Origin of the sequence: Pseudoalteromonas sp. P1-9 (assembly GCF_001399975.1) — a bacterium.
GTDB lineage: Bacteria > Pseudomonadota > Gammaproteobacteria > Enterobacterales > Alteromonadaceae > Pseudoalteromonas.
Map to the genome: position 1 here is coordinate 1 of NZ_LKBD01000034.1, position 57,518 is coordinate 57,518.

Sequence of the window (57,518 nt, forward strand, 5' to 3'; positions counted from 1 at the left end):
TATGTGAGTCAGCCGATAACACAGTAGAAAACCCAATCAAGCGCTGCCGAACGGTTCTTTTGAGCGCACTTTTCTCATTGTTGCCTACATGGATGTAGGTAAGGGGCGAGAGCAGGACGCGTTAGCTTTGCTCGATATTCGCTTAGATTGCTAGGCCACACATCGAGCGCCGTGATAAAAGCACGCTCAAAAAGAACAAAAATAGAACAGCGAAGCTCAACAGACACTAAGCAAATTAATTTGTTTTAAAGAGGTGTCATGGAAAGACTAAATGCGAACGACATGCTACGAGTGGTTAACGAACTACTAAGCAGCAAAAACGCAGCTGAATTATTAGTGAAGCTGCAATTAGGTTTAAAGCCAATTGCTGAAATTAGCGATATTTTGGTACTAACCCAAGACGCAAACCAGTTATGTGCGTTAACCAGCACCTTTGAGCCATTAAGCGGTGTGTGCTTACTTGAGCCCTCCTTTGTTAAAAAGGTGTTCAAGCGTAACGTTTACGCCGCTAATATTTGCCAGCTCCCAAGTGATTGGATATTTCCTAGCCACTGCCACGAAACCGTTATTTTTGTTGCTAATAACTTTGCTGAGCGAAAAGGTGTTTTTGTTCTGTTTATTAAAGACGGTGATGATACTGGGCAAATGGAAAATGCATTGCGTGCAGTCGATATTTTGTTTCGCCAGGCATTTTTACAGCTTGATCAGCAGCATCAAATGTCACAAATGTTGTTAGACCGCACTTATGCGTTAACGCAAAGCCAGCAGCGCTTTCAAGCCTACGCAGAGCTCGCATCAGACTGGTTTTGGGAAACTGATGAAAGCATGTGCTTTACCTACTTGTCGTTTTTAGAACAAACCAAACCAAGCAATTTTTCACACTTTTTGCATAAAAGCCCGTTAAATATTCGTAGCGACAGTGAAAGCACGCAATTTAAAAAGTGGGAGCATTTTTTACACCTTGTAAGGCAGCACAGTGAAATTCACGAATTCGAGTTTGAAGCGATTGATAATCAGGGACATCGCGTTTGGGTGTCAATTAGCGGCAAAGCGAAGGTTAACGCAGACAACAGCTTTGCTGGGTATTTAGGTATTGCAAAAGACATTAGCTTTGCTAAGCAGCGTGAATATGATCTAAAACTTGCAAAAGAAAAAGCCGAGAGCGCCAATAAAGCAAAATCGCACTTTTTAGCCGTGATGTCTCATGAAATTCGTACACCAATGAATGCTATTTTAGGCATTCTAGAGTTGTTAGAAGATACTCAGCCGAATGAAAAACAGCTTGAGTTAATCGATTTTATGCGCGATAGCGCCAAGTTGTTACAAGGGGTGATCAGCGATACCTTAGACTTTGCCAAAATTGAATCAGGCACCTTAGCCCTTGAGAATAGTAATATTAATTTGCATAAGCTGATTAAAAACTTAGTCCAACAATTTGAAACTCAGGCAGTTAAAAAAGGCATACATTTTAACGCTATTTTAGGTGGTGGCGTGCCGGAGCAAATTAATACCGATGGTGTGCGTTTGTCGCAGGTTTTGCTTAACTTACTCGGTAATGCATTTAAATTTACCTTAGAAGGCGAAGTGAGTTTGCTGGTAAACCGCAGTGATACGGAATTGTTTATCACCGTTAAAGATACTGGGGTAGGTATTGATGACGCGCATATTCAAACCCTATTTGAGCCATTTTCACAATTGCATGATAAACAAGTAGGCAGACAGCAAGGTGTTGGGCTGGGGCTCAGCATTACCAAGCGTTTGTTAGAATTAATGGAAGGCAAAATTGAATGCGCTAGCGAAATTGGTGTCGGCACCGAGTTTGTTGTCACGATTCCACTGATCCCACTAATCACCGCTGAAGGACATGCGAAAGACGCGGAAATTGAAAATAGCATTCCCAGTTATCGCATTTTGGTTGCGGAAGATAACCCCGCAAACCAGTTTATAATTAAAGCGATATTGGAAAAGCGAAATCATTCGGTTGTACTTGCTGATAATGGTGAAAGCGCTGTTGCGGCAGTGAAAAAATCCCGTTTTGATTTAGTTTTAATGGATATGGTAATGCCCGTTATGGATGGGGTTACTGCTGCGCGTACTATTCGCACTGAGCTTGGTGAATTAGCGCCGCCTATTATTGCACTAACAGCCAATGCAGGCCTAGCTGATAAAACAAAGTGTTTAAATGCGGGTATGCAAGATGTGCTAACAAAGCCACTTAATAGTGCGTTGCTTGATGAGAAGATAAAAGCCTTATTTTCCTAGTTAAAAAACTCGGTTGGATGTTTTAAAAGAGGGTACCCAACCGAGTAAGGTTAGTAACATTAGTTGTACCCAAGAACGCAATCATAATCTTCACGTACGCTTGGCTCTGCAAATTCGTCTTTCAGTTGTTGCAGAGCGCGTTCTTGCTCTTTAAAGCTAAATATCACTTTGCGGCGATAATCAATTGAGCGATTAAACAACTCTAGGTCAATATAAGGTCTCATCGCTTGCAGTTTTTGGTCAATTGAGAATGGTTGGTTACCGTTTCGCATAATGTTTCTCCAAATGTTTGCTCACTAACATTACAGCAAGATACAAACCAAATTTAATATATTGAAATTTATGCGAAAGTTAACAGCATCAGGGTTGTTGATTAAAATTGCGTTGCAAAATGCGAAGTGGTTTGGCGTGAAATAAGTCGTATTATTTAGCGTGTTTTATAAACATTGACTCAAATTGATTCATAAAACGCAATTTCAAATTCAGTACCCACGCCAACTTCACTATGTACTTTCACTTTGGCATTGTGCTGCTGCAAAATACCATAGGAGATAGCGAGGCCTAAACCGGTACCTTCTCCGGGCGCTTTGGTGGTAAAAAATGGCGTAAAGATATCGGCGAGATGGTCTTTTTCAATCCCATGTCCCTGATCTTTGACCCGCACAATAATTTTATTACGGTCTTTCTCACAGCTAATGGTCAGCGCACCGCCATTTGGCATGGCGTGTTTTGCATTAACAAACAAGTTAATAAACACTTGCTGTAATTTACCGGCATTGCCAAGAATATTCGCTTCAGGTAGCAGGTGTTTTACTACTTCATGGTGATATTTGAACTCGTTACTGACCACGTTCAATGATTTCTCAATCACTACATTTAGATCAATACTATCAAGTTCGTCGTTATCCATGCGTGAGAAGGTGCTGAGATCTGACACTATGTCTTTAACGCGTTCAAGCCCCTGCACTGAGGATGTTAATATTTCTTGGCTGTCATCAAACAAAAAATCCCCATCTAATGACTGCCACTTAGCTTGCATCGCAACAACTTTTTCCTGTTCAGAGATGTTGTTGGCATTAAGTGGCGCCATAATTTCAGCAAAATCAGAAAAGTACTCTCGCATTGTATCTAGGTTACTTAATACAAAGCCAACAGGGTTATTTATCTCGTGTGCTACGCCCGCCGCTAGCTGACCAAGTGATGCCAATTTTTCTTGTTGCACAAGTTGTTGCTGTGTTTGTTCCAACATTTTATTACTGGTTTCAAGGTCAACAAGACGCTCTTGTAGCGCTTCTTCTGCGCGTTTACGCTCAATCGCAACTGATAACATACTGCGCGATGATTCAAGTGTTTGCAGCTTAACGATATTGATATCGTCTTGTGATTCATACAATAAGATGGCAATACCCACACCTTTGCCCGAGGATAAATCTAAACTGTACAAAGGCACTAAAACGCAATCACTAAACTGTTCATTGGCGCTGTTACTAATGCTTTCGATTTCAAAAATTTGTGATTCGGACTCACTGCTTACTTGCTGATACAGTTCATCACGCTTAAATTGACGCAATACTTGTTTATAAGAGTCGGGCAACGAGGATGCATGCTGTTTAGTGCTTTGGCAGTAGTACTGAAATTGGTGATATGATAAATCCGCGTGTATTTCGACAAACAGATTATGGGCGTTAGTCATAAAGTTATTGGTTCGCTCAAGGTAATTTGCGACAATTTTATTTAAGCTAGGCTGGCGCCATGTTTCTGCTAATAAGCCCGTTAAAAATTCAAGCTGCCCCTGTTGGGTTGCAACTTCTTGTTGCGTTTGGTTAACCGCCTCTTCCTGCTGGTAGAGCTCACGGGTGTAGTCTTCTAGCTGTTTTTCCGCTTCTTTTCGCGCCAAACGCTCACGGGCTAAAATACGTTCTAGCGCTGCCAATTTGGCAAGTGTTTCATTATTTTCCATTGAAAACGACTTCTATCTCGCAGTATTCGCCACCTTGATGCATGCATACGGGTTGAGAAAGGCTTACGGTTTCACCAAAATGTTGTGCCGCGCCTAAAATTAAGCCTTCCGATAAAAAACATAATTTGCGTGGTGATTGATAAATCATGGTTAGTTTGTCATCGATATGATCGTCGTAGCTAAATTCGGGTAGTTGCGCGTCTTTATATAGCTTTTTAACTTCAACGTGAATGAGTTCGTCTACCATCATTAAAAATGCACGTAACGACGGCGCATTTTGCGCTTCTTGTGGCGCTTGCGGCATTAATAATGGAAATAAAAAAACGCCAAAAGCACGCACTAAGTCAGGAATTGGCACCTCTAAGCGCTCAGATAAGTAGCCTACTATCGTAAATAATTCGCTGTCATCATATTGCTTTGTGGACGTGTAAATACCGTGCGAGGGCAGAGTATTATTACTGAGCGCGTCGTCCCAAACTTGGTATCCGTGCCCTTGCTCAACAAATTCTTGTAATGCATTAAATATCGCGCCTTTCATAACCGCTTCCTTTTTTACACATAATCAGGTTGATCTATTTAAAAAATAGTGTCACTTTTTAGTTAAGGCAATGTTTTTAGAGTAAATAGCGTATTGGCTTCGTTCGAGGATTACTATGACAGATAAGTTAAAATTAATGATCGTCGATGATGAAATGGAAGTGCTTAATGCATTGAAAAGGCTATTCAGAAAAGACTTTGAGGTTGAGTCATTTAGTGATCCTGAAGCTGCAGCACAACAGTTATCTGAATCTACCTATAGCGTGATTATTTCAGATATGAAAATGCCTAAAATGAGTGGTGCTGAGCTGCTTTCTAAGGCGTTTGACGTTTGCCCCGACACCCCTCGCATTTTATTGACCGGTTATTCAGATATCGATTCTACTGCGATGGCGATAAACCAAGGTAAAATTAATAATTACGTGAGTAAGCCATGGAGCAACGACGAGCTTAAAAATGTGGTGTTACAAGCGTCTGAGCAGTTTCAATTGAAGCAATCAGTAATGCGTCTGGAAAATGAGTTGCAACTTAAAAACGAATTACTACGCAAGCAAAACCAAGATCTTGAAAGCAAAGTGCAAGCGCGCACACAATCACTATCAAAACTCAACGATAAGTTAAAATCAGCCAACAATCGCCAACGTAGTTTGTTTTATGATGTCATCGAAATGATCAATTTGATCATTGAAGATACAACTGGAGGCGGTGAAGGCCATGTAAAACGTGTTGCCAGTCATTGCCGAACGCTCGCTGCAGCCATGGGACTTGAGAAAAACCAAGTTACGCAAGTGTACCTTGCTGGCTTGATGCATGAGATTGGTAAGGTCTCGCTGTCAGATACGCTAGCAAAAAGTATTGAAAATGAATTATCTCGGGCTGAACTGGTAGAAAAACAAACCCATGCAGTGAAAGGCGCTGAAATATTACAAACGGTACCGCATTTAAAAGCGATTGGCATGGCGGTAAAGCATCAGTACGAGCGCTTTGATGGCAGCGGTGTGCCAGATCATTTAATTGGCACCAATATTCCGATTGCGTCGCGCATTCTAACCGTAGTAAATGAGTTTGATAAGTTAGTGCTTGGGCGAATTAGTGAGCAAAAGCTTTCACAGCAGCAAGCTATTGATTTTCTTAAAAAGGAAAGTAAAACTTATTTTGACCCAGAGGTCGTAAAAGCCTATGTAAACCTGCTCAATAGTGAAATTTCGCTCGATCAGCACAATATTGATCTATGCCTAGGTGTCAATATGTTGGAACCGGGCATGCATTTGAGCCAAGACTTACTTAATAAACAAGGTGCAGTGGTATTAACACAAGGCACTGAAATTACCCCAACACTTATCGAAAAGTTAAAATCCTACGAAAAAGAATGGCGTTATATCTTTAACGTATTTGTTCACTGATTTTGTTGCGAAATATGTTGATGATAAAGGGCCTAACTGGGCGCTTTATCGCAATTATTTGTTAGTTTACCTAATGTGATACATTTAAATTTCTTATGGTTAACAATTGAGCAACTTGGTGTGTCAAAGTGTGACCAAAAACACACTTACTTACCTAAAAAGCCTATTTTGCAGCCCGTCTTATTTCTTTGAGGGTTAAACTATTTCCCACTTTCTTGCGACTAATTTCTAACTATAGTCAAGCACGTTGTTTGCGAAAAAATAAAATAGGGAACGCAATGAACATTACAACTCGGGCTTTAAAAAATCCGGCGGGGGTGGCAATTTTTGTAACCCTATGCTTGGTGTTAGGGGTAGTGAGCTTTACTAAACTACCTATTCAACTTTTTCCAGATATTGAACGACCTCAGATTACTATTTTCACTAGCTGGCGACAGGCGTCACCAGCCGAAATGGAATCAGAAATCTTAGAACCTCAAGAAGACGTACTGCAAGGACTACCAGGGCTCACCAGTTTACGCACCTTTGCAAATTCAGGTTCATCGTTTATCAATCTTACATTTACGCTTGATACCGACATGGATAAAACCCTGATCGAAGTGATCAGCCGTATGAATCGGGTGCCGCCATTACCACGCGATGTAAATCCACCGGTGATAAGTCTCGGTGGCTTTAATGGTGGTGCACCAGCACTGACCTATTTTTTCATACAAGCGTTGCCCGGCAATGAAAAACCGATCGGTGAATATGCAACATTTTTTGATGACACTATTCGCCCTCGGTTAGAGAGTATTCCTGGGGTTGCTCGCGTTCAATTGCAAACGGGTAACTCGCGTGAACAATTGCAGATTGAGTTTGATGCTTATCGCGCAGCGGAACTTGGCATTAATTTAACACGAGTAAGCAATTTAATTGGTTCAGCAAATGATGCATCGGGTGGGTACGCCGATATAGGTCGCCGCCGTTATACGCTGCGCTTTGCTGGTCGTTTCGACCCAACTCAGCTCGGTAATTTGGTACTGGAATGGCGTGACGGTAAACCAATTAAACTCAGTGATATTGCTGAGATTAAAGTCACTCGCGATTCAGACAATGGTAGTGCGGTGCAAAATGGTAATCCGGCAATGTCGGTGCGCATAGACCGTGAAAGTGGCGCCAATGTGTTAGCAACGCTTGAGCGTGTTAAAGCAGAGGTCGACAAAGTTCGCAGCCAAGTGCTTGAACCACAACAACTTACAATGCACCAATCCTTCGATGCCTCAGTATTTATTTATCGTGCAATTAATCTTGTTTCGAGCAACTTAGTACTTGGGATCCTGCTTGCTGTAGGCGTACTTTGGTGGTTCTTACGCCAGCGCCGCGCGACCTTGATTGTGGCAATGGCGATACCTATTTCAATTATGACCACCTTTATTGTGTTGAATATCACAGGTCGCTCGCTTAACGTGATTTCACTTGCTGGATTGGCATTTGCCACAGGCATGGTGCTTGATGCGGCAATTGTGGTGCTTGAAAATATTGTTAGGTTGAAAACCCAAGGTTTACGCGCTGATAAAGCTGCTGCGAAAGGCACACAGTTGGTGTCGGGGGCGTTGATGGCCTCTACTGCGACGACCATTGCGATTTTTGTTCCGGTGATATTTTTACGTGATGTGGCAGGGCAATTTTTTGCGGACTTAGCGCTGACCATCGCCATTGCAGTATTTATCTCCTTGCTGGTGGCACTGACTATTTTACCTGTGGCTGCGAAAATGTGGCTAAACCAAACAGTTGAAGAAGATAGATTAGAAGGCCTTTGGCAAACTATTACACGTAAAATTATGGTGTTGACTAACTCAGGTAAAAAACGCCTTGCAGTGATTTTCACCTTGATGGCGGCACCCGTTGCATTGACTGTGTGGTTGTTACCGCCACTTGATTACTTACCACCCGTAAAACGTGACGCAGTAGATGCATTTGTGCGTTTACCAACTGGTTCAAACCAAGAATTTGTTGAGCGCGAGTACATTAAGCCTTTGGTTGAGCGTTTACAGCCCTATATGGATGGTACGAAACAGCCAGCGCTTAAAAATTACTATATTTTATCCTTTCCTGGCAACGCAAACTTAGGCGTGCGCGCTAAAGATCAATCACAAGTGAAAGAACTTGAACGCGTAATGCGTGAAGAGATTTTGGTTGATTTACCCGATACCCGAGTGTTTTCACAGCAAGGTAATTTATTTGGCGGTTTGGGCTCGGGACGCAGCATTCAAATTCACTTACAAAGCCGCGACACGCGCGCCATGGCTGATGTGGCCGATAAAACACGCGAGATCTTACAAGCTCGTTTTGAAGACAGTAACATTAATATTAATCCAGGCACCCAAGATGCAGAGCCAGAACTGCGGTTATTGCCAAATGATCGTCGCATGATGGAAGTTGGATTTAATCGCCGTGATTTAGCACAACTTACCCGAGCAATGGGCACAGGCCTATATGTTGGCGAATATTTCGATGGTAATAAACGTCTTGATATGATTTTCAAAGCTGAAGGTTGGCAAAACCCTGAAGAATTATCGGCAATGCCGATTACTACGCCAAGTGGCACTGTAGTGCAGTTAGGCGAGTTAGTTGATGTTACACGAACGGTTGGGCCGTCACGTATTCAGCGAATTGACCGTCGTAGAACCATTACAGTTAATGTAAACCCACCTGAAGGTATGTCGTTACAGCAAGCAATGGCTATCATTGAAACTGAGATTGAACCACAAATTCAGGCGCTTATGCCTGCAGACGGTTCGATTAATTATGGCGGCAGTGCCGACAGCTTAAAGCAATCGATTAAAACCATGGGGCAAAATTTTATTTTGGCGCTAGGGCTACTTTTTATTCTGATGGCCGGTCTTTTTAAATCGTTAAAAGACAGCTTAATGGTAACGCTATCCATTCCACTGGCAACCGTTGGTGGTGTTGTGGCATTACAGTTAATGAATCTTATTCAATTTCAGCCGCTCGATTTGTTAACCATGATTGGCTTTATTATTTTACTTGGATTGGTTGTAAATAATGCGATTTTATTAGTCGACCAAACCCGCCAAGGTGAATGCGAAGGGTTAAGCCGCGAAATGGCAGTCGAGCAGGCACTTAAACTGCGCTTGCGCCCTATTTTTATGAGTACATTAACCAGTATTTTTGGCATGTTGCCGCTACTTATTATGCCAGGCGAAGGCAGTATTATTTATCGCGGTCTTGCTGCGGTAATTGTTGGTGGCATGGTGTTTTCAACCTTATTTACTTTGGTACTGCTCCCGGCATTACTAAAACAATTTGCAACGCGTAAAAGTGTTCAACCAACCCCTGTTACTTCTACTCAAACGCAACTGGAAGGGAATTAGTTATGAGATACGTTATTTCGACAATTGTATGTGCTGTGCTGACATTACTTAGTTGTTTTGCAACAGCCAATGAACGCCCAGATCCTTTGGTTGCTCTAAGTGACGTCGAGCGAGCTGAAATCGCTGAGCAAATGTGGGTGCCAGGTACTGTGGTGAGTCGTTTTGATTCGCGTTTAACCACTGAAGTTTCGGGCGTTTTAAAGCGCATTGCAGAAGTTGGTGAGCGCTTTAAAAAAGGCGATACGATTTTACTGTTGGACGATGCGTTTTTACAGCTCGAAAAACAACAAGCCAGTGCCAGCATAAAAAGCTTTAGCACGCGTGTTAGCTTACTTGAACGCCAACTTACTCGTATTGAAAAATTGGGAAAAAACGCCTCGTTAGATGCCCTTGAAGCAAAAGAAGCGGAGTTAATGATGGCAATGCAAGAGCTTGAACAGGCAAAGATCAGTTTACAGCGCATTGTATTGCAACTTGATAAAACAAAGTTAATCGCACCCTTTGATGGCACCATTGTTGAGCGCTACAAGCAAGTGGGTGAATTTAGCCAAACAAACTCACCTGCAGTACGGTTAGTGAGTTTAGATGACTTGGAAGTACGTGCAAATGCACCGCTATCCCATACGCAATTTAATAAAGTGGGTGACAGTGTATTAATTGCCAATAAAGATATGCGTTTTAATTCAACACTACGTGCTTTGGTACCTGTAGGGGACGAATTAAGCCGCACTATGGAAGTACGCGCGTCGTTAACTGAGCAATCTTTACCTATTGGCAGTGCGGTAAGAGTGAGCCTTGCAAGTAGCGCTAAGCATAATGCGTTAACGGTTCATCGCGATGCGTTAATTTTACGTCAAGATAAAGTATACGTGAATGTGGTAACCGATGACTTAACCGTAAAACAAGTAACGGTAGTCCCCGGCAGTGGTTTCAATGACTTTATTGAAGTGAAAGGTGAACTTGCGCTAGGTGAAAAAGTGGCAATACGCGGCAGTGAAATGCTAAAAGAAGGTGCAAAAGTACGTGTTAAAGCATCTGAACAGTTATTTGCAGTACGTTAGAAGAATTAGTTAAGAAAAAGCGCGCGACCAAGTTACTTGGCCGCGCCTTTTTTTATCTGATATTGATCTCTGGATTAACAGCAACATCGCCAAACTGGTCAATCGTTGCAACGCTCTCGCCTTGGGTTAGTACCGCAAGTTTGCCTTGCGCTGTAGTACGTACAAACGCCAAATCATAGCCAAAGTTGTATAGATCATACATCGCGATCCGTTGTTCATCACTCAATAAACCCATGTGCTCATTAAAGCTAGGTGTATGATGTCTGCGTTCAAACATAACGAGGTCCTGCAAAAATCCTGCATGCTTTAACTATAGTGTGCTCTGTTGGTTGTGTAAAATTTGTACAGTCGGGGTGTGCCAAACGGTTGCTGTTTTGCACGTAATTGATTACAGTCTCGACACTTTTTATCGCATGACTAAATCCATGTTTTCGTCTCTTTTTCCGTTAGTCATAGTGGCCTTGCTTGGTTATGTTGCGCTTCGCAGCCATTATGTGTCTGCCCAAACCATTGGTGATCTTAGTAAAATTACCTTTAGTTTGCTGTTCCCTTTGTTTCTATTTATTAATATCGCGCAAGCCGATTTATCGGGTATTATCTCGTATTCAGTGTTTTTAACGTTTTATGCCGTTGTTATATCGACCTTTATAATAACGACGTTGCTCGCACCTCGACTTTTCAAGATACAGTCTGCTGGTAGCGCTGTATTTGCGCTAGGCAGTACGTATTCAAATACCATTATTGTTGGTTTGCCTGTGTTAATTAGCTTGTTGTCGCCGTCTGTTGCGGCGCTGGTGTTTTTAATCATCAGCTTTCATAGTGCTGTTTTATTTGGCGCGACCAGTATTTTTTCGAGTTTTGCGACGGGTAATTCGTTTCAATTTAGGCGCTTTTGTAAAGGTTTACTAAAAAATCCATTATTAATCGGGATCTACAGTGGGTTAATGGTGAATATGTTGGGTATTGATGTACCTGGTTTTATCGCAAGTACCTTACATTTAATTACCCAAGGCGCGTTAGCGCTTGCGCTATTTATTTTGGGTGCCAACCTGTATCAATATCGTTTGGCTGGTAATTATCAGCAAATTATCAGTGCCACGATTATTAAACTGATTGTATTGCCTTTGGCGGTTTTGTTAGTGGCGCGTTTGGGCTTTCGATTAAGTGATGAAATAACGTTAATTTTGGTTGTGCTGACAGCATGTCCAACTGGTGTAAATGCATACATCGTTGCTTGTCAGCAAAACAGTGGGCAAAGCCTAGTTGCAGGAACCGTGGTACTCAGCACATTAATGAGTGTTGTAACTATTCCGCTATGGATTTATGTCTTGCAAACCCACTTGTTTAGTTAACTGCCAACTTCACTCCCGTTTTACACTTCTACTCATTTTATCTTTACTAAAGCACGATTTGGCATGCGCCTTATCGTGCGTGGCTGCGCCCGCTGTTTGACAAATGTTCAGCTAATTGATTAGTGCTCTAACTAATGTTATATTAATTAGAATTCTAATTAATTTTGAAGTGGTTTGTTTTGTGTAGAACAATTAATCGTTCTAATAACTTGATTTTATTGAGTCAACCCCGCCTATGAAACGATATTTATATTGCTATCAACTCTAAATATACAGTGCCTTTTAGATTAAATTTTAATAAAGCATAGATTGAATAATATTTTTATACGAATTAACAGCCAGGATATAAATCATGCAAGCGACGCAATTTGATAGTGAAACCACGCTAACAGGTAACACTATCCGTTTCGGCAAATTAAATGACCGTGTTTACATTACTGATGCAACAATTGAAGTACCAAACACCTTTCATAATGAAGTAGAAAGCTTTGCTAAAGAAGGCGGTTACAGCAAAATAATCGCCAAAGTAAAAGACGCACAAGTATTGCCATTTCTAAAGCGCGGCTACCAAATCGAGGCGACCGTGCCTGGTTATTTTGGTTTGCAAGACGCTATTTTTATTTCTCGGTTTTTTGATGAAGAGCGCGCTTCGTGCGATCACATGGATTTAAGTGACGGTATTATCAACGAGGTTCAAAATGTTGATTTATGGGAGCCTGGTTCGTTCTCTCAGCCTGTGCTATTTCGCAAGTGTAACCAAAGCGATGTACGTGCGTTATCTAAACTTTATCAGTTAGCATTTTCTAGTTATGGCTCACCAATCGGTGATGAAAACTACATCATAAACAGTATTGAAAACGGCGTAGACTATTTTTGTGTTGAATATATGAACGCCATAGTTGCCTGTGTGCGTATTGAATATGAGAAAGATGCACCAAATGCAAGGCTTTACGATACCGTTGTGTTAAGCCAATTCCGTAATGAAGGTATTGCCTCAGCGCTTATTTTTGAAGCGAGCAAATACCTAAAAAATAACGATGTACAGTTTATTTATTCGGTTTGTCGCGCGTCGTCTTTTGCTATAAATAAGGTATTTGCGCGATTAGGCTTTGAATATGGTGGCAGACTAATCAATAATAACTTAGTCAATAACAAGTTGGTGTCAATGAATGTGTGGTCTCAAAAGCTTTGATATCAGTTTAATTAAACGTAATTAATCTGAGAGGAAGCAAGGAATGAGAACGATATACAAAGATCAATTAGATAAACTAACCAATTCGCAAAATGAGCGTTTTTTTTCTAGCTCTATCAGTTCGTTATTACGTGAACGTGCAGATGAATTGGATAAAATGCTAATTGATATGTGGCGTGAATGTGGCTTAGTTAATTCGCCTTGCTCACTCAATGCCGTTGGCGGTTATGGCCGTGCAACATTGCATCCTTATTCAGATATTGATATTGCGATTATTACGCCCGATGACGCAAGTGAATTTCCCGAAGATAAAGTGAGGCAGTTTGTTACTGGGCTTTGGGATCTAGGGTTGGATATTGGCCATTCCGTTCGTAATTTAGTAGAAGCGAAACGTTTCGCCACCGAAGATATTACCATAGCGACTAATTTACTTGATATTCGCTGTTTATACGGCAACAAGCAACATGCAGAGTCGTTACTAAGCTTTTTGTACGATGAAACCACACTAAGCGATTTTGACTTTTTTAAGGCAAAGCTAGAAGAGCAACAAGCTCGCCATGAAAAGGCGCTCAATACCGCACTCTACCTTGAACCAAACATAAAAACTAATCCCGGTGGTTTACGTGACTTTCAAACCATTATTTGGGTTGCGCGCAAACATTTAAAGTTATCAAACGTTGGTTTATTTGAGCATGGCGAACTACTGCAAGAAGATGAACAATTTGAGCTAATTGAAGCCCACGACTTTATTTGCCGCATTCGCTGGGCGCTGCACTGCGTGGCTAATCGCCCGCAAGAATTATTATTATTTGAATACCAAGCTGATGTTGCGGAATTTCTAAAGTTTGGTCGTGGAGACAGTGCACAACAGGCAATCGAGCGTATGATGCGACAATTGTTTCGTGCCATGACCCGTTTGCAAGAACTTAACCAAATTCTCTGTGAAAATGTGAGCCTGTGTATTTCGCGCGATAGCGAAAAAGAAGTACTGCAAGTTAACGAAAATTTTGCCATTGTTGATGGTTTGGTTGATGTGAACTCATCAAGTGTATTTATTGATAAGTCGCAAGTGATCAAGTTATTTGGCTTATTGGCAAATCACCCTAAGGCAAAAGGGATATCGTCCAATACATTGAAGTTGCTGCGAAAAGTAAGGCACCGCTTGCTGGGCGAATTACAAGATTACCAAAGTTGCCGTGAAGAATTTATTCGCCTGTTTGAGCAGCCTAAAACCCTTAAAAAAGTACTGGGTTTAATGCACCGTTATGGGGTGCTAGAGATGTATGCGACGCAATGGGCGCAAACCGAAGGGCGTATGCAATTTGATATTCATAATGCCTACACGGTTGACGAGCATGTATATAAAACCGTGTCGTATATTTCTGACTTTGCAAATCATCAAGATGATCATGAAACCTATCATATTGCTTACGGCCGTGTGCAAAATAAATTGGCGTTATCGCTTGCTGCGTTTTGTCATCATTTAGCCGGTTCACAGGATAGTGAAAGTCATAGCACCAGCGCGATTTTGGCAAAAGAGTTTGCCGCATTCCACAATTTAAAGAATGCGTCTGTGGAGTTAATTGAGTGGTTGATTGAAAACCAAGAGTTGTTAATTAACACCAGTCGCACCTTAGATATTTACGACCCGCGCACAATTCGCAGCTTAAACAAACAGGTGAAATCGTTAGAGCGCTTAAATGCCCTGTATACCCTAACGGTAGCAGATATTATGGCGACTAATGAGGATGCTTGGAACGACTGGCAAGCCGCTATATTAGAACAACTTTACTTAGCAAGTCGTGAAGCATTCAAAACCGATGGGCAAAGTATTTTCGAGCAGCGAACAGTGATCCGCGAAAATAAAGCGCAGGCACAAACTATTCTATCTAACAGCGATGTTGCTCTTAACGATGTCACTCAGTTTTGGTCAACCTTGCCTAATAGTTTTTTCACATTTACCAGTGCAAAAGAGCTTTCTGAAATTACAGCTAAAGTTGTTAACGCCACCCAGTTTCCTTTAGTATTTTTAACGCAGAGCGATCAAATCGGTTGTTCGACCTTGGTGGTGTATACGCCTAATAGGCAAAAACTCTTTGTCGATATTTTTAACACGCTTACCCAAGCGAAAGTGAGCGTTAAAGATGCTGAGCTACTAGAAACCAAAGACGGCAACGTGCTTGAAGTTTTCCGAGTGCTTGACGTTAATGATGAGCAGTTAAGTGAAAGTTACCGCATTAAACGGGTTATTAGCCAAATCGAACGTGTTATCGAATCTGGTCATAAAAGCTGTAAATTACCGGTTGCTAAAAAGATTAAAAGCTTTGATTCAGAGCCTATGGTGGAGTTTATTCCAACGCCAAAACGCGATAGAACGCTGCTCAAAGTCACGACGCTTAATAACCCTACTTATGTTGATAAAATTTGTTCGGTGTTTCGCAACTTAACCTTGTCTATTCATTCGGCAAAAGTAACCACACTAGGTGAGAGTTTAGAAAGTGTGTTTTTGCTTTCAGATAGCAACAATGAGTGTTTAAAAGAGGATTTACGTAGCCAAGTGATCGACGCATTTGGCTACAAGTTATCTTAATGTGCGCGTTGGTTTGACTGACGACGCACATCGATTACATTAACTTTTATTGTTGTCCTCTGAGCTTACAGTCATTGGCGCAATTTCAAGTACCGGTGCTGCATCAAGGTCAGTTGCATCCATCATATTAGCGATACGCTGCATTGAAGAAAGCAGCAGGCTTTGTTCCCACTGCTCAAGCGCACAAAAATTTTGAATAAAGTGTTCTTGCAGTGGTTGCGGTGCATCAATTAATGATGTTTTGCCCTTATTGGTTAAAAACAAGCTAACGCGACGTTTATCTTCATTGCTGCGCACACGCTCAATTAAATCACGGGATTCTAAACGGTCTAAGATATTCGTTACAGTTGCGGCACTTAGGTTAATCTCTTTTGCAACTGCACTTGCGGTAATACCTTTCACGCGGGCAATTTCTTGCATAATAAGCAGCTGCGGGCCGGTTAATCCAGACGATTTATTAAGTTGTTTAGAGTGTAAATCAATAGCTCGAATCACTTTACGGATTGACACTAACAGTTCTTCGTATTTTTCCATGGCTAAAGTAGTAACTCGCGTTTTGAACGGGAAATTTAAATTATTGGGTGATGGTATCAAAAATGCCACGTGCAAAACATAGCTTTAAACAGATGGGTGAAAATAACATTACAATTGCTCAATTAAAAAACATAAATTGGGTTTGCAGCAGACAGGTTTACCTTACTATCTGTAGATGAGCTATTTACTTTGAACTTAAGCGTTTAGAATTACTATTAAACAGCAGCGATAAAATAATGATGAAAAGCAGTTTTAATTTTGAAGATATTATTCAGATTTGTGTTGGTGCATTTGCACTTGCAGTGCCGATTTCATTTTCAGAAGAAGCATGGCAGCTTGCACAAACATTACCGTTTACCAATTTATTGCTGCTATTGAGCTTGTCATTTCTATTTTTAAGTTTATATACGTTTGAAAGCGTATTTCAACGCAATATCCGTACGCGACGTTTACTGTTTGTGTCGCGTATTATCTTTGCTTATGTCATTACATTTTTTATTGTGGCGCTAGTACTTTTAAGCATTAATAAACTGCCACTTCTTACAGAACCTCTTGTTGCTCTCAAACGCATTGTTGTGATTTCAATGCCGGCGTCAATGGGCGCGATTATCGTTGATAGTTTTGATAAGGAATAAGGGTTATAACGACGTTTCCGCTCCGCTTTACAGTTAATTTAACCCTTGATTTAAAGTATAAAAACCCGTCTTCAAATTGTATTTGTAAGGCTATCTGCCATACTCAAATGTAAACTTACTGCAAATGTAAGGGATTTCCGTTGAGCACGATGACAGAGCAGTTTTTTCGCGGTGATTACATGCCTCATGGTCACTGTTACTTATGGCAACCTCATATTTTATGGACCCATGTCGTTTCTGATTTACTGATAGCGACCGCCTATTTTTCAATTCCTATTGCGATCGTTATCTTTATGAAAAAGCGCAATGATATTGGCTATAACAATGTGTTTTTACTGTTCTCATTATTTATTTTATTTTGCGGTATCACTCATTTATTTGGTATTTGGACTATTTGGCAAGGGGTGTATGGCTATCATGGCATGGCAAAAGCTGTAACTGCGCTGGTGTCGATGACTACTGCGTTTTATCTGTACAAACTGTTACCTGAATTACTTAAAGTACCTACTATTTCGCAATACGAAGGCATTAAGTCGGAGTATGGTGTTTCTCGTCAAGAAAACAAAAAACTAACCAGTTTACTCGAAGGTCATATTCAAACTAAATGGATGCTTGATTCGCTACCGCTTAATTTTTTACTAGCAAATGAACAGGGTGATGTGGTGTTTGCAAATGAGTATTTTAAATCAGAGTTTGGCGATATAAATGGCAAGTTAAGCAATTATTTAAAGGCAAATAGCCAAGAATTTGAAACCATAATCCAATCGAGTGGAAAAACCCTTGCGCTAAACGAAAATGCTAGCTTTGTTGGCCAAATCAAAACAGATAAAAAAAATCAAATTGTTGAAATTATTCTTACCAAAAAGGAGTATGCAGGTGAGGTGCAGCTACTTATTACCTTAAAAGATTTAAAAGAAGTGGCGGCATTAAAACAACAATTGGTTGAGTCAAATGCCCTTTTTGCGCGAGCTACTTCAGCCACAAATGATGGTATTTGGGATTGGAATATTCAAACCGGTAAGCAAGTGTGGTCGCCAAAACTATTTGAGTTAATCGGTGTGCCTGAAAACCAAGAGGCGAATTATGAAACTTGGTTTAATCACGTTCACCCCGATTTTCAAGACATAGTACAAAACGCGGTAGATGCGCATCTAAAACATAAAGAACGTTATGAAGTTGAATACCTTGGTCGTAACGCTCAAGGAGAATATAGCTGGTTTCTAACACGCGGGGATTCAATTTGTGAGAGTCACGGCAACCCCGTCACCATGTCGGGTGCACTCAGAAATATCGATGAACAAAAGAAAGCGCAGCGCTTACTTGATGAACGAACACAATTTTTAGATGCCTTATACATGGGCACAAATCACGGTATTTGGGTGGTTGAATATTTAGATAACGACTTTAAATTTACTACTTATAATAATACCGCGCTTAAATGGGCGGGTATTTCGCAACAGCAGATTCTGAATAAACGATTATCTGAAATCACGTTTTTTCCTGCTGAAGTTAAGCAACATTTGCACGCAAAATATTTAACCTGCGTCGAGCAAAATTCGCCGCTCGAATATGTCGAGCATATTCCATTTGAAGGTGATGCTCGCTGGTTTAAAACGTCACTTTATCCGGTTAAAAAAACCGGAGATAAGCGTAATACATATCTCATCGGTAGTGCGGTAGATATTACTTCTGAAAAAGAAGCGCAGCGTCAGCTTGCTGACAGTCATAACTTTTTAGAAAGTCTATTAGACAGCTCTGTATGTGGTTTTTATATTTTTAATTTAGACACGCAACAAAATGAGCGAATTAATAAAACCTACACAGAGTTACTCGGCTACGAGTTAGATGACTTTGCAAATGATATTGATTTGATGGAGAAGTTTCACCCAGACGATCGCGCGAGCATGATTGAACATATGGAACTGATCACCCAATCAACCGGCAATGAAAAGTACTTTTTAGAATATCGCTTTCGCCATAAAAATGGTCATTGGGTGTGGTGCTATTCGGTTGATTCTGTATTGGAGCGAGATGAAAACGGTAAGCCCAAACGTATGCTAGGCACATTTGTCGATGTAAGCGACAAAAATGAATTCTTAGGTAAATTAAAGGCATCAAATGAATACTTAGAGCAGTTTGCCTTTATTGCATCACACGATTTACAAGAGCCGCTGAGAAAAATATCAGCATTTAGCGAGTCGATTTATCAGCGATTACAAGGTCAATTCAAATCGGACCCAGATAGTGAGTTTGAACTTGAGCGATTGCAGTTAGCTGCTAAACGGTTAAGTAAAATGATTGAAGATTTGCTCAAACTGTCGCGTATTAACACTAACGCTTTGTCGCTTGAAACCGTGTCATTTAATACAGTGTTAACACCGGTACTCGAAAATCTTGAGTTGAGCATTTTTCGAACTAAATCAGAAATTGAGTGCGACAACCCAGAGCTATTAATTACCGCTGATGCGGGGTTATTTGAACAGGTACTGCAAAACTTAATTGCTAATGCAATTAAGTTTACTAAGCCAGATAACATACCTGAAATCAATATTCGGCTCACTGAGCATGAATCGTCAGTTGAAATTGTTATTGAAGATCAAGGCATTGGCCTCGACCAAAGCCATGCGAAACGCATTTTTGAACCTTTTAAACGACTGCATACGCGAGAAAAATATGAAGGCAGTGGTATTGGTCTTGCTATTGTTGCACAAATAATCAAAGTGCATAACGCGCAAATTCGCTGTGAGAGCATAGAGGGGACAGGCACTCAGTTTATTATTAATTTGCCAAGAGAAGTGTAGCAATGCTGAACCTAATTTTAATTGATGATGATCCCGATGAGGCTTACATCATGCGTCAGGCGCTAAAAAAGGTTGATGATGAAAAAACGCTTGCACATTTTGATGATGGTAGAGAGTTTGTTGCATCTATTGACGCTTTTGCAAACGCGAATAGCTTAGTGTTACTCGATTTGAATATGCCGCAATGCGGCGGCTTTGACGTACTAAAATTAATTAAACAAAATAAACACGCGACTAATTTACCGGTCGTGATATATTCTAATTCAAATAGCCCTCATGATATTGAGTTGTCGTATCAGTATGGTGCTAATTCTTACGTGCGAAAGCCACAAGGCTTAAATGAAACCGTTGAATTCTTAAGCTCGCTGTTGAATTACTGGCAAAGGATCAATAAAACATGAATGATCAACAAAAGTACAAATCTAATCATCTGATTTACTTGCTCGAAGATGACAGCGATGATGCTTACCTGATTAGGAATGCACTAAAGAGTGATAAAATTGTTAGTCACTCAATTATGACTTTTGATTCATTGACGAAACTGGTTCAAGCGCTCGAAAATTTTAAGCCTGACTTAATTATTATGGATTTGAACGTCACGGATAGTGATGGTTTTAATACCATGTTAACGGTAAAGCACAGTGCACAAGCAGTGCCTATTGTAGTGGTGACTGGAGTGGCCGATGAAGCCATGGGCGACCGTCTGATTCAACTTGGGGCGCAAGATTATGTACCTAAGTCAGAGCTTACATCGTCGCTATTGCAGCGCGTAATTCGCTTTTCTAAAGAACGTCATCACCTTTTACAAATACTTGAAAATTCAGCAAACCGTGATGCACTAACTAAACTATATAGCCGTAAAGCACTGGATTTAAAACTTGAAGAGCTGGTTGAACATGCGCAGCGTTACGGTGAAATGTTTGCCATTTTATTTATAGATTTGGATAACTTTAAACCCATTAATGATGAGTTTGGCCATGATGCGGGCGATCAGTTGTTGCAGCATGTCGCTAATCGCTTAGCTCTATTTAGTCGTTCCACAGATTTTGTTGCGCGCTTCGGTGGCGATGAATTTGTTACTTTGCTGCCGCACGTTAAAAGCACTGCTGATGCAGAGCAAGCAAGCCAACAGCAACTCAATGCCATTTGTGATGAATTTTATATTACTGACGTTGATGGTCAGGCGCAAAAGGTCGCACTTTCTGCGAGTATTGGTTTTGCCTTGTATGAGCAAGATGGCTACACCGTTGCTGAGCTTATTAAAGCTGCCGACACCGCGATGTATAAAAATAAACGTAAGCACGATTAATTAAAGTGCTTGCTGATCGGGATGGGTCAGAAATAAACGGGAAATAACCGCCAAGGTGACGCTCTACTCATAAAACGTCAGTCTTGGAGGTTAGTTGTTAATTACCTTGAACGTATTGCTAATTCAATTTAATCGTAATAATCAAAGTGGCTATCGGCAATTTGCTTGTTGAGCCTAGCTTCGTCTTTTAATAATTCTATACGCTGCCAAGGTGATAACCGTTTTTTACGGTGCACTTTCATTGGCGCGGGTTTTCCCGATGTGTAGGAGATTTGATATTTAACTTCCAACTCATCATCATAGTCAAAATCAGATACGTCAATATCCATTTTTTACTACCTTCTATCTCATTGCTTCGTGTTTGTTAACAACGATTAAGGTTGATAATACCGGCTAAAAAGCCGCTTTTTTACTTGGCGATAAACTGTAAAAGCTATTGCTTTTTGTAATCGCTATTAGAAATTTTTTCCATAACTTTACAGCGTCAAGGGTTGCGGCTTCATCGCTGTTTAATTCTGCGACAAACATCGCCTCTTCGGCATTTTCTGGCGACAACAAGCCGTTATGCAGGCCGTATAAAGTATCACCGTATTTAATCAGCTCTTCTGATCCGCCAATACTGAAATAGCCGCTGCGTGACAAACCATAAGGAAATGTGTCGCTGGCATAAAACGGTATTTTTCCTTGTCGGATTGCCGTTTCTATTAGTCTTCACCTAAACCCACATACGTGAGTAATTCACTGTATGTGGCGAATGTGTCAAATCCTGAACCTTCAAGCTCGGTATTCACACAGTTTAATAAGTTAGTCTCATGTTCGCCGTCATTTTCCGCTAGAATATCTTGGCAATATTCCAAGTAATTTAACGCAATTGAAAGCGGTGCCTTTGTGCTATTTTCAGCGATAACAAACGCCGAGCTAAGTGATACAATCAAACCGAGCGCGACCATTTTAGTGAGTTTCATTGCCAGTCCCCTGGGTTAACTTCTGCGCTAAATTTAGGGCTTGTTAAGGGAAATGAAAAGCAAATAATTATTGTCGATATAACAAAAAATCTTTAAATTATTAGCTGCGGTTTTAATACTAATTCGCTTAATTAATAACGCTGTTTTGCAGCAATAAAACGTCGTTAATATCATAGGGTGAATTGCGTTATCTATTTGTTTTAAATGCAAATTTGAAATCAATTAGCAGCAGATGAGCCCCCTCTAAGAGATTAAGTGTTATTGCGAATTGGTTGAATAGGTGAAAGTATGGATATTAAGGTTTTTAAGACGTTTATCGCGGTTGCGGAAAACAGGCATTTTGGCAAAGCATCGGAGCAGTTATACATTACCCAAGCTGCTGTGAGTGCACGCATAAAACAACTTGAAGAATTTTATGCCACGCCGTTATTTATTCGCGAAAAAAATAATCTGACCTTAACGCCTGCGGGTAATGCGTTACTGCCTTATGCTCATCTGGTGATTGAACAAATCGCACAATCAAAAGCTATGGTGGGCTTGGCCAGTGAGCAAAAAACGGTATTTAATATCGCAGCAACACCCAATGTATGGGATGCATATTTGTGCTCTCGCATAAATGAAATGAATACGGTATTTGACTCGGTTGTGGTCGGTACGGAAATTTCAGTGCGAGAGGCAATCCAACGCAAACTTGATGATAAAAGTTTGCAGCTCGCTTTTTTAACAGACCCAATTAAAGACAGTGATTTTATTAATACCCATGTTGGTGATTTTGATATTTCGCTGGTTGGCAGTTGTGCTGAGTTCAGTGAAACATGCGACAATTATATTTATGTTGATTGGGGCATTACGTTTGCCAAAGAGCATGCGGCTCACCATAAAGTGCAACCGAGTCATCGCACCTCAGCAGCAACCATAGCGTTAGATTTGATGTTGGCCAATGGTGGTTTTGCGTATTTACCGAGTGATCTAGTCAAATCCTATATAGCAGAAGGGCGTTTATTCAATATAAACAGCGCCATGCAGTTAAAGCGACCAGTTTATTTGACCTATAAAAAATCAGCGCCACATTCGGCGCTGACAGATGAACTTTGCTATTTACTCGCAAATAGCTAAGCGTACTAGCTATAGGAATTTCCAACGGCGAAACATCACTAATGCAACAACACCTATGCCAGTTAATACACCGCAAAACCAATAAAAGGCATTGGGGTTATCAACGCCTGGCATGCCGCCCACATTAATACCGAACAACCCGGTTAAAAAGCCAAGTGGTAAGAAAATGCCGGCGATAATCGACAGCATGTAGGTATTGCGGTTCATCACTTCGCTGTTAATTTGCGCAATACGGTTATTAATCACGTCGATTTGCGCAATGTAGAAATCGATGGTGTCGACAATACGAGACAAGGTATCAAGCTCGGTCGCAAGCTCTACATGATAGTCATTAAATGCTGCCACATTGTTTTTACTCAATGCCGATAGTGCATACAATTGCGGCTTTAAAAAGCGATTTAAACGCAGTAGTTTACGGTGCTTAACACTTATCTCAGCAATGGCGTCTGAGCTAAACGCATCGTTATCTTGTGCGTTAATAAATTGCTCAATTGGCTCAATTACAGATTCAATTTTGGCATTTAGTTGGCTTAATAGCTCAATTACCAAAGATTCAAGGGTATCGGGTCCTTTATTCTTCTTTAACTGAGACGCTACCGCTTCAATTGCACGTAAGCGCTGAATGCTACACGTAACAACGCGCTCTGGCGTGTAAAGCAAACGCACAGTTAACATATCGTCGGGCTCTTTTCCGGCATTTAGGTTTACACCTCTTAAAATAAGGAAAAAGCTGTTCTTATCAATTTGCTGAAAACGCGGTCTTGTATCGGTGGCAAGCAGTGATTCAATAATTGATTCATCAAAACCAAGGGATTCTAACCAATGCTCAAATTCAGCCGATGAGCGATCACAGTGCACCCAATAATTTTGCTCTGCTAGTTGCTGTTCTGACGTAACAGCATTAGGCCTGTCGTTATGATTCAGTTGCCAACCTTCAATTATAAAATCATGCTTCATGGTTATTTCCTAAGTTAGCTGTCAGCTTTGTTCATCGGTTCTGACTTATTAACAATATTAAGTGTGCCATCAAGGTGAATATCCCGCTGCGGGAATGCAATCGTAATATCTGCTGCTTTAAACGCTTCGTCTAACCCAAATCGAATATTGCTGGCAACTAATCGTAAGCCACCTTCAACTTGTGAGTTAATCCAAAAATACACTTCAAACAGCAGCGAGTTATCGCCAAAATCTTGAAAAAAAACTAACGGTGCCCGGCCATCTTCGTTTAGTGTTTCTGGTTGCGCGTTGGCAACTTCTAACATAATACGTTTTACACTTTGACAATCGGTACCGTAGGCAACACCTACAGCTACTGTGCCGCGCACTAATTTGTCGCGTAAGGTCCAGTTGGTCACCGTGTTCTCTAATAGCTTGCTATTTGGGATCAGCATGTGAACGCCATCAACACGGCGAATACGTGTTGAGCGGGTATTAATTTCTTCAACAACACCCTTTACGCCTTCAACTTCTAAAAAATCACCAATGCGGATTGGCTTTTCGCCCATTAAAATCCAACCACTAATAAAGTTATTGATAATGTTTTGTGCCCCAAAACCAAAACCAATCGCGATTGCACCAGAAAGAAATGCAAATGCAGTGATCGGCACATTGATCATCGAAAGGGTTGTCATAAAAATAATAGCGAGCGCCACCACATACAAAATACGCTGTACTAAGTGAACAATATTAGGATCTTTATTTTTCTTTGTAAGGCGTTTACCAATCATTTTTATAATGAAGTGGGAAAGCCAAACACTGGCGATTAACCAAAGCGGAACGGCGAGCACTTCAATCAGTGTGACAACACGTTCATTAAATTTAAATAGCGGGAAATTGAGCCAATATTTAACTTGTTCTAACATCAATAAGTCCTTGTTATGATTAGTTTTTTGCTATTTTACAACAATCAGTATACACAGGAAAATTTACAATCCGTGTTGCTTGCAGCTAGCACGCAGCACCACTGGTCCATACGTCTAACTGCATTACTGTTAACTTTGCGAGGCGACAAAGCCATTTGCAGGGTCAATAAAAAAGTGGTCGCCCATCGCTTGTCGACCTAATAACATTAAATAGGTCATATCTGAGCGATCGGTCAATGTTATTTCAATATTCCATTTATGCTCGCCAAGTATCGCAGGCGTTTTAATTACATAACGCTGTTCGCTCATACCATTCGATGACTTTACTTTGCGAATATCATGCAAAATAGCGGTACAGCGTACGGTTTTGTCTACGTTATGAATTTCAGGGTGAATATCAAACGATACTGCAGGCTTTTTATCCAATTTAGTTCGTTGAATATTATCAACATGCAGCGACGATGTTTGTGCGCCTGTGTCTACGCGCACTGTCATTTGCGTAATGCCTAAATCGGGTAGATCAATGTTTTCTACATGGCCGATAATTATTCTGTTATTCATAACAATCCTTCACTGTTCACAATATGGTTCACAAGTTCTTCTTCAACACTGCCAATATGTTCAGCAATTTCTTCATCATCTTCTTTAAAGTAAGCAATGTGGTACATGGCTTCGCCTTCTTGTACCAAAGGTATATTTTGTTTACCTATAATGACGCCACTTTTGTTTGCCAACACTTCCGTTAAAATCTCGCCGTACGGGCTACCGATCTCAGCAAGCACTTGGCCTTTTTTAACTTGGTCGCCCAAGTTAAATAAATGGGTCACAATGCCACTGCTGGTTGCGCGCACCCAACCACTGTTATTGGCGACAAATTGGTTAATTGTTTTTTTGCGTGCTCCACCTTTTGGTGTCATTTTCAAATGGCGCAACACATTTACAATGCCTTTAATGCCGGCGCGAATTGAAAACTCATCAAATCGCAGTGCTTCTCCCGCTTCGTATAACAACACCTTAGTGCCGTTATCAACCGCAGCATCACGCAATGAACCATCGATTATTTCCGAATTTAAAATTACTGGTGCACCGAATGCATTAGCAAGTGTTAAGGTTTCTTCATCCGCTAGTTGCGCCCTAATTTGTGGCAAGTTTGAACGGTGAATAGCACCTGTATGTAAATCAATACCGTAATCACAGTGGCTAACAATTTCTTTTAAGAAAATATTAGCGACACGTGCTGCCAAAGAGCCTTTCGCTGAACCTGGAAAACTGCGGTTAAGGTCGCGTCTATCAGGCATGTAGCGGCTTTGGTTGATCACCCCGTATACATTCACCATAGGCACAGCAATTAAGGTGCCTGCTGAAATTTTAAAGCCTTTTAAATTGATAAGGCGTCTGATGATTTCAATGCCATTCAGTTCATCACCATGCACCGCGGCGCTAATAAAAATTGTTGGGCCTGCTTTTTTACCGCGAATAATATGTACCGGTAAGTGCACATCAGCATCGGTGTACAATTTGGCTACTGGCAAATCAATTTTCTTTGTTTCGCCAGGCATAATTGTGTGTTCACCAATAATCAATTCGTTCATAACTGTTCCAATCGCGTTAATTAACCTTGTCCTTTGGTTTTTGTTGAACCAGACTTAGCCGTCTTTTCAATAAACTCAATGAGCTTACCTGCCACGTCTAATCCCGTTGCATTTTCAATGCCTTCAAGACCTGGAGATGAATTTACTTCCATTACCATAGGGCCATTGTGTGAGCGCAGTAAATCTACACCGCAGAAGTTAAGCCCCATTACTTTGGCAGCGTTAACCGCAGTTGCACGCTCTTCTTTGGTTAATTTTACAAGTTCAGCACTGCCACCACGGTGTAAGTTTGAACGGAATTCACCTTCTGCACCTTGGCGTTTCATCGCTGCAACAACACGGCCACCAACAACTAAGCAGCGAATATCAGCACCGCCAGCTTCTTTAATATACTCTTGCACGAGAATGTTAGCTTTTAAGCCCATAAACGCTTCAATAATGCTTTCTGCTGCTTTTGCTGTATCAGCGAGTACGACACCAATACCTTGGGTACCTTCTAGTAGTTTGATTACTAAAGGCGCGCCACCCACATTTTTAATTAAGTCTTTAATGTTGTCTGGCTTGCTTGCAAATCCTGTGCGTGGCAGACCAACGCCTTTACGCGACAGTAACTGTAGTGAGCGTAATTTGTCTCGAGAGCGGCTAATCGCTACCGATTCATTCACGTTAAATGTACCCATCATTTCAAACTGGCGCGCAACTGCAGTGCCATAAAACGTAACTGATGCACCAATACGCGGAATAATCGCATCGTATTTTGGTAGCTCTTGACCGTGGTAACGCACCGCAGGGCGGCTACTGGTGATATCCATGTAGCAATGTAGTGTGTCGATAACATCAACCTCGTGACCACGTGCGATACACGCTTCTTTTAAGCGGCGGGTTGAATATAGGTTTTCATTTCGAGATAAAATAGCAATTTTCATAATTTGGCATCCTTATTTTGGCGTTTATTTGTGCAATAAAATTTATGTTGGGAAAATTAGTTGAAAATATCTAAAAAGAAAAACAAAATAAAAATCACAAATTGATAAAATAATTTTATTAAAAAGGGTGTTTTCGAATGAAAATTGAGCTTTTAACGACGTTTTTGGAAGTGAGCCAAACCTTACATGTGCGAGTCGCAGCCGATAACTTATACCTAACGCAAGCCGCTGTTAGTAGCCGTATTAAACAGTTAGAAGAAGAGCTCGGTGTGCAGTTATTTGATCGCACACAGAAACGTTTAAAACTTACCGCAGAAGGCCACCGCCTCGTTAAACATGCCAATGAAATGCTAATTATGTGGCAAAAGCTGAAACAAGATGTCGGCGTCGCTCAGCCTAACGCTTATCAATTGTTTGTTGGTTCAATGATGTCAATTTGGGACATTGTACTGCAGGATTGGCTGCAAAAAATTCACCGCAATCTAGATGACGTTCATTTATATACCCATACATATTCGCCACTAGAGCTTAGAAAACAAGTAATTAGCCGTTTAGTGGATATCGCGTTTTTATTCGAACCGCCATTTACAGAAGACATAGTGAACGAGAAGGTTGCAACGGTACCTTTGCAACTCGTGTCGACTGACCGCGATATGACATTACACAATATTGAGAACATGGTTATGGTTGATTATGGTGAGTCGGTAAACAGTCAAATTTTACGTGATTACAGTGAGTTAAATGCTATTCGCCATCATATGAGTCAACCGCGGATCGCGTTAAACTTTATTTTAGAGGCATCGGGTTGTGCCTACCTGCCAAAACAAATGTGCTTTGAGCATATTCGCAAAGGTAAATTACATGCGGTTGAGGGTGCACCTGAATATAGCCGTGATATCTATGCGATTTACCTTGCGAAAAGTCATAAGAAGCAGTTGGTGCAAGATGCGCTTATGTTATTCCCATACGTGCGTAACTAACGTATAAGCCGGAATGTTCAATAAATTTAATTTATCAAAAATCTAATATTGAAAATTTATTTTTATTGCTGCCTATAACTTAACCGTTTTAACACCAAAATTTTGAAGATTTTTTTGATCTTATTTTTTCGTAGGCAATATTTTGCTTTTATTTAATAATGAGCAAAAACAAAAATCGTTTTTAGCGTCTTTATGAATAATCCGAAAATCCGTCAAGTTGGTATTTTTACCGAGTCAGAAGAAATAACCCATTGGTTAGCGTGCACACTCAAGCTTACAACGCTGTCGTTTGATAGTATATGCATTCTCAATAAATCGAGTGATATTGCGAAAAATAGCCCGTCGCTGATTATTGTTACCGAGTGTAAATTCAGAGCGCTGTACAATTATTTGAATAAAGCAAACACGTTACTGCCTGTGCTGGTAGTAACGCGCGACTTTAATGGTTTTCGCGTGCCAAACGCCAATCGTTTAACTATTGATTTGTTGCCATTACCTGCAGCTACTATTGGTTTGCTTGAACATAGTATTAAAGCCGTATTTCAAGACTTTAAGCTGAATCAGGAGTTAACGAAGCTTGCCCACTATGATGCACTAACGGGTGCTGCAAACCGATTATTATTTCAAGACCGCTGCAAGCAAGCGCTGAAAATGGCAAAACGCAATAAGCGAGCGGTTGGTTTATTGTATTTTGATCTCGATGAGTTTAAACCGATTAATGATACTTATGGCCACGATATAGGCGATGAGCTATTAAAGCGATTTGTTGAAATTGTTTCTTCGGTTAGCTGTGAAACTGATACGTTAGCGCGCCTTGGCGGCGATGAATTTGCTTTGTTGCTGCCGGATCTGAGCTGACGCAGTTTTGTCAAAAAGTGGTGCAGTGTTTAGCGCAGCCGCAGCAACTAAATGAACAGTTAATTGAAATAAAATGCTCGATAGGTGCTGTTTCGACCTCAAAAGAAGAACATGTAACCTTAATCCCGCAAAAGCTTATCAAGAAAGCAGACCAAACAGTTTATCGAGCAAAAGAAATACAAGGCACTAGCTTTGTTATTGTTTAAACGTGTTTTTTTTATGATTGTCGACTAGAATTTTGTTATGGCCTAGACGTTAATTGCGCATTTTGTTGCTTGAAAACGGCGAAGCATCTTAAATGTGCTTGCTAAAAACAATAAATTATTCCTAATATAGTGGCGTTTTATTTTTATATGCCGATAACTAGGTTCTTTATACGCTGCACGAGTCAATCTTGAAACAAAGTAACACACAATGATCTGTATTACTTTTTTAGGTTTCGTAGCGTTAATCTGTTATTTTTTAAGAGGTGCTTAATGTTTTTAAATTGGGTGAACAAAAGCGAGTTAGAAAAACTACAACAAGAAAACCAGCGCCTAAAACAAGAAAACGCCGAATTAAACCAAGCGTTAGCGCGTTCTGAACAGGATAGCTTGGGATTCAATAGTGATTTAGATATGTTGTCGGAGCGCGCACAACATCAAGAATCTTTGTGTAAATTGTCGCTGCAATCAGGTGAGTTACTTGGTCAAATTCGTGAGAGTCTCGCTGCTTCATCTGCAGAATTAATTGCACACCGCGATGACTTTAACGCGTCGCAACAGTTATTTGATCAAATTAAAGACTTGCTCGCCGCTACAATTAGTGCGACTTCGGTGATTTCTAATGACTCACAGCATGCGTCAAATTCGGTAGACGAATTAAATGAAGTGACCAAAGGCATTAATGATTTCGTTAATATTATTAAAGGGATCTCTGATCAAACGAACTTGTTAGCACTCAATGCTGCAATTGAAGCCGCGCGAGCAGGCGAGCAGGGCCGAGGTTTTGCTGTTGTGGCAGATGAAGTGAGAACCCTTGCTCAGCGCTCTGCCGAAGCATCAAATGAGATTTCAGTATTGATTGAACAAGTAAACAGTCAAATGAAAGATGTGGTTAGCAGTATTAATGGTGTTGGTGAAAAAAGTGTCAAAATTAAAGACAGCACAAGTTGTATTGATAAAACCGCAAATCGAATTGTAGATTTTTCACAAAATATGTACACGGTAATCACTAATTCAACCGCTGATGCATTTTTACAAACAGTAAAAATGGATCATGTTGTATGGAAAATGGACGTGTACCAAGTAATGTTGGGGTTATCTAATAAATCACCAGAGGACTTTGCGGATCATACAATGTGTCGTTTAGGCAAGTGGTATTATGAAGGTGAAGGTCACAGTAAATACACTAGTTTTTCGGCATTTAAAAAACTTGAAAAGCCTCATGCTGAAGTGCATCAAAATGGCTTAGCTGCACTAAATGCAAATCTTAAAGGCGATAAAAGTACCGCCGCTCACCATCTTGCTCTAATGGAATCAGCAAGCTTTGAAGTGGTTGAACAATTAACGCAACTGTCTCATCAGGTGGCAGGCGAAGTTACTTTAATAAAAGATCATACTGAATTGTTTTAACCTAGCCCTAGCTTTGGCGGAACAATAATTTGGCCGCCAAAGTAAAAGAGCACGACAAATTACTGCGCGTTTGACGACTGAAAATAGACTTTAAACGCGCCTCTTAGTTCGCCAAGTTTAAAGCCTGTGGCTGTATCTTTTGGGTAATGCGCTTTGATTTTTGCCTTTAAGTCGTTGCTAATATTTTCGCCATGGCAAGCAAGGCAAAGTTGCCCGGTTGGAATCGCTTTCATAAATTGGTATTCGCCGCTTTTGGGGTTTAAGTTCGAATAATACACTGTTTTTGCAGGCTCACCGCTAGCAAGTCGCTTGGCAAAGTCTTGTAATATCGCTATCTCATCAATATTTGGGGTATTCTGACTATTACGAGTTTTTAGACTTGTGCGGCTGATTTGCCAACCATGACTCGAGTATTTTTTGGCAATTTCAGGGGCTTGCTCTTGGCATACCTCAATACCAGCAGATAGCCCGCCTTTTGCCACGGCTGTCATTAAAGTAGCTTTTAGCTCGGTTGCAAATGCATTGGTGATCTTCTTGGCTTGCATATCGAGCTGTGCTTTTTGCGCGATTGCATCACTAGCGTGAACAGCACCTGCAAATACTATTAAAGATATTGCACAGGCATTAATCGCTGCTTGTATCGTTGAACAGTTGGTTTCGGTCATCTTGCTACCTATCTAATTTTTTAAAGTGTCGGTTAAGTTATTTCGGTTTAGCAGGGTTTCGAGTTGCCAAAAAGTGCGCTTTGAGCTCGAAAAAGGCAGATCTGCTGTGAACACGGGGCAATAAATTTCACTGAATTTATCCCACTTTATGCTGCTTTGTTTGAGTACATTGCCCATGCAAGTGGCTGAAAATTCAAGAGCACTAGATTGCAAGCAAAACACCATGTTGTCACAAATAAGCAGTGATACTTTCAAGCTATTTGCTTTGACATATTGAATGGTGAGTATTAAATGGCCTAAATGCAGCATTTCATTATGCTCAAGCATGTCACCATTACTTAAATCTAACGCGACATGATTTGATGTATTTGTTAAACACGCTTTTGCTAGCATCAACTGCCCTGTAAATCGCTGCGCTAACTGATTCACCCAACTTAGTTGTGCATTGGCATCGCAAGCGATTAACCACCACTGTGTTTCACACGGGCAGTTTTCAAGTCGCTCAACCATATAGTCGTGTTTTTTCTGATCTGAAATACAAAGTGCAATTACCGCACAATAAGGCGTTAACGTATCTCTAATTAGATAAGCAATTAGCTGGTTATCATAAACAATCTCAATGACACCTAATGACTCAGCCATAGCACTTTTCCTCTGAGTTATTTTCTTCAGAAAATACACGACCATTTTCAATATCAATACGCTGATTAAGCGTTAGTGCTTTCGGCACAATATGGCTAGCAATCAGCACGATACAGGTTTTACTCAATTGATTAATAAGCCGAACCATAAGTGCAATATTGTGATTGTCGAGCGCTTCAAACGGTTCATCTAGTAACACCACATCGGGCTTAAATAACAATGCCCTTGCAAGGTTCAGGCGTTGTCTTTCGCCACCAGAGAGCTGTTTGCCGCCCGAACCTAGCCATTGCGTAAATGCGCCTAGGTAAGACAAATTAGCGTCATTGAGCACCTGCTGTAGAGTGTCTTGCTCTATTTCATGACCTAAAGAAAGGTTCTCAGCCAAGGTGCCATCTAATATGGGGGCTGATTGCCCGCAATACACAATGCGCTCATGTAGTTTGCCAAAGTGTTGAACGATGGATTGTTGGTTAAACGAAATATCGCCCTGAAATGGCTGAAGCCCGGCAACCGCCTTTAATAACGAAGACTTACCAGCTCCCGAGCTGCCTTCAAATAAATAGCAACCGGTATTATTTATTTCAATTGAAATGGGCAATCGTTGCACGCTGCAAGCGGTTACATTATTAAGGCTCAGCGCATGAATTGCTTGGCTATGTCGGGTAATTTTTGGTGACCATGATAGCGCTTCTTTGTCGACTGTATTCACCAGAGCTTTTTCAGCGTCACCTTGTTTGGCTTGAATAAAATCTACTAGCCCAGATTGTGAATGCAGTAGCTTGCCAAGCCAATCGTTAATGCTTAGCAATAACATGGGCACTAAAATAAACAATGCATTTTGCGATGCCGCGCCAGCATACTGCTTGAAAAGCAGATACAAAGCTAAAGTGGCGAAAAGCTGCAAACAGAGTTGGCCGTAAAAAATCGCCTTTTGCTGTGTTTGTTGCGCGTTTAACAGTTGAGAGGTTGATGCAAATTGATTGTTTTTTTGTTGAATATGTTTGTCTAAAAACTCAGTTTGAAGATGCCAAAGCGGTGAGCTATGTAACTTATCATCAAATTCAGTGATAAAGCGCTCTTTTTGTTTGGCAATTTTGCCCGCTTGTTTTAAGCCAAAAATAATGAGCAGCGCGTAAACTAAAATAAAAGCAAATGTTACACACAACACATAAGTAAGATGACTAGGAATAAGCAGGTTAATACTGATATTTAGCAGCAGTAAGGTGATAAACATCGCAGCATTTTGATTTACCCAAGCAATCCAAAGCGCCGCTTGTTGCTCTGTGGTGGTGCTCATTGCCTCAACCTGCGCGCTGCTTTTAACTTGCTCAAGCAAGCTTAAGTTATCCAAACTTTCTGCAAATAGTGTCATACGTTTGGTTTGTAACGATTTAAAAAAGCCACTGTGACCAACCAACAAAGCCGCATAACCCGACGCAATGCGAATAAGTGCTAAAGCCCGAATAATAACAGCGGGTAACATGTAATTTAAGCTACTGCCCACTACACTTGCCGCGGCAATAAACCAACTCGAAACCAGCAATAACCCCATTGCCGCTAGGCTATAAGCCACACTCAGTAACAGCGCCAATAAGTTGGTTTTTAATGTATTAGTTTGCATGACAAAGCACCTCGCCAAGCTCGTTAATGTGCCAAATATGGCTAAACCAGCCCTGCGACTGTGGCTTATGACATACCCAAATAACGGTTTTATCTTTTAGAACCGTTTCAATTAACCTGCAGAGTCGCAAATGTTGCGCGTCACTTAAAAATGCGGTGGGTTCGTCGAGTAAATACAGGTCGGCATCGCACAGTAACAGCCTTGCTAAACTCAAGCGCTGTTTTTCACCGCCAGAAAGAGGCGGACACTCGTCCATAGGCGTGTTAAGCCCCTGCTTTAAATTTTTATACCAAGCCATTAGCTCAACTTTTTCTAACATCGCAAAAAGCGCTTTATCAGCAATTGGCCTGTTGAGTGTTAAGTTGTCGCGAACAGTGCCGCGTAAAATGCAGGGAGATTGTGTCAGCAGCGCCACTTTCTGTATGGTTTGATGGCTTGCTTGTCGCTGTTTGCTAAGCGCTTCAAATAATAGCGTTTTGCCAGCACCTGATGGTGCACTTAGCCAAATATGCTGGCCACGCTCAACAAATAAATGCTTTGCAAAAACCGCGGTATTAACAACCTGAAAGTCATGCCAATCTATGCTAGGAGATTGCAGTACATCGGCACTTTGTTGACTGTTACAAAGCACACTAGCCAGCTCTGATGCTGCAACCTGTGCAGCCGCTTTTTGGTGGTATAAATTGCCTAATTGTTTAAGCTCGCTAAACACCATAGGCACCGCGATGAGTAAAAATAAGCCATCGGCAAACACCAGTTTGGGCCCTAAATTTATCTCTTCTAACAGGTTAAACCCAACATAAACGGCAATGAGTGCCATCGACAGCGTTGAAAAAAAATCTAAAACAGTTTGGTTTAAAAAAGCCACTTGAAGCACTTTTAAGGTGCTGGAATTAAGCGTGTTTGAACTTTGCTCAAGGCGCTGTGTTTGCTGCCTGTTGGCAGAAAATACATTGATCAATTCAATGTTGCTAAGGCGATTGGCAAACATACTGCCTAAACGCTCAAATGCCACAAAATAGGTGTTATGTAAGTGCTTTGTGCCTTTGCCTATGATGATCATAAACAGCGGCACCACAGGCAAACACACTAATAAAATAACAAACACAAACCAGTTCACATAAGCAATCACGCCAAGCAATAACAAAGGCGCAACCACCGCAAGCCATTTTTGTAATTGAAATTCACTGATAAATTTCACTATCGCATGAAGGTGCTCGGTGCTGAGTTGCTGCCAGTAAAAATGACTATGTTGACGAACTAACGCGTGCTGGGCTTGTTTAAAAGCGCCATGTAACTTCGCTTCTAAATAGGCCAAGCTGCTTGCTTGTAATGCCATTAGGCGGTTATGCGCAAAAAGGTTAAGAATCACGCTTGAAACTAATGCCCCAACCAATATATTGAGCGCCCATTCATAGTGTGTGTTTGCGCTAAAAAAGTGACTCATAACCAGACTATTAACATCACTTGCGAGCAATCTGGCCACTAAAAAGCTAAATGCTGCGAAAGCCGTCAGCTGGCATAAAAAGGCACCGCTTTTAAGAGCTAACACACCCTGCAGCGCATTTTTTACTTTTTGCTGCTGGCTATGTAATAGCTCGGTAGCGGCGACCTCCATGTCGCCATTTGCTGCGTGATTGTGTTTAATCATCGCTGGTGTCGTCTCTGTCCATGTCTTCGGTGGCTTCTAGCCACATCGCATTAATAATGCCGAAAGAACACGCTAATAAAACACCTAAAATCCAAGTGAAATACCACATAAGCCACTCCTTAATAAATTGTGTGTGGTTTATCTAAATCTTGCGCTTTAATACGCCCGCGCATCACATAAAAGCTGTATGCGGTGTAACTCAATACAATTGGCACAAAAATACAGGCAACAATAAACATGGTTTTGAGCGTTAAGTAACTCGATGTGGCATCCCACACTGTTAAACTCGCGTTTGGCATGCTGCTACTTGGCATAAGGAACGGGAACATGGCAGCGCCTGCGGTTAAAATAATGCCCGCCATCATCAATGACGACATTAAAAACGCCCAGCCACCGCGCTGTTGCTTGCTAAACCATGCAGAGCCAAGCCCCGCAAAAATGCCAAGTACAGGGGCAACTAGCATCCACGAGTAAGTGCTGTAATTGTTAAGCCACGCGCCCGATACTACTTCAACCGTTTTGGTCAGCGGGTTTGATGTTGCTAAAGGGTCAACACTTGAAGTGATCACATAACCGTCAATATTGGCAACGACCACACCCGCTAACATAAAGAGCAACACAGTCACTAATGACAAATAGAACGACACAATGCGCGCGCGTGCGAGTAAATTTTCCTCGGTTTTAAGCTGCAACCAGTTAGCGCCATGGGTCAGCAACATCGCGACCGATACCAGCCCTGCTAAAATGGCAAACGGATTAAGCAAGCCAAAAAAGCTGCCGGTATAAGTCGGACGTAAGGTATTATCAAATTCAAATGGTACGCCTAGTAGTAAATTACCAAACGCCACACCAAAGATAAGCGCGGGCACTAAGCCGCCACAAAATAGTGCCCAGTCCCACGCTGTGCGCCAAGTTTTATTGGGCAATTTACTGCGGTAGTCAAAGCCAATTGGGCGCATCCATAAGGCAATGAGCGTCAGCGCTAAAGCGATATAAAACCCCGAAAATGCTGCCGCATAAATAAGTGGCCAAGCCGCAAAAATTGCGCCGCCAGCAGTAATAAACCACACTTGGTTACCGTCCCAATGGGGGCCGATTGTATTGATCATCACGCGGCGGTCTTCGTCGCTTTTGCCTACTAGCGTAAGCAGTGCTCCCACGCCTAAGTCAAACCCGTCGGTAATGGCAAAGCCAATCAGCAATACGCCTACTAAGCCCCACCACACTAAGCGTAAAAATTCATAATCAATCATGATTGTGCTCCTTCAGCCGATAGTTGCGCATTGCCATCGAAAGGTGTGCTTTGTTGCTCTGGCACTGGTCCTTTTTTGGCGTATTTCTTCATTAAATAGAAGCCAATAACAAACATCACCGCATAAAAACTGGTGTAAGCAATTAAGGTAAACCACACTTCACCCACGGTTAGGTTTGATACCGAAGCATGCACAGGTAGCACCTCGGCAATTGACCACGGCTGGCGACCAAACTCAGCAACAAACCAACCCGCTTCAGAGGCAATCCAAGGCAGAGGTAAAGAGAACAGCGACAGCTTTAACAGCCATTTGGGTTTGGTGATTTGATGTTTAGTGCTGTAATAAAATGCTGCGGCAAAAACGAATAGCATAACAAAGCCAGAGAACACCATAATTCTGAAACTCCAGAAAAGAGGTGCAACAGGTGGGATGCTGTAATTGACTGCTTTTTCGATGGCTTCTTCACTTGGGCTGACAAAGTCGTTGGTAAATGGTTCTAATAACATGGCATAGCCCAAGTCTTTTTTATGTGCTTCAAACAGTGCCATTTGTGCTTCTGTTGCGTTACCGCTGCGCACGGTATCGAGTAAGTTTTTGGCAACCAATCCAGATAAAATACGTTCACGATGCAGTACTTTGTGCTCTTTAATGCCCATCACTTCTTCATCAAGCGAGCGCGTCGCGATAATGCCCATCAGCCAAGGAATGCGCACCGCATATTCGGCTTCTTCTTTTTCATCATTGGGGATAGCAAACAACGTAAATGGTGCAGGTGCAGGATGGGTATCGTATTCGGCTTCAACAGCCGCGAGTTTTACTTTTTGTACATCGCCAAGCTCATAGCCACTTTCATCACCGAGCACAATCACCGATAAAATTGACGCTAAACCAAAGCTTGCTGCAATCGCAAATGAGCGACGCGCAAAGGCAATATGTTTATGTTTTAAGAGGTAATAGCTTGAGATAGCTAGCACAAACATTGCGCCTGTGACATAACCCGCTGATACGGTATGCACAAATTTAACTTGGGCAACGGGGTTAAACATCACCTCAGCAAAACTGGTCATTTCCATACGCATCGACTCGAAGTTAAATTCTGCGCCTACCGGATGCTGCATCCAACCATTGGCAATTAAGATCCAAAGCGCCGAAAAGTTAGAGCCTAACGCCACAAGCCAGGTTGCCATAAGGTGCCTGACCTTTGACATTTTATCCCAGCCAAAAAAGAACAAGCCAACGAACGTAGATTCTAAGAAAAACGCCATTAACCCTTCAATTGCCAGCGGTGCACCAAAAATATCACCGACATAATGCGAGTAATACGCCCAGTTCATACCAAACTGGAACTCCATGGTTAAACCCGTAGCCACACCAAGGGCGAAGTTAATACCAAATAACTTTCCCCAAAACTTAGTCATGGTTTTATAGATTTCTTTGCCCGTCATCATATATACCGATTCCATAATGGCCAGCATAAAACTCAGGCCCAAGGTCAGCGGTACAAATATGAAGTGGAACATGGCGGTAAGTGCAAATTGCCAACGTGACAATTCAACCAATGCTTCATTCATTTCGAACTCCTTTAGATTAGGTTACTTCCTGTTATGGCAGAAAACATACCAACCTTAGATGTAGTCGAAAAATAAAATAAGGCGTTGTTTTTAATCGTTAATTTAAAATTTAAAAAATTCATTCGATAAAGACGAAATCATTAAATGACATTTTTGACAGACAAAATGAGGTTTAAAGGCACTTTTGTCACAACGCTTTTTTTGCAGTACACTCGTTTTAAGTTAAACGGTGCGAACTAACTTGGGTAAGTGTGAGATATGGCAAATTCGGTGATCCAAGGTTTAATCAATATTATTGAGAAACCAGCAATTTTTATTGACCTAAATTATGTCATTGTGGCGGTGAATAACGCCTATCGCGATACCTATCAAACGCCAATTGAGCTGGGTAAAAGTACCTGCTTTGCCATATCGCATAGATCCAGTAAACCCTGCGATCAAATGGGTGAAGCTTGCCCCATGATCGAGTGCAAAAAAACCAACAAGCCAACCAGTGTCGTGCATATTCACGACACCCATTTAGGTAAGCAATATTGCGATATTGTGATGAAGCCTATTTTTGATGAAAACGATGTATTAATGGGCTTCGTTGAGATCCTCGATAAAATCGACTTTGCCTCAGTAAAAGCGCAAAAGAATAAAATGCTTGGCCAGTCTGATGCCTTTAAAGCGCTACTCAATAAAGTAAACCGAGCTGCAAAAACCGAAATCTCGGTTTTATTACAAGGCGAAACCGGCACAGGTAAAGAGTTGGTGGCTCGCGCGTTGCACGATGCAAGTAGGCGTAAAGGTAAGCCGTTTATTGTTATTGAATGTTCTGGTTTACCCGAGCAGTTATTCGAGTCTGAGTTATTTGGTCACGAAAAAGGCGCGTTTACTGGCGCCACAAGCCAAAAGAAAGGTCTGGTCGAAATTGTCGAAGGCGGTACATTGTTTTTTGATGAAATTGGTGATGTACCGCTTAATATGCAGGTAAAACTGTTGCGATTAATTGAAACACAGAGCTTTCGTGCCGTCGGCAGCTTAAGACAAAAACGCACAGATTTTCGCTTAGTCTGTGCAAGCCATAAAAACCTGTTAGAAATGGTTGAAAAAGGCGAATTCAGAAAAGATTTGTATTATCGTATTGCTACTTTTCCGATAAATTTACCGTCACTGCAAAGCCGCCAAGCTGACATTGCATTGCTAGCTAAGTTCTTTTTAAAACACTCTGAATTTAAAGACAAACAATTCAGTGAAGCGGCACTTAAAAGGCTCTCGCAATATGCTTACCCCGGTAATATTAGAGAGTTAAAAAGCATCGTATTGCAAGCTGCTATTTTGGCCGATGACGATGTCATTTACGACACCGACATCCCTTTTGAAAACACAGCTAATTTGCAGCCTACAGCAGAGCCTAACGCAGATTTGGCACAGCCAATTTATGGCGAAGTATTTGAAGTGCTATCGCTAGAGCAGGCTGAGCATACCTACTTAGCAAAGGCCGTTGAACATTTCCAAGGTAGCACTGAAGAGCTGGCTCTTAAACTTGGTGTCAGCAGTCGGACTTTGTATCGCAAACTCACTAAATATGGCTTGTCGCTTATAAAATAATTAAACAAAATCTTTGATTGTGAAATTTGTAGAGGTTTGTTAACGTGGTGGCGTTATGAAAAATACGTTACATATTCCTACTATCACATCATTCACATCTTGGTGGCGCTCAAAATAGAGCGGCACAGGATTTTTACATTCTTAAGCTGCTGGTAGGTAGCTTAAGCGACGCGTCTTTTTTGTATCTCCAGTAGCGATTTTTTATCTTGGAGATACACAATGAGACAAACAACATCACAGCAAAACGAAATAATTTTAACCGGCGATAGAGCTACAGGCCCTTTGCATTTAGGGCATTATGTTGGCTCACTCAAACAACGTACCCAACTGCAACATGTGCACGAGCAAACCATTTTAGTCGCCGATATGCAGGGCTTAACCGATAACGCCCACACCCCGAAAAAAGTCAGCGAAAACATTTTAAATGTGGTGGCTGATTATTTAGCCGTGGGTATCGACCCTCTTCAAACCACAATTTGTTTGCAATCAAAACTGCCGGCACTTGCCGAACTCACTATGTTTTACAGTAATTTAGTTACCATTTCACGCTTAGAGCGTAACCCTACGGTGAAAAGTGAAATTCAAAGTAAAGCCTTTAATCGCAGCGTTCCCGCGGGGTTTTTAACCTACCCAATTTCGCAAGCTGCGGATATCACTGCGTTTAATGCTACGCTCATTCCGGTTGGGGATGATCAACTGCCAATGCTTGAGCAAACCAATGAAATAGTAAGAAAAGTTAATTCACTTGCGGGCAAACCGATTTTAAATGAATGCCGTGCGTTATTAAGCAATGCGCCGCGCTTACCAAGTACCGACGGTAAAAACAAAATGTCTAAAACCATGGGCAACACCATTAATTTAGGCGCAAGCGAAAAAGACATTCGTACCGCGGTAAAGTCGATGTACACCGATCCAAATCACTTACGTGTAGAAGACCCAGGGCAAGTTGAAGGCAATGTCGTTTTTACCTACCTTGATGCGTTTCACCCTGATACCGCCTATGTGGCTGAGCTAAAGCAGCAATATCAACAAGGCGGTTTAGGCGATGGTACAACCAAAAAGATTTTAGAAGACTGCTTGCAAACTCTTATCGCCCCAATTCGTGAAAAGCGCGCGATGTATTTAAACGACAAAGCCCAACTAATCGATATTTTACGTAAAGGCAGCGAACACGCCGACCTTAAAACGCAACAAGTTTTGCGTGATGTAAAAGAGGTGTTTGGCTTGAATTTGTTTTAACCCATTTGTTAACTGTGAAGCGATGATCGCTCACAGTTAACTTGTTTATTAATATATGAAATTAATTCACATTCGCATTAGCTTTATTCGCTTGTACCTTTATTAATAACTTCTATACTCAATTGGCTTATATTTTGCGTTAAAAGGATATATAGCGAATATTTCGTCTTATTTGAGATTTTCTGCATCAATTTTGTGCATAAAAAGTTTTTTATGCACTGTCACGAAGCGTAAATATTCCTATGTTTAGATAATCACAGTTTATACGCTGGGCAGTTTGAAGCGTGTTAGTTAAATGGAAAGGAAAAAACAATGTTAACTAAACGATTTTTTAAGACCAAGCAAGAAGCAGAAGTAACATTTGAATTTGCAGCAGAAGCTGACACCCATGTGTCGTTGGCGGGCGAATTTAACGACTGGCAACCTGTTAGTATGAAGTACGTTAAAAAGGATCAGGTTTTTCGCACCAAACTTCGCTTACCTACAGAGCAAGACTTTCAGTTTAAATACCTCATTAATGAGCAGGAATGGCAAAATGACCATGCTGCTGATCACTATTTACTAAACGAGTTTGGTACTGATAACTCAGTTGTTTCTACAGTACGAGTTTAATTTGAGTGAATGCATTAGAACAGCTCTGCTACCTACAAGGGGTAGCACTCGATTATGTCGATTATTACGGACAGCAAACACGTATCAGTGATGGTGTAAGGCAACACATACTTAAAGCGTGTGGCCATGATGTTACTAATCAGCAAGCGATTCGCGAAACAAATTTTAGCCTTGATGCATTGCCTTGGAAAACGCGCGTTAATGACTTTCAAGTAACGTCAACTGAACATGCTGTGCTAAAGGTGCGTGCAGAGAGTTACGAGCCAAGCAAACACCTTGAAATTGTTATTTTACAAGGTGGAAATGCGCTTTGCCGTTTGGCAGTCGACCTCTCAGAGAGCACTGAAGTCGGTAACTATGTTATTGATGATGTACGTTACTCAGAGTATCAGATTGACTTACCTGTGCTTGAAGCAAACTACTATCAAGTTGAAGTTGTTTTTACTTCACAAATTTCAAAAGTTCAAAGATCAAATGCGACATTGGCTGTGGCACCACCCAGTTGTTTTTCATTAAATGAAAGTCAAAGACCGTGGGGCATTTCGTGTCAGCTTTATACACTTCGTGATAAACGAGAAAGTGGCTTTGGCGATTTTTCATCATTGAAAGAGCTTATTCAGCGCAGTAGTGAAAAAGGCGCGGATTATATTTTGCTTAACCCACTGCACAAACTGTTTGCCACTGAACCAGAGCGAGCTAGCCCTTATAGCCCAAGTGACCGCAACCAAATTAATCCACTTTATATCAGCCCAAGGCTGTGCGTTGATTACTCATTGCCAAATGGTGAATATCAAAGTAATGCAACGCACATCGATTATCGCCAAGCAACCACCCATAAATTTAAATGCTTTAAAGTGATGTATTTAAATTTTTGTGAATTGGAATTAGCAAACACAACGCAACGCGCGAACGAGTTCCGCGAGTTTGTTGAGCGCTATCAAACCTGGCAGCTTTCTGAATTTGAATATTATTTGCAGTGGGTTGCCAAAGAGCAACTGGATTACTGTCAGCGCTATGCCAAAACCAAAGGGATGACGATAGGGCTTATTTTAGACCTAGCCGTAGGCTGTACCCGCGATGGCGAAGAGTATAAGCGCAATCAAGCGCTGTTTGTAGAACATGCAAACATTGGTGCACCGCCTGATCCATGGGCACTTGATGGGCAAGATTGGGGATTGGCTGTGCCCGACCCGTTGAAACTAAAACAAACTAATTTTGCCCACTTTATTAGTTTAATTCGCGCCAATATGACCGCCGGCGGCCTACGTATTGATCATGTTATGGGGCTATTGCGGCTTTGGTGGTGTGTCACAGTCGATGAGCAACCAGCTGGGTGCTATGTGTATTACCCATTTAATGAGTTACTGGCGATTTTATGCTTAGAAAGTCATCTAAATCAATGTGTTGTAATTGGTGAAGATTTAGGTGTTGTGCCACAACAGATTAAGCAAAGCTTAGACAAGGCCCATGTTTATGGTAATGATATTTTTTATTTTGAAAAAGATCAGAACGGGCAGTTTATCGCGCCACAAGCGCACCGCAAACATGCAATGTTGATGATAGCAAATCACGATGTCGCGCCATTTTCTGCGTGGTGGCAACAGCGTGATATCGAAACACGAAAATCGTTTTCGCTTTACCCAACCCCAGAGCAATTTGGCTACGATATAACGCAGCGCGAGCAAGATAAATTAGCCTTACGCGAATGGCTAAAAGCGGCAAACACATTGCCAAACTCAGATGATGCCAGTGCTATTTATGCCGCAGTTGTTGAGACACTGAGCGCATCAAACTCGCAATTTTTATGTTTACAACTGGATGATCTTAGTGGCGAAACCTTCGCAGTCAATATTCCAGGAACCGATCAAGAATACCCTAACTGGCGACGTCGCCTATCACGCAATTTGCTTACTATTTTTGGCCCAATGCCCCATGAAGAGCAACACACCAGCGTGCAACAACCGCGATTTTGGCAGTTGCTAAATGCTAGGAGAAATAATGTCAGTAGCTAACTTTGCTTCGCTTAATGAACTTAACGAAGCACATAACACGTTAGAAAAAGCACATTCGCTGCAACGTGGCGATTTTATCGATGCGTTTAGCTTTTTGGGTAAACACACTATTAATAATGAATTAGCGGTAGTTCGCTGTTACATACCAGGCGCTAAAAAAGTTGCGATTTGTAGTGAAAATCAACAATTAGCTTTGGAAAAGTTTCAAGATACGGCGCTTTTTCAGTTGGTAGTAAGTCGCAACAAAGTCACCGAGCCAATTAAACTGGATATCGATTATGGTGATTGTCAGGTGCAGCGTTACCATGCATATAGTTTTGAATCGAGCCTTGATAGCGAAGCAATGTATTTGTTTAATCAAGGTACATTGGCACATGCATATCGTCACTTTGGCGCGCATTTTATAACGCAGCAAGGGGTTAAAGGCACGCGTTTTACCGTGTGGGCACCCAATGCAAAAGCGGTGTCAGTAATTGGTGATTTTAATTTTTGGGATGCCAGTTGCTACCCTATGCGTTTTCACCCAGCATCTGGGGTGTGGGAAATTTTTATCGGGGAAGATTTAAGCGATAAAAATTACAAATACAGCCTGCTAACCGAGCACAACGAGCGTATTGAAAAAGCCGACCCATTTGCGCTGCAAATGCAGTTGCCGCCCCATACGGCCTCGCGGGTAGCTAGCTTACCAAAAGCTCCTGCGCCAATTTCGCCGATTAATAAATTCAATCAAGCAATTAGTATTTATGAAGTGCACTTAGGTTCGTGGCGTCGCAATGTTGAGCAAGGTAACGGTTATTTGAGCTACCAGCAACTTGCCGAACAATTGATCCCCTATGTATTAGATCTTGGGTTTACCCATATTCAATTAATGCCAATCAGTGAATTTCCATTCGATGGTTCGTGGGGCTATCAACCTGTTGGCCTTTATGCGCCAACCAGTCGCTTTGGCGATATTAACGAATTTGCTGAGTTTATTAGTCAAATTAAAGCCGCGGGGCTAGGCGTATTGATTGATTGGGTGCCGGGGCATTTTCCAAATGATCCGCATGGCTTAGCCATGTTTGATGGCACTCATTTATATGAACATGCCGATAAACGCCAAGGCTACCACCCTGATTGGAATACCTATATTTATAATTACGACCGTGCTGAGGTACGCAGCTTTTTGCTCTCAAATGCCACATATTGGCTAACAGAGTTTGGTATTGATGGTATTCGTGTCGATGCAGTGGCATCGATGCTGTACCTTGATTACAGCCGCGAAGAAGGGCAGTGGGTAGCAAATTGTTATGGCGGCCGCGAAAACCTCGGAGCCATTAGTTTACTGCAGCAAATTAATGCCAGTGTTTACGGCGAAAACCCAAATATTGTCACGGTTGCTGAAGAGTCTACTGCATGGCCGGGGGTGACCAAACCCACTAACCAATCGGGTTTAGGTTTTGGTTTTAAATGGAATATGGGCTGGATGAATGACAGCCTAGAGTATATGAAAAAAGATCCCATATACCGCCGCCATCACCATAACGAGATGACGTTTTCATTAGTCTATGCGTTTAGCGAAAATTATATTCTGCCGCTATCGCACGATGAAGTGGTGCACGGTAAAGGCTCACTAATTAATAAAATGCCGGGCGATGACTGGCAAAAGTTTGCGAACTTACGTGCATTTTATGGCTTTATGTGGGCACATCCCGGTAAAAAACTACTGTTTATGGGCGGTGAATTTGCTCAATATGATGAGTGGGATCATGATAAGAGCCTAGACTGGCATTTACTTAATGAGGCAAAACATCAAGGTATTTTTAACCTTATAAAAGCGTTAAACACAACGTACAAAACCTACCCGCCACTATACGAAAAAGATAATAACGGCGAGGGTTTTCGCTGGATTGATGGCGGCAATGCTGATCAAAGCGTGTTTAGTTTTATTCGTAAAAGTAGTAGCGAACCAAATGTTATAGCGATATGCAACTTTACGCCCGAGGTGCATGAACACTTTAAATTAGGCGTACCAAAAGCAAAACGGTATCAGTTGGTATTGAATACCGACGACACGCAATTTGGTGGCAGTGGCGTATTAGTTGAAAACGAACTACCCGTATTCAAAGAAAATAATCATGGCTTCGAGCACAGTATATCGTTAACCCTCGCACCACTTGCGACCTATTATTTGGTGGCAAAATAATGGTCTCAGCCCGTTTTGCAATTCGCCCGGGAAACACCTCGCCACTGGGTGCAACACCAAGTGAAAACGGCACTAACTTTGCTATTTTTTCTGAACGCGCAACTAAGGTTGAGCTGTGCTTGTTCGATCAAAGTGGTCACAGCGAGATAGCGCGCATTCCACTTTATCGCGATGAGCAAGATATTTGGCATATTTTTATTCGCGGGGTGGGACAAGAACAGCTCTACGGTTACCGTGTTTACGGCAAATACAACCCGAAAAAAGGGTGTTACTTTAATCCCAACAAATTACTGTTAGACCCTTATGCAAAATCATTGTTTGGTGAGTTTAGCTGGGGCAATGCACACAGTTCAGATGACGTGTTTTGGCAGCTTGATTCGGCAATGGATATGCCAAAATGTAAAGTATCAACACTGCCATATTACACGGGTACTAAACCGAATATTCCGTGGCATAAAACGGTTATTTATGAATGCCATACCAAAGGCGCAACCAAACAATATACTTCTATTCCAGAGGAGTTACGCGGTACCTACTTGGGTTTAGCTCACCCCAACTTTATTTGGCATTTAAAAAGTTTAGGCGTAACAGCCATTGAATTGCTACCGGTACATAGCTTTATTAGTGAAGCATTTTTACCTGAGCGAGGCCTTAGCAACTATTGGGGTTACAACACCCTAAACTTTTTTACGCCGCACTTAGCCTATGCCCATACCAAGCAAGAACAAGAGTTCCAGCAAATGGTATCGGTGCTACATGAAGCGGGTATTGAAGTGATTATTGATGTGGTTTTCAACCATACCGCTGAGGGTAACGAGCAAGGGCCAACCTTGTCACTTCGCGGCATTGATAATCAAACTTACTATCGATTGCAGCAAAATAATTTTGCCTATTATGTAAATGATACTGGTTGCGGTAACACGCTAAATATTTCACATCCTAAAAGTTTACAGCTAGTGATGGATAGCCTGCGCTATTGGGTGCAAGTGTATGGGGTTGATGGCTTTCGCTTTGATTTAGCCAGTATTTTAGGCCGTGACCAAGACGGCTTTAAAAAACACCACACTTTCTTTCAAACCCTCGCGCAAGATCCCGTATTAAAAGGCGTGAAACTGATTGCAGAGCCTTGGGATTTAGCAATAGATGGTTATCAACTCGGTAATTATGTTGCTCCGTGGCGCGAGTGGAACGACCAATACCGTGACACCGTGCGCAGCTTTTGGCGAGGTGATACCAGCATGCTGCCAGAGTTTGCTCGTTTCTTTCATGGCTCAAGCCATTTGTTTGAGAAAAAAGGGCGTTCGGTTACCTCTAGTATTAACTTTATCACCGCCCACGATGGCTTCACCTTAGCCGACTTAGTCAGCTATACCAATAAACATAATCTAGCCAATCAAGAAGAAAACCGCGATGGTCACGATCATAATTTATCGACCAATTGGGGCGTTGAAGGGCAAACCGAAAACAGTGAAATCAATGCATTGCGTTTGCGTGCGCAAAAAAACCTGCTGTTAACCCTATGTTTATCTAACGGTGTGCCAATGCTGTGTGGCGGCAGTGAAGTGGCACATTCGCAAGGTGGCAACAATAACGCCTACTGCCAAGATAACGAAATAAGCTGGATTGATTGGCACACTAACGGGTTAGATGAGCCGCAACAGCATCCGCTGTATCAGTTTATTAGTCGCGCTTTAAAACTACGCAGTGAATTTTCGTTGTATCGCCAGAGCCACTTTATTCACGATGATGATCCGCGCTTTAGTGTTACTTGGTTAAACGAACACGGTGCGCTCATGCAAGATAGCGATTGGCACAACCCAGACGGCCATTGCCTTGGGTATTTAATGGAAGATATTCAAGACGATAAAGCACTGTTACTGCTGTTTAATGCATCCAGTAGTAACGTAGCGTTTAAGTTGCCGGAGCAAGAAGCGCATCATTGTTGGCGTATTCGACTGTCATCGCATTCTAACGAACGGGATGATGAATGCGTAAGTCCAGGACAGATGCTCACTCTGAGTAGCTACAGTGCATGGGTGCTTTCAAGCCACATTAAAATGCCCGCCAGTAAGCAGCATGCAACAGATACAACCCAAACGTTCAATTTAACTAAGCAAGGAGTTTAGTGTGAACAAGCAATCAAATTTAGCCGATAAAAAAACGCCTTTACCTTCAAGTATTATCGAAAACTCAGATCTGAGCGAAGACTTATATCGTCATTTTTATTACACATTAGGGCGCGACCAGGTCAATAAATCGCAGCGTTATTTGTATCAAGCGTTAGCACTAACCATTCGGGATAGGTTGGTGGCAAAGTGCCGCCAAACCAACCAACAGCGCGATAGCGTGCCACATAAACAAGTGGCGTATTTATCGCTCGAATTTTTAATGGGGCGTGCGCTAAATAACGCGATTTTAAATTTAGATTTAGCACCTGAAGTAACCGAGGCGCTTACCCAATATGGCAGTGAACTTGAGCAAGTTGCCGCGGCTGAACACGACGCAGGCCTTGGCAACGGCGGTTTAGGGCGTTTAGCAGCGTGCTTTTTAGATAGCTGTGCCACACTAAAACTGCCTGTGGTTGGCTACGGCTTACGCTATGAATATGGCATGTTTAATCAATCACTTGAGCAAGGGCGTCAGGTTGAACAGCCCGATCACTGGCTACATGAAGGGCATCCGTGGGAAATTGCCGCACCAGAACAAAGCCAACGAGTGAAATTCTTTGGTCATGTGGAAGTGTATAAAGACAAACATGGCCGCGAGCATCGCAACTGGGTAAATACCCAAGATGTGTTAGCTGTGCCCTATGATGTGCCGATCCCAGGTTATCGCAATGATGTAGTGAATCGCCTACGCCTTTGGAAAAGTGAAGCAACGGAAGAATTTGATTTAAGAGAGTTTAATGCGGGCAGTTACCCTGAAGCGGTTGCCAAAAAGAACCAAGCTGAACAAATCACCATGGTGCTTTATCCAAACGATGCCAGTGAAAACGGTAAAGAGCTGCGTTTACGCCAGCAATACTTTTTATCAAGCGCAACACTGCAAGACATCATTGCTAAATGGGTAAAACAATACGGTGAAGATTTCCATAACTTCCCGAAATACCATGTTTTTCAACTAAACGATACACACCCTAGCATTGCTGTGGCAGAGCTGATGCGCATTTTACTTGATGATCATCAGCTCGATTGGGATAAAGCATGGCAAATTACCTCAAGTACCATGGCGTATACTAATCATACCTTATTGCCTGAAGCGCTAGAAAAATGGCCTGTCAGGTTATTTGAGCGTTTACTGCCGCGTTTACTTGAAATTATTTATGAAATTAATGCCCGCTTTTTACAACAAGTAGCAACCTGCTGGCCGGGCGATACGCAAAAGCAGCGCGATATGTCGCTAATTGAAGAAGGGCCAGAGCCCAAAGTTCGCATGGCATATTTAGCCATTGTCGGCTCGTATTCAGTAAACGGCGTTGCTGCACTTCATACTGAATTACTCACTAACGGCTTATTTAGTGACTTTTATGCGCTGTGGCCAGAGCGCTTTAATAACAAAACCAATGGCGTAACACCAAGGCGTTGGTTGTCGCATTGTAATCCTAAATTGGCGCAATTAATAAACCAACAAATTGGCGACGAATGGGTCAGCGATTTCAGTAAAATTAATGCATTACGTGCGAAGTTTGATAATAAATCGCTGCATAAAAAATGGCAAAAAGTGAAGCTTGAAAACAAACAAGCACTGGTAGATTTAGTCGAACGTGAAACTGGCGTTGAGTTTGATGCGACCATGCTGTTCGATGTGCAAGTAAAGCGTATTCATGAGTACAAACGCCAGTTACTTAACATTTTGCATGTTATTCATCTTTATGAACGCATTCGCGAAGGGGAACTTGAAGGCTTTACACCGCGCTGTGTGTTATTTGGTGGTAAAGCGGCACCCGGTTATTTTATGGCGAAGCTCACTATTCGCTTAATCAATCATGTGGCGGATGCCATAAACAATGACCCAGCTGCCAAACCTTATTTGCGCGTCGCATTTTTGCCTAATTATAATGTTACGGCGATGGAAACCATTTGCCCTGCAACGGACCTCTCCGAACAAATATCTACTACAGGTAAAGAAGCGTCGGGCACGGGAAATATGAAGTTTATGATGAATGGTGCACTCACCATTGGCACGTTAGATGGCGCAAACATTGAAATTTCAGAAGCGGTTGGCCTAGATAACTTCTTTTTGTTCGGCGCTAAAGCTGAGCAATTGGCGCAAATTTGTGAGCATTATAACCCCAATGACATCATTGCAAATTCACCAAACTTATCACGTGTGATTACATTGATTGAAAGTGGTCATTTTAACTTATTTGACCCAGACTTATTTCAGCCGCTGATCAACTCAATCCGTGATAACCATGATCAATGGCTCACTGCTTACGATTTTGACAGTTACGTTAAAGCGCAAGAAGCCTCAGCTGCACTTTACCAAGATCAAAGTGCTTGGACCCAAAAAAGTATTTTAAATACGGCCGCATCAGGTATGTTTTCGAGCGACCGCACCATAAGCCAATACAACTCAGATATTTGGCAAGTTAAGGCAATCGAATTCAACAAGGCACAAGGAGAACGTAATGCCTAATTCCGCAAATCGTTATATAAGTAACCTTACCCGCGACACCTATGCACTGATTTTGGCTGGTGGCCGGGGCTCGCGTTTAAAAGAATTAACCGATTGGCGCGCAAAGCCTGCGGTGTATTTTGGCGGTAAGTTTCGCATCATTGATTTTCCGCTGTCGAATTGCATTAACTCGGGCGTGCGCAAAGTAGGTATTGCAACACAATATAAATCGCATAGTTTAATTCGCCATGTTAATCGTGCGTGGGGTCACTTTAAAAAGGAACTAGGTGATTCAGTTGAGATTTTACCAGCATCGCAACGCTATAGTGATGACTGGTACTGCGGCACGGCCGATGCGGTATATCAAAATATGGACATTATTCGTCACGATTTACCAAAGTACGTGATGATTTTATCGGGCGACCATGTTTATCGTATGGACTATGGTGAGTTGATTGCTAAGCACGTAGAAACGGGCGCGGATATGACGGTATGTTGTTTGGAAGTGCCCGTGGAAGAAGCGGCAGGCGCTTTTGGTGTGATGGCGGTGAACAATGAAAAACGCGTACAGCGCTTTGAAGAAAAACCAGCGAACCCTGCGCCATTACCGAACGACCCAACTAAGTGTTTAGCGTCGATGGGTAACTATGTGTTTAATACAGAGTTTTTGTTTGAACAATTGAAAAAAGATGCGCAAAACAGCTGCTCTGGCCGCGATTTTGGCCACGATATTATTCCATCGATCATTGAAGAGCATAATGTGTATGCGTATCCATTTAGAGATACGCGTCAAGGTGGCACGCCTTATTGGCGTGATGTAGGTACGCTAGATTCATTCTGGGAAGCCAATATGGAGCTAGTATCGCCAACGCCATCGCTTGATTTATACGATAGAAATTGGCCTATTTGGACTTATCAAGAGCAACTGCCGCCCGCTAAATTTATTTTTGATGATGAAACACGTCGCGGCATGGCGGTTGATTCAACGGTGTCAGGTGGTTGTATTATATCAGGCTCAACCATTCGCAAATCACTGCTTTTTTCAAATGTGCATGTGCATTCGTATTGCACAGTGGAAGAAACAGTTGTGTTACCGGGCGTTGTGATTAACCGAAACTGTGTCATTAAAAAAGCCATTATTGATCGTAGCTGTGTTATTCCTGAAGGGTTAAGCATCGGCGTTGATCACAAACAAGATGAAGGCAACGGCTTTAGAATTTCAAGTGGTGGCGTGGTGCTTGTTACGCGCGATATGATTGCTGCGCTTGCAAAAAAGTCGCAACAAGCGGATGCCGAAACTAATAAATCTTCAAGCCAAGCGGCGATTGCATAAGAGGACTGTATGCGAATTTTGATGTTAGCGGCCGAAAACGATTGTATTTCGGGCGCGAAAGTTGGCGGTGTCGCCGATGTAATTCGTGATGTGCCAAAGGCACTTGCAGAGCATAACATTAATGTGGATGTGGTGATCCCCGATTATGGTTATTATCACAGCCATTACAACGGTGAGTGTGTCGCAGAAGTGAGCTTTTCATTCGCTCACCAGCAGCACACTGCCTACCTTTATAAATTGCACGCAATCTCAAGCGACAACGTAACCCAGTATGTGGTGGTACACCCGCTCTTTCAACAAGCAGGAGAGAGCCGCGTTTATTGTCATGATGAAGATAACCGCCCATTTGCCAAAGATGCCACCAAGTTTGCGCTTTTTTGTAATGTTATTGCCGAGTGCATTTTACAAGGGCATTTAGCGGCAGACATTTTTCATTTGCATGATTGGCATGCGGCAACCTTAGCTGTGCTTTTGAAGTTTGATACACGCTATCGTGATTTTGCTAATACTAAGCTGGTATACACAGTTCATAATCTTGCGCTACAAGGTACACGACCTTTTAATGGCGATGATTCAAGTTTAGAGGCGTGGTTTCCAAGCTTAAGTTACGACGGCCAACAATTATGCGACCCGCGCTACCCGTTTTGTTATAACCCAATGCGCGCAGCAATTAGTTTGGTTGATAAAGTACACTTTGTATCAGACAGTTATGCCGAAGAGGTGCTGAGTGCCAGCGACCATCAAAATGGCATTTATGGTGGCGAAGGGCTGGAACAGGTGCTTGCAGAAAATAGCGATAAACTGGTTGGTATTTTAAATGGCTGTGAATACAGCAGTGAGCCTGAGCCGAAAGTCACGCTCGATTGCTTTTTACGCAGCAGTAAAACGTGCCTTCGAAACTGGATGAGCCGTTTTGAGCAATTAAAAACCGTGCATTACCTTGCTAATGAGCAAATATCGCTATGGCAAGATAGCCCACAGTTTAAAGGCCCCATTGTTTCCAGTATTGGCAGGTTAACTGAGCAAAAAGTGCGTTTATTACTTGAGCGCGCTGATGGTGAAGTGGCTCTAAGTAAAATGCTTAATCAATTAAGCGAAAAAGGCGGCCGCTTTATTATGCTTGGCAGTGGCGACAATCATTACGAATTTTTGTTAATGCAGCTCATGGCAAAGCATAGTAACTTTTTGTTTTTAAATGGTTATGGGCAAAGTTTGTCGGACGATTTATATCTGCTAGGCGATCTTTTCTTAATGCCAAGCTCGTTTGAGCCATGTGGCATCAGCCAAATGCTTGCGTTAAAAGCGGGCCAGCCGTGTATTGTGCATGGGGTAGGCGGTTTAAAAGACACGGTAAAACATCACGAAAATGGTTTTGTCTTTGAGGGAAATACCATTAGTGAGCAAGTACACTCGCTGCAAAGCGTATTTAATGAGGCGCTAAACTGTTATATGAACGACACTGCAAAGTGGCAAACTCTGGTACACACCGCTAAAACCAGCCGCTTTAGTTGGCAAAGCAGCATCGAGCAGTATTTAACTAAACTGTATAACAACTAATGTTATAAATAACAGTTGGTTGCGTTGTTTAATTTAAATGCCAATGTTAGGGTGACTAATTAACATTAGTCACCCTTTTTATTTATGAAGCCTTTTTTATTAATCACATCTATTGTTGTTACTTTGTTATTTTCAAACACCGTAAGCGCAAAGCAAATCGCCTTTACATTTGATGATGCACCACGAAAAGCAACTGGCTATTTTGATGGACCAACGCGCTCTAAAACATTGATTAAAGAACTAAACGATCATGGCATAAAACAAGCTGCATTTTTTGCAACCACACGCCATTTAAATGAAGAGGGTAAAGCGCGCTTAAAAGCGTACGCCAATGCTGGGCATATTATTGCCAATCACACACATACCCATCCAGATATCAATAAAACCAGCCTAGAAGATTATTTGCAGGAAATTACAACCGCCCATAACCAGATTAAAGAGTATCCAAACTTTAAACCTTGGTTTCGCTTTCCCTATTTGCGAGAAGGCGATAGTCAACAAAAGCGTGACGGCGTGCGTGCCTATTTAGCTAAAAATGACTACCGCAATGCATACATTACACTTAATAACTACGATTGGTACATTGAAAATTTATTTCAAGATGAGCTAAAAAATGGCAAAGAAGTCGACTTTGATAAACTAAAAGAGTTTTACATTGATGTAATTATACAAGGCGCAAAATACTACGATGAATTGGCAGTAAAATATTTAGGTTACTCACCAAAACACGTTATTTTGCTACATGAAATGGATATTACCGCCCTATTTGTTGGCGACTTGGCAGATGCTTTCCGCGATAAAGGCTGGCAAGTTATATCGCCAGAAAAAGCCTACCAAGACCCAATTGCCAGCTACCAAACCGAGCGCATTATGAAATACAACCCAGGACGCATTGGCGAAATTGCAAAAGACAAAGGCCAAACTAAACAACTTTGGTACCACACCTTAGATGAAGCGTATTTAAAAGCACGCTTTGAAAAAGAAGTGGTGAAAGAGATAGATGGTGAAGATAAGCAATGATAGTTTTAAAGTGGGTGTCTTTGTTAATGGCTTTTTGTTAATGGCTACTCCTAAGCGACAAGTTAAAGTGATCCAGCCGATTGAAGCAGGCTCTGTAACTGCAATTCATGTTACTGAAGGGCAAAAGGTCAAAAAAGGACTATTATTGATTGAGCTTGACCCTGCCATAACCCAAGCTGAAAGCAATCGATTAAAAAACGAAATAAACGAACTAGATGTTCAGCTTAATCGCAATAAAGCTCTATTATCCCTTGTTAAAAATAAACAAACATTTGCAACAATAAATACCTCAAGTTTAACACCAGAACACTTAACTCTATTACAAAATGAATTCGCACAATATCAACAACAACAAAGCAAACTCGCAAACGAGCTAGAACGGTTAACAGCAGAACTATTAGCAACCGAGCTTCGTGAAACGCAAATCAAAACAACCTTGCCTCTTTTGCAAGAACGGGCGACATCACTCGAAACGCTGCAAAAAAACAAATTAGTTTCGCGTGACCAATTTTTAGCTATCAAACAGGAAGCGCTCGAACTAGAGCATGAAATGCTTATTCAAACAGCAAATGTGAAGCAGCTTAATGTCGCGATAAAAGGAGCTGAGCAACAACTGACTTTGCTAAAACAAGAGTTAATAACAACCACTCAAGGTCAAGTCACAGAGGCGTTACGGCAAAAAAATGCGCTTCATCAAGAGCTAATTAAAAGTGAGTTTTTACAGCAAAAAACTAAGTTGCTTGCCCCAACAGCAGGCACGGTTGAAAATTTAATGATTACAACCATTGGTGCAGTAGTCACGCCAGCGCAAGAACTTATGCAAATTGTACCAAAAGACTCAGAGCTCATTGTTGAAGCTGGGTTACTTAATAAAGACATTGGCTTTACTTATACCGGGCAATCAGTCGAGGTAAAAATTGAAAGTTTTCCATTCACCCGTTATGGCGTGATTGAAGGTGAGGTGATTGATGTATCAACCGACACCATTGAGCATGAACAATTAGGTCTTATTTTTCCTATAAAAGTGGCGTTACAAGCACAAACCATTAATGTAGATGGTCGTACAGTGCCACTTAGCGCAGGCATGATAGTGTCTGCAGAGGTAAAAACGGGAAAACGAAGAATCATTGAATTTTTATTATCACCTATTGTTCAACATATGGATGAAGGGATTAGGGAAAGATAGATATATGAGAAAAAACATAGATTTGTATTTGTTTATTATTGTGCTCTTACCGTTTGCTTTTGCTGGGCTTCTCATCAATAAACAAGACTTGCCCATTAGGGAAAGATATGTGGTGTTTGAATCATACGAATATGTCGGAAGGAGACATGGGTTTCAATTTAGAGCTTTTGAAGAAAAAACGCTGCATACGTGGTACACAACAAAAATCGAAGCAATTCAGTATTTGAAGCCAGGCCAAAAAGTTCGAATTAAAAGCAAAGAATGCAATGAAAAGGGTGGATGTGGGAGAATAATCTCATTACATGATGGAAAAAATTATTTAATTAAGGAACAGAATAATGACTAGGTTAAAATCTGATGAAGAACTTTACCGACGACTTTATATAAAGCTTGGTGAAGTAATTAATGGTGAAATCACCGTACATCAAGCTATGTCAGACATGGAAGGAGACTATAAAAAATATAAAAGCGGCGATTTTGGTGCTGTAGACTTAATCGGCCTATCTGGTACGCTTTCGAGTTTAGCTAGCCTATTTGTTTCGCTAGCAAAATCTAATGCAGCACTGTCAGGTATATCCTTATTTTCGGATATTACAAAAGTTAGTGACAAGTTGAACAAAGGAGAGAAAGTAACTGACGCGGATTTATATAAACTAGCTGCTGGTACGGCAGGAGTTATAGGTGCTATTGCTGCTATTGCAAATCCTGTTGGTTTGGCAGCGCTGGGAGCTCTAGGGCTTTCTATGCTGTTTGGTGCAGGTGCGCTTTATGAAGACACTCATGGCAACGGAAGCTCCGATATTTTAGACTTGTTTGAAGGTGCTATCAATAATAATTACAAAGACACCCACTCTAATTTGATTTAGTTTGGGTGTTTTTCTATGTTTAGGTTAGGTAACACTTCTTAAGGATGAGAAGTTCTATGGCGGTTCCAAGAAAACAACAAATCAGTCTGATTGATACTCCCTATTACCATTGTATTTCACGTTGTGTACGCCGCGCTTTTTTATGCGGTGAAGATAAAAGCACTGGGCAATCGTTTGAGCATCGAAGAGCTTGGGTCGAAGAAAAATTACTCGCACTGAGCAAGGTGTTTTGTATAGATGTGTGTGCGTATGCAGTAATGAGTAACCATACTCATGTTGTCTTATGTGTGGATGAGAAGAAAGCGAAACGATTAAAACAGAAAGCCGTTATTATTCGTTGGCACAAGTTATTTAAAGGCAATTTGCTCACACAAAAATACCTATCGGGTAAGCCCCTAAATCCAGCTGAAGAAAACACGTTAGATGAAATGACTAAAGTGCTTCGAAATCGTTTAAAAGACATCAGTTGGTTTATGCGTGTACTCGTTGAAGACATCGCTCGCAAAGCGAACTTTGAAGAGAACTGCACAGGTCGCTTCTGGGAAGGGCGGTTTAAATCTCAAGCACTCCTTGATGAAGCAGCACTTGCAGCCTGTATGGCGTATGTTGACTTAAACCCAATAAGAGCAAAAATAGCAAACACACCAGAAAAATCAGATTACACCAGCATTCAACAACGCATTAACGCAGCTCTTAAAGGCACTCAACCCAAAGCGCTGCTTAAGTTTGAAGGTAACCCACGCAAGCATATGCCAAAAAACTTACCGTTCGAACTCAAAAGCTATATTGAACTCGTTGAGTTAACAGGACGTATTATTCGCGAGGATCAGCGCGGCGCTATTTCAGCGAACGAACTTCCAATTTTAACTCGCTTAGGCATATCACCTGAAAATTGGCTTAAGCTCACCACGCAATTTACCAAATCATTTCATGGTGCTGTTGGAAAACCAGACAATATGATTGAATATTGTGA

48 protein-coding genes and 2 pseudogenes are annotated in these 57,518 nt (G+C 41.6%); 30 read left to right on the top strand and 20 right to left on the bottom strand.

Annotation, left to right across the window (positions count from 1 at the left end; genetic code table 11):
- Nucleotides 1-258 precede the first annotated feature (258 nt).
- The gene (locus tag AN214_RS17080) at nucleotides 259-2,262 is read left to right on the top strand and encodes a PAS domain-containing sensor histidine kinase (RefSeq protein WP_054980829.1); all 2,004 of its coding nucleotides are present in this window, start codon (nucleotides 259-261) and stop codon (nucleotides 2,260-2,262) included.
- 59 nt (nucleotides 2,263-2,321) lie between these two features.
- Here AN214_RS17080 and AN214_RS17085 read toward each other — a convergent pair whose 3' ends face one another.
- The 3 genes from AN214_RS17085 to AN214_RS17095 form a co-directional block, all read right to left on the bottom strand.
- Nucleotides 2,322-2,534 (bottom strand): hypothetical protein, encoded by a 213-nt coding sequence (locus AN214_RS17085; RefSeq protein ID WP_054980830.1) that lies wholly within the window; start codon nucleotides 2,532-2,534, stop codon nucleotides 2,322-2,324.
- A gap of 179 nt (nucleotides 2,535-2,713) precedes the next feature.
- A complete protein-coding gene (locus AN214_RS17090; RefSeq protein ID WP_054980831.1) occupies nucleotides 2,714-4,222 on the bottom strand; it encodes a sensor histidine kinase in 1,509 nt (502 codons plus the stop codon).
- Complete coding sequence (locus AN214_RS17095) at nucleotides 4,212-4,760, bottom strand: heme NO-binding domain-containing protein (RefSeq protein WP_054980832.1); 549 nt, start codon at nucleotides 4,758-4,760, stop codon at nucleotides 4,212-4,214. Before AN214_RS17095 ends, AN214_RS17090 begins: the two co-directional genes overlap by 11 nt.
- 115 nt (nucleotides 4,761-4,875) lie before the next feature.
- On the opposite strand from AN214_RS17095, the gene AN214_RS17100 reads away from it, so the two are divergent.
- The 3 genes from AN214_RS17100 (at nucleotide 4,876) to AN214_RS17110 (ending at nucleotide 10,597) form a co-directional block, all read left to right on the top strand.
- Nucleotides 4,876-6,162 carry an HD domain-containing phosphohydrolase gene (locus tag AN214_RS17100; protein ID WP_054980833.1) on the top strand — a complete coding sequence of 429 codons (1,287 nt, stop codon included), beginning with the start codon at nucleotides 4,876-4,878 and terminating at the stop codon, nucleotides 6,160-6,162.
- A 278-nt stretch (nucleotides 6,163-6,440) separates the two neighbouring features.
- Nucleotides 6,441-9,536: an efflux RND transporter permease subunit gene (locus AN214_RS17105; RefSeq protein WP_054980834.1), complete on the top strand. Its 3,096-nt coding sequence runs from the start codon at nucleotides 6,441-6,443 to the stop codon at nucleotides 9,534-9,536.
- Between the two features lie 2 nt (nucleotides 9,537-9,538).
- A complete protein-coding gene (locus tag AN214_RS17110; protein WP_054980835.1) occupies nucleotides 9,539-10,597 on the top strand; it encodes an efflux RND transporter periplasmic adaptor subunit in 1,059 nt (352 codons plus the stop codon).
- Between the two features lie 52 nt (nucleotides 10,598-10,649).
- Here the strand turns inward: AN214_RS17110 and AN214_RS17115 are convergent, their stop codons facing one another.
- Nucleotides 10,650-10,874, bottom strand: a complete 225-nt coding sequence (locus tag AN214_RS17115; RefSeq protein ID WP_054980836.1) for a hypothetical protein — start codon at nucleotides 10,872-10,874, stop codon at nucleotides 10,650-10,652.
- A 148-nt stretch (nucleotides 10,875-11,022) separates the two neighbouring features.
- On the opposite strand from AN214_RS17115, the gene AN214_RS17120 reads away from it, so the two are divergent.
- The 3 genes from AN214_RS17120 (at nucleotide 11,023) to glnD (ending at nucleotide 15,731) form a co-directional block, all read left to right on the top strand.
- Nucleotides 11,023-11,949 carry an AEC family transporter gene (locus tag AN214_RS17120; protein WP_235576772.1) on the top strand — a complete coding sequence of 309 codons (927 nt, stop codon included), beginning with the start codon at nucleotides 11,023-11,025 and terminating at the stop codon, nucleotides 11,947-11,949.
- A gap of 352 nt (nucleotides 11,950-12,301) precedes the next feature.
- A complete protein-coding gene (ablB, locus tag AN214_RS17125; RefSeq protein ID WP_054980838.1) occupies nucleotides 12,302-13,141 on the top strand; it encodes a putative beta-lysine N-acetyltransferase in 840 nt (279 codons plus the stop codon).
- A gap of 43 nt (nucleotides 13,142-13,184) precedes the next feature.
- On the top strand, nucleotides 13,185-15,731 hold the full coding sequence (gene glnD / locus AN214_RS17130; protein WP_054980839.1) for a [protein-PII] uridylyltransferase: 2,547 nt from the start codon (nucleotides 13,185-13,187) through the stop codon (nucleotides 15,729-15,731).
- 39 nt (nucleotides 15,732-15,770) lie between these two features.
- On the opposite strand, the gene AN214_RS17135 is transcribed toward glnD, so the two are convergent.
- Nucleotides 15,771-16,265, bottom strand: a complete 495-nt coding sequence (locus AN214_RS17135) for a MarR family winged helix-turn-helix transcriptional regulator (RefSeq protein ID WP_054980840.1) — start codon at nucleotides 16,263-16,265, stop codon at nucleotides 15,771-15,773.
- Nucleotides 16,266-16,504: 239 nt separating this feature from the next.
- Here AN214_RS17135 and AN214_RS17140 point away from each other — a divergent pair, with 239 nt between their 5' ends.
- From AN214_RS17140 to AN214_RS17155, 4 genes are all read left to right on the top strand, one after another.
- Nucleotides 16,505-16,900, top strand: a complete 396-nt coding sequence (locus AN214_RS17140) for a DUF2391 family protein (protein ID WP_054980875.1) — start codon at nucleotides 16,505-16,507, stop codon at nucleotides 16,898-16,900.
- Between the two features lie 149 nt (nucleotides 16,901-17,049).
- Nucleotides 17,050-19,701: a PAS domain-containing protein gene (locus AN214_RS17145; protein ID WP_054980841.1), complete on the top strand. Its 2,652-nt coding sequence runs from the start codon at nucleotides 17,050-17,052 to the stop codon at nucleotides 19,699-19,701.
- A 2-nt stretch (nucleotides 19,702-19,703) separates the two neighbouring features.
- Complete coding sequence (locus tag AN214_RS17150) at nucleotides 19,704-20,102, top strand: response regulator (protein ID WP_054980842.1); 399 nt, start codon at nucleotides 19,704-19,706, stop codon at nucleotides 20,100-20,102.
- The gene (locus AN214_RS17155) at nucleotides 20,099-21,010 is read left to right on the top strand and encodes a GGDEF domain-containing response regulator (RefSeq protein WP_054980843.1); all 912 of its coding nucleotides are present in this window, start codon (nucleotides 20,099-20,101) and stop codon (nucleotides 21,008-21,010) included. Before AN214_RS17150 ends, AN214_RS17155 begins: the two co-directional genes overlap by 4 nt.
- A 128-nt stretch (nucleotides 21,011-21,138) precedes the next feature.
- Here the strand turns inward: AN214_RS17155 and AN214_RS17160 are convergent, their stop codons facing one another.
- From AN214_RS17160 to AN214_RS17170, 3 genes are all read right to left on the bottom strand, one after another.
- On the bottom strand, nucleotides 21,139-21,339 hold the full coding sequence (locus AN214_RS17160; protein WP_010558190.1) for a hypothetical protein: 201 nt from the start codon (nucleotides 21,337-21,339) through the stop codon (nucleotides 21,139-21,141).
- A 64-nt stretch (nucleotides 21,340-21,403) separates the two neighbouring features.
- On the bottom strand, nucleotides 21,404-21,715 hold the full coding sequence (gene maoP / locus AN214_RS17165; RefSeq protein ID WP_082428613.1) for a DUF413 domain-containing protein: 312 nt from the start codon (nucleotides 21,713-21,715) through the stop codon (nucleotides 21,404-21,406).
- Nucleotides 21,715-21,975 (bottom strand): hypothetical protein, encoded by a 261-nt coding sequence (locus tag AN214_RS17170; RefSeq protein WP_054980845.1) that lies wholly within the window; start codon nucleotides 21,973-21,975, stop codon nucleotides 21,715-21,717. The genes maoP and AN214_RS17170 overlap by 1 nt, the downstream gene beginning before the upstream one ends.
- Before the next feature lie 288 nt (nucleotides 21,976-22,263).
- Here AN214_RS17170 and AN214_RS17175 point away from each other — a divergent pair, with 288 nt between their 5' ends.
- Nucleotides 22,264-23,091, top strand: a complete 828-nt coding sequence (locus tag AN214_RS17175; protein WP_054980846.1) for a LysR family transcriptional regulator — start codon at nucleotides 22,264-22,266, stop codon at nucleotides 23,089-23,091.
- A 9-nt stretch (nucleotides 23,092-23,100) separates the two neighbouring features.
- Here AN214_RS17175 and AN214_RS17180 read toward each other — a convergent pair whose 3' ends face one another.
- The 5 genes from AN214_RS17180 to rimK all read right to left on the bottom strand — a co-directional run bounded on the left by AN214_RS17180 (nucleotide 23,101) and on the right by rimK (nucleotide 27,471).
- Nucleotides 23,101-24,048 carry a zinc transporter ZntB gene (locus AN214_RS17180; protein WP_054980847.1) on the bottom strand — a complete coding sequence of 316 codons (948 nt, stop codon included), beginning with the start codon at nucleotides 24,046-24,048 and terminating at the stop codon, nucleotides 23,101-23,103.
- A gap of 14 nt (nucleotides 24,049-24,062) precedes the next feature.
- Nucleotides 24,063-24,953 (bottom strand): mechanosensitive ion channel family protein, encoded by an 891-nt coding sequence (locus AN214_RS17185; RefSeq protein ID WP_054980848.1) that lies wholly within the window; start codon nucleotides 24,951-24,953, stop codon nucleotides 24,063-24,065.
- Between the two features lie 129 nt (nucleotides 24,954-25,082).
- Entirely contained in the window at nucleotides 25,083-25,514 is a 432-nt protein-coding gene (locus tag AN214_RS17190; protein ID WP_054980849.1) for a RimK/LysX family protein, read from the bottom strand.
- Entirely contained in the window at nucleotides 25,511-26,545 is a 1,035-nt protein-coding gene (locus AN214_RS17195; protein ID WP_054980850.1) for a succinylglutamate desuccinylase/aspartoacylase family protein, read from the bottom strand. The genes AN214_RS17190 and AN214_RS17195 overlap by 4 nt, the downstream gene beginning before the upstream one ends.
- Before the next feature lie 20 nt (nucleotides 26,546-26,565).
- A complete protein-coding gene (gene rimK, locus AN214_RS17200) occupies nucleotides 26,566-27,471 on the bottom strand; it encodes a 30S ribosomal protein S6--L-glutamate ligase (protein WP_054980851.1) in 906 nt (301 codons plus the stop codon).
- A gap of 137 nt (nucleotides 27,472-27,608) precedes the next feature.
- On the opposite strand from rimK, the gene AN214_RS17205 reads away from it, so the two are divergent.
- The 4 genes and pseudogenes from AN214_RS17205 (at nucleotide 27,609) to AN214_RS23345 (ending at nucleotide 30,922) form a co-directional block, all read left to right on the top strand.
- Complete coding sequence (locus AN214_RS17205) at nucleotides 27,609-28,451, top strand: LysR family transcriptional regulator (protein WP_054980852.1); 843 nt, start codon at nucleotides 27,609-27,611, stop codon at nucleotides 28,449-28,451.
- A 192-nt stretch (nucleotides 28,452-28,643) separates the two neighbouring features.
- Nucleotides 28,644-29,515 (top strand): annotated as a pseudogene (locus AN214_RS17210) (diguanylate cyclase domain-containing protein).
- Nucleotides 29,516-29,926: 411 nt separating this feature from the next.
- A pseudogene (locus tag AN214_RS23340) lies at nucleotides 29,927-30,466 on the top strand (methyl-accepting chemotaxis protein); the annotation flags it as partial.
- Nucleotides 30,467-30,559: 93 nt separating this feature from the next.
- Nucleotides 30,560-30,922 carry a CZB domain-containing protein gene (locus AN214_RS23345; RefSeq protein ID WP_268795511.1) on the top strand — a complete coding sequence of 121 codons (363 nt, stop codon included), beginning with the start codon at nucleotides 30,560-30,562 and terminating at the stop codon, nucleotides 30,920-30,922.
- Nucleotides 30,923-30,981: 59 nt separating this feature from the next.
- Here AN214_RS23345 and AN214_RS17225 read toward each other — a convergent pair whose 3' ends face one another.
- The 7 genes from AN214_RS17225 to AN214_RS17250 are packed head-to-tail and all read right to left on the bottom strand — an operon-like array spanning nucleotide 30,982 to nucleotide 38,325.
- Nucleotides 30,982-31,587: a DUF3365 domain-containing protein gene (locus AN214_RS17225; protein WP_054980856.1), complete on the bottom strand. Its 606-nt coding sequence runs from the start codon at nucleotides 31,585-31,587 to the stop codon at nucleotides 30,982-30,984.
- Between the two features lie 12 nt (nucleotides 31,588-31,599).
- Nucleotides 31,600-32,229: a hypothetical protein gene (locus tag AN214_RS17230; RefSeq protein ID WP_054980857.1), complete on the bottom strand. Its 630-nt coding sequence runs from the start codon at nucleotides 32,227-32,229 to the stop codon at nucleotides 31,600-31,602.
- Nucleotides 32,222-33,850 (bottom strand): ATP-binding cassette domain-containing protein, encoded by a 1,629-nt coding sequence (locus tag AN214_RS17235; RefSeq protein ID WP_054980858.1) that lies wholly within the window; start codon nucleotides 33,848-33,850, stop codon nucleotides 32,222-32,224. Before AN214_RS17235 ends, AN214_RS17230 begins: the two co-directional genes overlap by 8 nt.
- Complete coding sequence (locus AN214_RS17240) at nucleotides 33,840-35,501, bottom strand: ABC transporter transmembrane domain-containing protein (RefSeq protein ID WP_054980859.1); 1,662 nt, start codon at nucleotides 35,499-35,501, stop codon at nucleotides 33,840-33,842. Before AN214_RS17240 ends, AN214_RS17235 begins: the two co-directional genes overlap by 11 nt.
- Nucleotides 35,494-35,610: a cytochrome bd-I oxidase subunit CydX gene (gene cydX / locus AN214_RS22280; RefSeq protein ID WP_010603848.1), complete on the bottom strand. Its 117-nt coding sequence runs from the start codon at nucleotides 35,608-35,610 to the stop codon at nucleotides 35,494-35,496. Before cydX ends, AN214_RS17240 begins: the two co-directional genes overlap by 8 nt.
- 10 nt (nucleotides 35,611-35,620) lie before the next feature.
- Nucleotides 35,621-36,754 (bottom strand): cytochrome d ubiquinol oxidase subunit II, encoded by a 1,134-nt coding sequence (gene cydB, locus AN214_RS17245; RefSeq protein WP_054980860.1) that lies wholly within the window; start codon nucleotides 36,752-36,754, stop codon nucleotides 35,621-35,623.
- Nucleotides 36,751-38,325, bottom strand: a complete 1,575-nt coding sequence (locus tag AN214_RS17250; RefSeq protein WP_054980861.1) for a cytochrome ubiquinol oxidase subunit I — start codon at nucleotides 38,323-38,325, stop codon at nucleotides 36,751-36,753. The genes cydB and AN214_RS17250 overlap by 4 nt, the downstream gene beginning before the upstream one ends.
- A gap of 258 nt (nucleotides 38,326-38,583) precedes the next feature.
- On the opposite strand from AN214_RS17250, the gene AN214_RS17255 reads away from it, so the two are divergent.
- The 14 genes from AN214_RS17255 to AN214_RS17320 all read left to right on the top strand — a co-directional run.
- Nucleotides 38,584-39,918: a sigma-54-dependent Fis family transcriptional regulator gene (locus tag AN214_RS17255; RefSeq protein WP_054980862.1), complete on the top strand. Its 1,335-nt coding sequence runs from the start codon at nucleotides 38,584-38,586 to the stop codon at nucleotides 39,916-39,918.
- 219 nt (nucleotides 39,919-40,137) lie between these two features.
- Entirely contained in the window at nucleotides 40,138-41,157 is a 1,020-nt protein-coding gene (trpS, locus tag AN214_RS17260) for a tryptophan--tRNA ligase (protein ID WP_054980863.1), read from the top strand.
- Nucleotides 41,158-41,469: 312 nt separating this feature from the next.
- Nucleotides 41,470-41,769 carry an isoamylase early set domain-containing protein gene (locus AN214_RS17265; RefSeq protein ID WP_054980864.1) on the top strand — a complete coding sequence of 100 codons (300 nt, stop codon included), beginning with the start codon at nucleotides 41,470-41,472 and terminating at the stop codon, nucleotides 41,767-41,769.
- A 5-nt stretch (nucleotides 41,770-41,774) separates the two neighbouring features.
- Nucleotides 41,775-43,781: a 4-alpha-glucanotransferase gene (gene malQ / locus AN214_RS17270; protein WP_054980865.1), complete on the top strand. Its 2,007-nt coding sequence runs from the start codon at nucleotides 41,775-41,777 to the stop codon at nucleotides 43,779-43,781.
- Entirely contained in the window at nucleotides 43,768-45,966 is a 2,199-nt protein-coding gene (gene glgB, locus AN214_RS17275) for a 1,4-alpha-glucan branching protein GlgB (RefSeq protein ID WP_054980866.1), read from the top strand. Before malQ ends, glgB begins: the two co-directional genes overlap by 14 nt.
- A complete protein-coding gene (glgX, locus tag AN214_RS17280; RefSeq protein ID WP_054980867.1) occupies nucleotides 45,966-48,092 on the top strand; it encodes a glycogen debranching protein GlgX in 2,127 nt (708 codons plus the stop codon). The genes glgB and glgX overlap by 1 nt, the downstream gene beginning before the upstream one ends.
- 1 nt (nucleotide 48,093) lies before the next feature.
- The gene (locus AN214_RS17285) at nucleotides 48,094-50,604 is read left to right on the top strand and encodes a glycogen/starch/alpha-glucan phosphorylase (RefSeq protein WP_054980868.1); all 2,511 of its coding nucleotides are present in this window, start codon (nucleotides 48,094-48,096) and stop codon (nucleotides 50,602-50,604) included.
- The gene (gene glgC / locus AN214_RS17290; protein WP_054980869.1) at nucleotides 50,597-51,916 is read left to right on the top strand and encodes a glucose-1-phosphate adenylyltransferase; all 1,320 of its coding nucleotides are present in this window, start codon (nucleotides 50,597-50,599) and stop codon (nucleotides 51,914-51,916) included. The genes AN214_RS17285 and glgC overlap by 8 nt, the downstream gene beginning before the upstream one ends.
- Nucleotides 51,917-51,925: 9 nt before the next feature.
- Entirely contained in the window at nucleotides 51,926-53,473 is a 1,548-nt protein-coding gene (locus tag AN214_RS17295; protein ID WP_054980870.1) for a glycogen synthase, read from the top strand.
- Between the two features lie 84 nt (nucleotides 53,474-53,557).
- Entirely contained in the window at nucleotides 53,558-54,493 is a 936-nt protein-coding gene (locus tag AN214_RS17300; protein WP_054980871.1) for a polysaccharide deacetylase family protein, read from the top strand.
- Nucleotides 54,474-55,679, top strand: coding sequence for an HlyD family type I secretion periplasmic adaptor subunit (locus AN214_RS17305; RefSeq protein WP_200911142.1), 1,206 nt, complete (start codon nucleotides 54,474-54,476; stop codon nucleotides 55,677-55,679). The genes AN214_RS17300 and AN214_RS17305 overlap by 20 nt, the downstream gene beginning before the upstream one ends.
- A gap of 4 nt (nucleotides 55,680-55,683) precedes the next feature.
- Nucleotides 55,684-56,025, top strand: coding sequence for a hypothetical protein (locus tag AN214_RS17310; RefSeq protein WP_054980872.1), 342 nt, complete (start codon nucleotides 55,684-55,686; stop codon nucleotides 56,023-56,025).
- Nucleotides 56,018-56,545 (top strand): hypothetical protein, encoded by a 528-nt coding sequence (locus tag AN214_RS17315; protein ID WP_054980873.1) that lies wholly within the window; start codon nucleotides 56,018-56,020, stop codon nucleotides 56,543-56,545. Before AN214_RS17310 ends, AN214_RS17315 begins: the two co-directional genes overlap by 8 nt.
- 56 nt (nucleotides 56,546-56,601) lie before the next feature.
- A partial coding sequence (locus AN214_RS17320; RefSeq protein ID WP_054980874.1) for a hypothetical protein occupies nucleotides 56,602-57,518 on the top strand: 917 nt, incomplete at its 3' end.

What these genes read in the sequence shown, in the direction of transcription:
- ablB (WP_054980838.1), top strand. Translation starts at nt 12,302, where the DNA reads ATGCAAGCGACGCAATTTGATAGTGAAACCACGCTAACAGGTAACACT.
- AN214_RS17300 (WP_054980871.1), top strand. Translation starts at nt 53,558, where the DNA reads ATGAAGCCTTTTTTATTAATCACATCTATTGTTGTTACTTTGTTATTT.
- AN214_RS17110 (WP_054980835.1), top strand. Translation starts at nt 9,539, where the DNA reads ATGAGATACGTTATTTCGACAATTGTATGTGCTGTGCTGACATTACTT.
- AN214_RS17310 (WP_054980872.1), top strand. Translation starts at nt 55,684, where the DNA reads ATGAGAAAAAACATAGATTTGTATTTGTTTATTATTGTGCTCTTACCG.
- AN214_RS17155 (WP_054980843.1), top strand. Translation starts at nt 20,099, where the DNA reads ATGAATGATCAACAAAAGTACAAATCTAATCATCTGATTTACTTGCTC.
- AN214_RS17085 (WP_054980830.1), bottom strand. Translation starts at nt 2,534, where the DNA reads ATGCGAAACGGTAACCAACCATTCTCAATTGACCAAAAACTGCAAGCG.
- AN214_RS17120 (WP_235576772.1), top strand. Translation starts at nt 11,023, where the DNA reads ATGTTTTCGTCTCTTTTTCCGTTAGTCATAGTGGCCTTGCTTGGTTAT.
- AN214_RS17250 (WP_054980861.1), bottom strand. Translation starts at nt 38,325, where the DNA reads ATGAATGAAGCATTGGTTGAATTGTCACGTTGGCAATTTGCACTTACC.
- AN214_RS17090 (WP_054980831.1), bottom strand. Translation starts at nt 4,222, where the DNA reads ATGGAAAATAATGAAACACTTGCCAAATTGGCAGCGCTAGAACGTATT.
- AN214_RS17175 (WP_054980846.1), top strand. Translation starts at nt 22,264, where the DNA reads ATGGATATTAAGGTTTTTAAGACGTTTATCGCGGTTGCGGAAAACAGG.
- AN214_RS17150 (WP_054980842.1), top strand. Translation starts at nt 19,704, where the DNA reads ATGCTGAACCTAATTTTAATTGATGATGATCCCGATGAGGCTTACATC.
- glgX (WP_054980867.1), top strand. Translation starts at nt 45,966, where the DNA reads ATGGTCTCAGCCCGTTTTGCAATTCGCCCGGGAAACACCTCGCCACTG.
- AN214_RS17115 (WP_054980836.1), bottom strand. Translation starts at nt 10,874, where the DNA reads ATGTTTGAACGCAGACATCATACACCTAGCTTTAATGAGCACATGGGT.
- AN214_RS17305 (WP_200911142.1), top strand. Translation starts at nt 54,474, where the DNA reads ATGGTGAAGATAAGCAATGATAGTTTTAAAGTGGGTGTCTTTGTTAAT.
- AN214_RS17315 (WP_054980873.1), top strand. Translation starts at nt 56,018, where the DNA reads ATGACTAGGTTAAAATCTGATGAAGAACTTTACCGACGACTTTATATA.
- AN214_RS17080 (WP_054980829.1), top strand. Translation starts at nt 259, where the DNA reads ATGGAAAGACTAAATGCGAACGACATGCTACGAGTGGTTAACGAACTA.
- AN214_RS17105 (WP_054980834.1), top strand. Translation starts at nt 6,441, where the DNA reads ATGAACATTACAACTCGGGCTTTAAAAAATCCGGCGGGGGTGGCAATT.
- AN214_RS17095 (WP_054980832.1), bottom strand. Translation starts at nt 4,760, where the DNA reads ATGAAAGGCGCGATATTTAATGCATTACAAGAATTTGTTGAGCAAGGG.
- AN214_RS17145 (WP_054980841.1), top strand. Translation starts at nt 17,050, where the DNA reads ATGACAGAGCAGTTTTTTCGCGGTGATTACATGCCTCATGGTCACTGT.
- AN214_RS23345 (WP_268795511.1), top strand. Translation starts at nt 30,560, where the DNA reads ATGGATCATGTTGTATGGAAAATGGACGTGTACCAAGTAATGTTGGGG.
- AN214_RS17170 (WP_054980845.1), bottom strand. Translation starts at nt 21,975, where the DNA reads ATGAAACTCACTAAAATGGTCGCGCTCGGTTTGATTGTATCACTTAGC.
- AN214_RS17265 (WP_054980864.1), top strand. Translation starts at nt 41,470, where the DNA reads ATGTTAACTAAACGATTTTTTAAGACCAAGCAAGAAGCAGAAGTAACA.
- AN214_RS17240 (WP_054980859.1), bottom strand. Translation starts at nt 35,501, where the DNA reads ATGATTAAACACAATCACGCAGCAAATGGCGACATGGAGGTCGCCGCT.
- cydX (WP_010603848.1), bottom strand. Translation starts at nt 35,610, where the DNA reads ATGTGGTATTTCACTTGGATTTTAGGTGTTTTATTAGCGTGTTCTTTC.
- AN214_RS17100 (WP_054980833.1), top strand. Translation starts at nt 4,876, where the DNA reads ATGACAGATAAGTTAAAATTAATGATCGTCGATGATGAAATGGAAGTG.
- AN214_RS17255 (WP_054980862.1), top strand. Translation starts at nt 38,584, where the DNA reads ATGGCAAATTCGGTGATCCAAGGTTTAATCAATATTATTGAGAAACCA.
- AN214_RS17160 (WP_010558190.1), bottom strand. Translation starts at nt 21,339, where the DNA reads ATGGATATTGACGTATCTGATTTTGACTATGATGATGAGTTGGAAGTT.
- AN214_RS17205 (WP_054980852.1), top strand. Translation starts at nt 27,609, where the DNA reads ATGAAAATTGAGCTTTTAACGACGTTTTTGGAAGTGAGCCAAACCTTA.
- AN214_RS17225 (WP_054980856.1), bottom strand. Translation starts at nt 31,587, where the DNA reads ATGACCGAAACCAACTGTTCAACGATACAAGCAGCGATTAATGCCTGT.
- cydB (WP_054980860.1), bottom strand. Translation starts at nt 36,754, where the DNA reads ATGATTGATTATGAATTTTTACGCTTAGTGTGGTGGGGCTTAGTAGGC.
- glnD (WP_054980839.1), top strand. Translation starts at nt 13,185, where the DNA reads ATGAGAACGATATACAAAGATCAATTAGATAAACTAACCAATTCGCAA.
- glgC (WP_054980869.1), top strand. Translation starts at nt 50,597, where the DNA reads ATGCCTAATTCCGCAAATCGTTATATAAGTAACCTTACCCGCGACACC.
- AN214_RS17195 (WP_054980850.1), bottom strand. Translation starts at nt 26,545, where the DNA reads ATGAACGAATTGATTATTGGTGAACACACAATTATGCCTGGCGAAACA.
- AN214_RS17185 (WP_054980848.1), bottom strand. Translation starts at nt 24,953, where the DNA reads ATGTTAGAACAAGTTAAATATTGGCTCAATTTCCCGCTATTTAAATTT.
- AN214_RS17235 (WP_054980858.1), bottom strand. Translation starts at nt 33,850, where the DNA reads ATGCAAACTAATACATTAAAAACCAACTTATTGGCGCTGTTACTGAGT.
- AN214_RS17295 (WP_054980870.1), top strand. Translation starts at nt 51,926, where the DNA reads ATGCGAATTTTGATGTTAGCGGCCGAAAACGATTGTATTTCGGGCGCG.
- AN214_RS17140 (WP_054980875.1), top strand. Translation starts at nt 16,505, where the DNA reads ATGAAAAGCAGTTTTAATTTTGAAGATATTATTCAGATTTGTGTTGGT.
- glgB (WP_054980866.1), top strand. Translation starts at nt 43,768, where the DNA reads ATGTCAGTAGCTAACTTTGCTTCGCTTAATGAACTTAACGAAGCACAT.
- AN214_RS17135 (WP_054980840.1), bottom strand. Translation starts at nt 16,265, where the DNA reads ATGGAAAAATACGAAGAACTGTTAGTGTCAATCCGTAAAGTGATTCGA.
- AN214_RS17190 (WP_054980849.1), bottom strand. Translation starts at nt 25,514, where the DNA reads ATGAATAACAGAATAATTATCGGCCATGTAGAAAACATTGATCTACCC.
- trpS (WP_054980863.1), top strand. Translation starts at nt 40,138, where the DNA reads ATGAGACAAACAACATCACAGCAAAACGAAATAATTTTAACCGGCGAT.
- AN214_RS17230 (WP_054980857.1), bottom strand. Translation starts at nt 32,229, where the DNA reads ATGGCTGAGTCATTAGGTGTCATTGAGATTGTTTATGATAACCAGCTA.
- rimK (WP_054980851.1), bottom strand. Translation starts at nt 27,471, where the DNA reads ATGAAAATTGCTATTTTATCTCGAAATGAAAACCTATATTCAACCCGC.
- AN214_RS17180 (WP_054980847.1), bottom strand. Translation starts at nt 24,048, where the DNA reads ATGAAGCATGATTTTATAATTGAAGGTTGGCAACTGAATCATAACGAC.